At 71.0% G+C, this 57,671-nt stretch carries 44 protein-coding genes and 1 pseudogene; 17 read left to right on the forward strand and 28 right to left on the reverse strand.

Annotation, left to right across the window (positions count from 1 at the left end; all coding sequences use genetic code 11):
- Positions 1 to 66: 66 nt before the first annotated feature.
- Complete coding sequence (locus tag MTE01_RS14910) at positions 67 to 3,777, reverse strand: proline dehydrogenase family protein (protein WP_141378226.1); 3,711 nt, start codon at positions 3,775 to 3,777, stop codon at positions 67 to 69.
- Between the two features lie 232 nt (positions 3,778 to 4,009).
- Here MTE01_RS14910 and MTE01_RS14915 point away from each other — a divergent pair, with 232 nt between their 5' ends.
- Entirely contained in the window at positions 4,010 to 5,137 is a 1,128-nt protein-coding gene (locus tag MTE01_RS14915) for a S1 family peptidase (RefSeq protein WP_246078325.1), read from the forward strand.
- A gap of 174 nt (positions 5,138 to 5,311) precedes the next feature.
- Here the strand turns inward: MTE01_RS14915 and MTE01_RS14920 are convergent, their stop codons facing one another.
- Positions 5,312 to 10,807, reverse strand: coding sequence for an alpha-L-arabinofuranosidase family protein (locus tag MTE01_RS14920; RefSeq protein WP_141378227.1), 5,496 nt, complete (start codon positions 10,805 to 10,807; stop codon positions 5,312 to 5,314).
- A 294-nt stretch (positions 10,808 to 11,101) separates the two neighbouring features.
- On the opposite strand from MTE01_RS14920, the gene MTE01_RS14925 reads away from it, so the two are divergent.
- Together MTE01_RS14925 and MTE01_RS14930 are read left to right on the forward strand one after the other, a co-directional pair.
- Positions 11,102 to 12,193 carry a S1 family peptidase gene (locus MTE01_RS14925; protein WP_246078326.1) on the forward strand — a complete coding sequence of 364 codons (1,092 nt, stop codon included), beginning with the start codon at positions 11,102 to 11,104 and terminating at the stop codon, positions 12,191 to 12,193.
- Positions 12,194 to 12,261: 68 nt separating this feature from the next.
- Positions 12,262 to 13,239 carry an acetylxylan esterase gene (locus MTE01_RS14930; protein ID WP_174799710.1) on the forward strand — a complete coding sequence of 326 codons (978 nt, stop codon included), beginning with the start codon at positions 12,262 to 12,264 and terminating at the stop codon, positions 13,237 to 13,239.
- 80 nt (positions 13,240 to 13,319) lie between these two features.
- Here MTE01_RS14930 and MTE01_RS14935 read toward each other — a convergent pair whose 3' ends face one another.
- Complete coding sequence (locus MTE01_RS14935) at positions 13,320 to 13,880, reverse strand: acyl-CoA thioesterase (RefSeq protein ID WP_103208260.1); 561 nt, start codon at positions 13,878 to 13,880, stop codon at positions 13,320 to 13,322.
- A gap of 142 nt (positions 13,881 to 14,022) precedes the next feature.
- Here MTE01_RS14935 and MTE01_RS14940 point away from each other — a divergent pair, with 142 nt between their 5' ends.
- Both MTE01_RS14940 and cofE read left to right on the forward strand, forming a co-directional pair.
- Complete coding sequence (locus tag MTE01_RS14940; RefSeq protein ID WP_103208257.1) at positions 14,023 to 14,529, forward strand: GNAT family N-acetyltransferase; 507 nt, start codon at positions 14,023 to 14,025, stop codon at positions 14,527 to 14,529.
- Position 14,530: 1 nt separating this feature from the next.
- Positions 14,531 to 15,313 carry a coenzyme F420-0:L-glutamate ligase gene (cofE, locus tag MTE01_RS14945; protein WP_141378229.1) on the forward strand — a complete coding sequence of 261 codons (783 nt, stop codon included), beginning with the start codon at positions 14,531 to 14,533 and terminating at the stop codon, positions 15,311 to 15,313.
- Positions 15,314 to 15,412: 99 nt separating this feature from the next.
- Here cofE and MTE01_RS14950 read toward each other — a convergent pair whose 3' ends face one another.
- From MTE01_RS14950 to MTE01_RS14970, 5 genes are read right to left on the reverse strand one after another with little or no spacing between them, the layout of a single operon-like run.
- A complete protein-coding gene (locus MTE01_RS14950; protein WP_141378230.1) occupies positions 15,413 to 16,021 on the reverse strand; it encodes an energy-coupling factor transporter transmembrane component T family protein in 609 nt (202 codons plus the stop codon).
- A complete protein-coding gene (locus MTE01_RS14955; protein ID WP_141378231.1) occupies positions 16,015 to 16,713 on the reverse strand; it encodes an energy-coupling factor ABC transporter ATP-binding protein in 699 nt (232 codons plus the stop codon). The genes MTE01_RS14950 and MTE01_RS14955 overlap by 7 nt, the downstream gene beginning before the upstream one ends.
- Positions 16,710 to 17,816, reverse strand: coding sequence for a thiolase family protein (locus tag MTE01_RS14960; RefSeq protein ID WP_116239444.1), 1,107 nt, complete (start codon positions 17,814 to 17,816; stop codon positions 16,710 to 16,712). The genes MTE01_RS14955 and MTE01_RS14960 overlap by 4 nt, the downstream gene beginning before the upstream one ends.
- Positions 17,804 to 18,880, reverse strand: coding sequence for an AMP-binding enzyme (locus tag MTE01_RS14965; protein ID WP_141378232.1), 1,077 nt, complete (start codon positions 18,878 to 18,880; stop codon positions 17,804 to 17,806). Before MTE01_RS14965 ends, MTE01_RS14960 begins: the two co-directional genes overlap by 13 nt.
- Positions 18,877 to 19,479: a biotin transporter BioY gene (locus MTE01_RS14970; RefSeq protein WP_141378233.1), complete on the reverse strand. Its 603-nt coding sequence runs from the start codon at positions 19,477 to 19,479 to the stop codon at positions 18,877 to 18,879. Before MTE01_RS14970 ends, MTE01_RS14965 begins: the two co-directional genes overlap by 4 nt.
- Positions 19,480 to 19,533: 54 nt before the next feature.
- Between MTE01_RS14970 and MTE01_RS14975 the strand changes: the two genes are divergently transcribed.
- Positions 19,534 to 20,085 carry a TetR/AcrR family transcriptional regulator C-terminal domain-containing protein gene (locus MTE01_RS14975; protein ID WP_103208243.1) on the forward strand — a complete coding sequence of 184 codons (552 nt, stop codon included), beginning with the start codon at positions 19,534 to 19,536 and terminating at the stop codon, positions 20,083 to 20,085.
- Positions 20,086 to 20,252: 167 nt separating this feature from the next.
- Here MTE01_RS14975 and MTE01_RS14980 read toward each other — a convergent pair whose 3' ends face one another.
- The 3 genes from MTE01_RS14980 to MTE01_RS14990 all read right to left on the reverse strand — a co-directional run bounded on the left by MTE01_RS14980 (position 20,253) and on the right by MTE01_RS14990 (position 23,899).
- Positions 20,253 to 21,536, reverse strand: coding sequence for a cytochrome b/b6 domain-containing protein (locus MTE01_RS14980; protein ID WP_246078327.1), 1,284 nt, complete (start codon positions 21,534 to 21,536; stop codon positions 20,253 to 20,255).
- A 621-nt stretch (positions 21,537 to 22,157) separates the two neighbouring features.
- Complete coding sequence (locus MTE01_RS14985; RefSeq protein WP_141378235.1) at positions 22,158 to 23,123, reverse strand: electron transfer flavoprotein subunit alpha/FixB family protein; 966 nt, start codon at positions 23,121 to 23,123, stop codon at positions 22,158 to 22,160.
- The gene (locus MTE01_RS14990) at positions 23,123 to 23,899 is read right to left on the reverse strand and encodes an electron transfer flavoprotein subunit beta/FixA family protein (RefSeq protein ID WP_141378236.1); all 777 of its coding nucleotides are present in this window, start codon (positions 23,897 to 23,899) and stop codon (positions 23,123 to 23,125) included. The genes MTE01_RS14985 and MTE01_RS14990 overlap by 1 nt, the downstream gene beginning before the upstream one ends.
- 144 nt (positions 23,900 to 24,043) lie before the next feature.
- On the opposite strand from MTE01_RS14990, the gene MTE01_RS14995 reads away from it, so the two are divergent.
- Positions 24,044 to 24,571 (forward strand): MarR family winged helix-turn-helix transcriptional regulator, encoded by a 528-nt coding sequence (locus MTE01_RS14995; RefSeq protein ID WP_141378237.1) that lies wholly within the window; start codon positions 24,044 to 24,046, stop codon positions 24,569 to 24,571.
- Positions 24,572 to 24,575: 4 nt separating this feature from the next.
- On the opposite strand, the gene MTE01_RS15000 is transcribed toward MTE01_RS14995, so the two are convergent.
- From MTE01_RS15000 to MTE01_RS15010, 3 genes are all read right to left on the reverse strand, one after another.
- The gene (locus MTE01_RS15000; protein ID WP_103208233.1) at positions 24,576 to 25,364 is read right to left on the reverse strand and encodes an enoyl-CoA hydratase-related protein; all 789 of its coding nucleotides are present in this window, start codon (positions 25,362 to 25,364) and stop codon (positions 24,576 to 24,578) included.
- Positions 25,365 to 25,579: 215 nt separating this feature from the next.
- On the reverse strand, positions 25,580 to 26,758 hold the full coding sequence (locus MTE01_RS15005) for an acyl-CoA dehydrogenase family protein (protein ID WP_141378238.1): 1,179 nt from the start codon (positions 26,756 to 26,758) through the stop codon (positions 25,580 to 25,582).
- Between the two features lie 80 nt (positions 26,759 to 26,838).
- The gene (locus tag MTE01_RS15010; RefSeq protein ID WP_141378239.1) at positions 26,839 to 27,576 is read right to left on the reverse strand and encodes a VIT1/CCC1 transporter family protein; all 738 of its coding nucleotides are present in this window, start codon (positions 27,574 to 27,576) and stop codon (positions 26,839 to 26,841) included.
- A gap of 160 nt (positions 27,577 to 27,736) precedes the next feature.
- Here MTE01_RS15010 and MTE01_RS15015 point away from each other — a divergent pair, with 160 nt between their 5' ends.
- Positions 27,737 to 31,477 (forward strand): choice-of-anchor I family protein, encoded by a 3,741-nt coding sequence (locus MTE01_RS15015; RefSeq protein ID WP_141378240.1) that lies wholly within the window; start codon positions 27,737 to 27,739, stop codon positions 31,475 to 31,477.
- Positions 31,478 to 31,614: 137 nt separating this feature from the next.
- On the opposite strand, the gene MTE01_RS15020 is transcribed toward MTE01_RS15015, so the two are convergent.
- Positions 31,615 to 32,331: a Type 1 glutamine amidotransferase-like domain-containing protein gene (locus MTE01_RS15020; protein ID WP_141378241.1), complete on the reverse strand. Its 717-nt coding sequence runs from the start codon at positions 32,329 to 32,331 to the stop codon at positions 31,615 to 31,617.
- Positions 32,332 to 32,380: 49 nt separating this feature from the next.
- Here MTE01_RS15020 and MTE01_RS15025 point away from each other — a divergent pair, with 49 nt between their 5' ends.
- Positions 32,381 to 32,818 (forward strand): GNAT family N-acetyltransferase, encoded by a 438-nt coding sequence (locus tag MTE01_RS15025; RefSeq protein WP_141378242.1) that lies wholly within the window; start codon positions 32,381 to 32,383, stop codon positions 32,816 to 32,818.
- Positions 32,819 to 33,005: 187 nt separating this feature from the next.
- Here the strand turns inward: MTE01_RS15025 and MTE01_RS15030 are convergent, their stop codons facing one another.
- From MTE01_RS15030 to MTE01_RS15050, 5 genes are all read right to left on the reverse strand, one after another.
- Complete coding sequence (locus MTE01_RS15030; protein WP_218026374.1) at positions 33,006 to 34,184, reverse strand: thiolase family protein; 1,179 nt, start codon at positions 34,182 to 34,184, stop codon at positions 33,006 to 33,008.
- Complete coding sequence (locus tag MTE01_RS15035; protein ID WP_116239453.1) at positions 34,184 to 35,368, reverse strand: bifunctional 2-methylcitrate synthase/citrate synthase; 1,185 nt, start codon at positions 35,366 to 35,368, stop codon at positions 34,184 to 34,186. The genes MTE01_RS15030 and MTE01_RS15035 overlap by 1 nt, the downstream gene beginning before the upstream one ends.
- A 201-nt stretch (positions 35,369 to 35,569) precedes the next feature.
- Positions 35,570 to 36,469 (reverse strand): methylisocitrate lyase, encoded by a 900-nt coding sequence (gene prpB / locus MTE01_RS15040; protein WP_141378243.1) that lies wholly within the window; start codon positions 36,467 to 36,469, stop codon positions 35,570 to 35,572.
- A gap of 130 nt (positions 36,470 to 36,599) precedes the next feature.
- Positions 36,600 to 38,126 carry an MmgE/PrpD family protein gene (locus MTE01_RS15045; RefSeq protein ID WP_141378244.1) on the reverse strand — a complete coding sequence of 509 codons (1,527 nt, stop codon included), beginning with the start codon at positions 38,124 to 38,126 and terminating at the stop codon, positions 36,600 to 36,602.
- Positions 38,123 to 38,752, reverse strand: coding sequence for a GntR family transcriptional regulator (locus MTE01_RS15050; RefSeq protein WP_116239455.1), 630 nt, complete (start codon positions 38,750 to 38,752; stop codon positions 38,123 to 38,125). The genes MTE01_RS15045 and MTE01_RS15050 overlap by 4 nt, the downstream gene beginning before the upstream one ends.
- A 158-nt stretch (positions 38,753 to 38,910) precedes the next feature.
- Between MTE01_RS15050 and MTE01_RS15055 the strand changes: the two are divergent.
- Positions 38,911 to 39,144 (forward strand): annotated as a pseudogene (locus MTE01_RS15055) (YbjQ family protein); the annotation flags it as partial.
- 83 nt (positions 39,145 to 39,227) lie between these two features.
- On the opposite strand, the gene MTE01_RS15060 reads toward MTE01_RS15055, so the two are convergent.
- Positions 39,228 to 39,797, reverse strand: coding sequence for a TetR/AcrR family transcriptional regulator (locus tag MTE01_RS15060; protein ID WP_246078328.1), 570 nt, complete (start codon positions 39,795 to 39,797; stop codon positions 39,228 to 39,230).
- 113 nt (positions 39,798 to 39,910) lie between these two features.
- Between MTE01_RS15060 and MTE01_RS15065 the strand changes: the two genes are divergently transcribed.
- Positions 39,911 to 40,885 (forward strand): zinc-binding dehydrogenase, encoded by a 975-nt coding sequence (locus tag MTE01_RS15065; RefSeq protein ID WP_141378246.1) that lies wholly within the window; start codon positions 39,911 to 39,913, stop codon positions 40,883 to 40,885.
- 467 nt (positions 40,886 to 41,352) lie between these two features.
- On the opposite strand, the gene MTE01_RS15070 is transcribed toward MTE01_RS15065, so the two are convergent.
- The 5 genes from MTE01_RS15070 to MTE01_RS15090 all read right to left on the reverse strand — a co-directional run bounded on the left by MTE01_RS15070 (position 41,353) and on the right by MTE01_RS15090 (position 46,560).
- Positions 41,353 to 41,832: an NUDIX hydrolase gene (locus tag MTE01_RS15070; protein WP_141378247.1), complete on the reverse strand. Its 480-nt coding sequence runs from the start codon at positions 41,830 to 41,832 to the stop codon at positions 41,353 to 41,355.
- Positions 41,832 to 43,457: a DUF4407 domain-containing protein gene (locus MTE01_RS15075; RefSeq protein WP_103208194.1), complete on the reverse strand. Its 1,626-nt coding sequence runs from the start codon at positions 43,455 to 43,457 to the stop codon at positions 41,832 to 41,834. Before MTE01_RS15075 ends, MTE01_RS15070 begins: the two co-directional genes overlap by 1 nt.
- Positions 43,458 to 43,720: 263 nt before the next feature.
- Complete coding sequence (locus tag MTE01_RS15080; protein ID WP_116239460.1) at positions 43,721 to 44,734, reverse strand: aldo/keto reductase family protein; 1,014 nt, start codon at positions 44,732 to 44,734, stop codon at positions 43,721 to 43,723.
- A gap of 150 nt (positions 44,735 to 44,884) precedes the next feature.
- Positions 44,885 to 45,688 (reverse strand): ABC transporter permease, encoded by an 804-nt coding sequence (locus MTE01_RS15085; protein ID WP_246078329.1) that lies wholly within the window; start codon positions 45,686 to 45,688, stop codon positions 44,885 to 44,887.
- Entirely contained in the window at positions 45,685 to 46,560 is an 876-nt protein-coding gene (locus MTE01_RS15090; protein ID WP_116239461.1) for an ABC transporter ATP-binding protein, read from the reverse strand. The genes MTE01_RS15085 and MTE01_RS15090 overlap by 4 nt, the downstream gene beginning before the upstream one ends.
- 246 nt (positions 46,561 to 46,806) lie before the next feature.
- Between MTE01_RS15090 and MTE01_RS15095 the strand changes: the two genes are divergently transcribed.
- From MTE01_RS15095 to MTE01_RS15110, 4 genes are read left to right on the forward strand one after another with little or no spacing between them, the layout of a single operon-like run.
- Positions 46,807 to 48,279, forward strand: a complete 1,473-nt coding sequence (locus tag MTE01_RS15095) for a glycosyltransferase family 2 protein (protein WP_246078330.1) — start codon at positions 46,807 to 46,809, stop codon at positions 48,277 to 48,279.
- A complete protein-coding gene (locus MTE01_RS15100) occupies positions 48,276 to 50,261 on the forward strand; it encodes a phospholipid carrier-dependent glycosyltransferase (RefSeq protein WP_141378248.1) in 1,986 nt (661 codons plus the stop codon). Before MTE01_RS15095 ends, MTE01_RS15100 begins: the two co-directional genes overlap by 4 nt.
- A gap of 29 nt (positions 50,262 to 50,290) precedes the next feature.
- The gene (locus MTE01_RS15105) at positions 50,291 to 51,178 is read left to right on the forward strand and encodes a DUF4397 domain-containing protein (protein ID WP_141378249.1); all 888 of its coding nucleotides are present in this window, start codon (positions 50,291 to 50,293) and stop codon (positions 51,176 to 51,178) included.
- On the forward strand, positions 51,175 to 52,815 hold the full coding sequence (locus MTE01_RS15110; protein ID WP_141378250.1) for a class F sortase: 1,641 nt from the start codon (positions 51,175 to 51,177) through the stop codon (positions 52,813 to 52,815). The genes MTE01_RS15105 and MTE01_RS15110 overlap by 4 nt, the downstream gene beginning before the upstream one ends.
- 94 nt (positions 52,816 to 52,909) lie before the next feature.
- On the opposite strand, the gene MTE01_RS15115 is transcribed toward MTE01_RS15110, so the two are convergent.
- On the reverse strand, positions 52,910 to 53,257 hold the full coding sequence (locus tag MTE01_RS15115; protein ID WP_246078331.1) for a response regulator transcription factor: 348 nt from the start codon (positions 53,255 to 53,257) through the stop codon (positions 52,910 to 52,912).
- Positions 53,258 to 53,349: 92 nt separating this feature from the next.
- On the opposite strand from MTE01_RS15115, the gene MTE01_RS15120 reads away from it, so the two are divergent.
- A complete protein-coding gene (locus MTE01_RS15120; protein WP_103208175.1) occupies positions 53,350 to 55,071 on the forward strand; it encodes a sensor histidine kinase in 1,722 nt (573 codons plus the stop codon).
- 168 nt (positions 55,072 to 55,239) lie between these two features.
- Here the strand turns inward: MTE01_RS15120 and rlmN are convergent, their stop codons facing one another.
- The gene (rlmN, locus tag MTE01_RS15125) at positions 55,240 to 56,523 is read right to left on the reverse strand and encodes a dual-specificity RNA methyltransferase RlmN (RefSeq protein WP_141378251.1); all 1,284 of its coding nucleotides are present in this window, start codon (positions 56,521 to 56,523) and stop codon (positions 55,240 to 55,242) included.
- A 171-nt stretch (positions 56,524 to 56,694) separates the two neighbouring features.
- On the opposite strand from rlmN, the gene MTE01_RS15130 reads away from it, so the two are divergent.
- On the forward strand, positions 56,695 to 57,603 hold the full coding sequence (locus tag MTE01_RS15130; RefSeq protein WP_103208169.1) for a PRD domain-containing protein: 909 nt from the start codon (positions 56,695 to 56,697) through the stop codon (positions 57,601 to 57,603).
- Positions 57,604 to 57,671: the final 68 nt, after the last annotated feature.

Raw genomic sequence — 57,671 nt, forward strand, 5'->3', positions numbered from 1 at the left:
CCCCACGGGCGAGCGCGCGCCGGGCGTGCAACCGAGCGGGCGCGCCGGACGGGCGCGCGCGGCCGGTCAGATGACCGCGGCGCTCCAGGTGTCGACGGCACCGAAGCGGAACGCGCCGATCGACACCGCCTGCTCACGCAGGAACGGCAGGAGCTCCAGCCGCCCGGCCGTGGTCACCTCGTTCGCATACACGGTCAGGGAGACGTCGCCCCCGACCGTCTCGGCGACGGCCGTGCGCAGCGTCGCCACCGTCTCAGCGGGGCCCACGAGGCGCAGGCGCCCGGGGCGCGGGGCGGCGACGAGGTTCTCGGCGTCGCCGTCGGCGGCATCCGGGATGCCACCCGCCAGACGCTGCAGCCACTCGGCGTCGCTCTCGACCGAGACCGCGACCCCGCTGTCGCCCAGCAGGTGTCGGACGGCGGCGGGAAGACCCACCGGGGTACTGAGACTGAAGGCCGAGCCCGAGCGCACCGCGGCCACCAGAACGCGCAGCACCGCCTCCCACGCGGCGTCCGCGGTGGCGCGGACGGCCACATCGACCGGTCGGTAGCGGCGGAGGTTGCGCTCGACGCCGAGTCGCGACACGTCGCGTACGCGCCCGAACTCGCGGTCCCACGCGACAGCGTCTGCGAGGGCACCGCGGCGGAGCCAGTCGAAGGCCTCGTACGACAGGGTCGGTTGAGCTGCTTCGATCAGCGCTGTGATGCGCGAATCGAGGCCGCGCAGGTGCAGGGTCGACGACGATGCCCCGCCCGACGACGGTCGCCACGATCCGAGCGTGACGAGACGGTTCGGCCCGCCCGACATCGCTCCGTCGCCCACCGACGCCTCGCCCCAGCCGCCGAGCGGCTCGCGCTGCACGACCGCTCCGGTCGAGGGACGGTTGACCCGCAGCACGGCGGCCTCGACGGTATCGAGCCAGAGCTCGAGATCGGCCTCGTCGCGGGTGTGGAGACCGGCGACGAAGCCCGACCCGATCGCGTTCTGCAGTTCGATCGCGCGGGTCACGGTGGGGGCGTGCAGGATGCCGAGCACCGGCGCCGCCACCGCGGCCCGGGTGAGGTGCGACCCGGCGGTGACGCCCGTGCGCACGCCCGGCGACCAGAACCGGCCGGCCGTCTCGGGCCCGAGATCGAGCTCGCGCGGCTCCACGAGCCAGCGTTCGCCATCGCCGAGGACGGTCAGGGCGCGACGCACCTCGCCCACGGGTTCTTCGACGAGGGGGCCGATGTCGGAGAGCGGGTCGTCGGCGGGACCGACGCGCAACGACGACACCGCATCCTTGAGTTGCTCGGTGAAGCGCGACGAGCGCCCGAGCGCCCCGACGAGAATCACGAGCGACACGGCTGTGGCGGCCTGCCCCGCTCGGGCGAAGGCCCCGGCCACGATGTCGGCGACGGCGGCGTCCACGTCGGCGGAAGGGGCGACGATCGCGACGTTGCGCCCGGCGGTGAACGCCTGCAGGGGCAGGGCCGCTCGCCACGCAACGAAGCGCTCGGCCGTCGCGCGGGCTCCCGCGAGCAGCACGCGGTCGACGCCCGGGTGGGCGATGAGCGCGCGCCCCGACGCGTCCTCGTTGAGGTCGACGTAGACGAGCACGTCACGCGGCACTCCCGCGGCCCACAGCGCCTCGGCGATGACGGCACCCGAGCGTCGCGCGCGCGGCGAGGGCGTGAGCACCACCCCCGACCCGGCGGCCAGAGCGGCGAGAGTCTCGGCGGCGCAGAGTCCCACCGGGGCGTTCCACCGCGGAGCCACGACGCTCAGCCGGTCGGGCACGAACACGGCACCGGGCACGCGATCGAGCTCCTTCGCGGTGGCGGCGTAGTACGCGGCGGCGTCGACGGCCTGGCTGACCTCGGCGTCGGCCTCGGCGAGCAGGGCTCCTCCCTCGGACGCGAGCACCTCGACGAGCTCGGCGCGGCGCTGCTCGAGGCTGCGCGCGACCGACTGCAGCACGGCGGCACGGTCGGCAGCGGCGAGCGCCCCCCACGGCTCGGCCGCGGCACGCACGCGATCGATCACCGCATCGAGTCCCGCTTGGTCGTCGACGCGCCCCGCGGCGGCCGTGGCATCCCCCGCGGTCGAGCCGGCGACGCGGCCGAGGACGGACAGCGCCCAGGCGCGGTCGGCGGGGACGGTCGGATCGGTGTCGGAGACGTTACGGAACCCGGGAGCGCCGCCCGCGAGCTCTGCGCTCTCACGGGCCGAGAACACGGCGGTGTCGACGAAAGCCTGTCCGCCGAACAGCATCTGCTGCACGTCGGGACCCAGGGCGGAGGTGTCCCCGGATGCCGCGGCCTCGCGCGCGATGCCCAGCACCGCCTGCGTGAGCCCCGGCTCGGCGGCATCGTCGTCGGCGCGCTCGCGCAGGATCGCCGGGAGCGCCTCGACATCGCGCTGCGGAATGCGCCCGCCGAGAGCCGGGAGCTCGGCGGCGGCCAGCGCGCGCCGGACGCGGGCAGCGATCGACGCGGTCTCGGGGGTGTGCTCGTCCGCGTCCTCGCCCCGTTCGTCCTCGGAGGCGGTGGGCGATTCGGGCACCGCAAGCGGCAGGGCGGGCGCACCGGCGACCACCGTCGCGTAGCTCGCGGCGAGGCGCGCGACGACGGCGTCGAGGTCATCGTGGTGCGCGGTCGGCGCCGTCCAGAGGTGCCCCTCTCCCGGGGTCCACGGCGAGGTGTGCGGCAGCGCGAGGGCGAGCGCGGCCTCCGCGTCGGCCGCGAGGGCCAGGGCGAGGGCGGCGCGCTCGGGGTCGGCGGTCGCCAGCTCGACGGCGAAGCCTTCGAGCCCCCTCGAACTCAGCGCCTCGCGAAGGCTGCGAACGAGGGCGGCGTCAACGTCGTCCCGCGCCGTGACCGCCGGGGCGGGCCACCCGTGGCGCGCCGCCGACACGGTATCCGGGGTCTCGATGAGGGCGTCGCTCAGACGCAGCGTCAGGCGGGCGCCGCCCGCGGAGGTGCGCACGCGCGCCCACGCCGACAGCTCACGGACGGCCTCGGGCGTCTCCCCGACGGCCGCGGGCAACTGGATGCCGGCTCGGAGTGCGACGAGACGCGGTTCCTCGAGCACGCGCGTGAGCACCGCAACGGTGAGGTCGAGGTCGTCGCGTCCCTCCGCGATCAGCGTCACGTGGGTGCGCGCGGCGAGCGCGTCGAGGAAGACCGGCAGCAACCGCTCGGCGGCGTGCTCGACCTCGGCATCGAACGCCCACGGCGACGGCGTGACGACGACATCGGAGATCGCGAGCGAGATCCGCGACACGTCGTCGCGGGACAGCAGCGACCGGATGCCGTCGAGCCGGCGCCGTGCGCCGGCGTCGCCGACGATCGCGGGCCCGACCAGACGCACCTCGACCGCGGAGCCCAGGGCCTCGAGGGCCGGGCTGAGCCGCTCGGGGCGCACGTCGAGCACGAGGGCGGCGAGGAGGTCGCGCATCGCGCGGCGAGCGAGGGGCACCGCGGGACTCGGGAGCACGGGCGCGACGGCGCCGCCGAGCTGCAGCGCTCCGCGCACGAACCACGGGAGGGAGGCGGGGAGGTCGTCGGCGAGCCGATGCAGCGCCGAAGCGGCGGAGGTGAGCGACTCCGGGCGCGAGACACCGTCGATCGCGGCGGCCAGGAACGCGGCGACGGCAGGGTCCGCGGGCAGGTCGCCGAGACGAGGCACGGTCCCCGGGACCGTCCGCCGCGAGAACGTCGCGGCGATGCGAGCGGCACGAGAGGGGAGGCCGGGAGAGAGCGCGGGAACGGGGGCGCCGGAGTCGTTCGTGCTCATGCTCGTCAGCCTAATTACCGCGTGCACGGCGCCCCGGCGGCCCGCCGCGCAACCCGCGGATCAGCGGCCGGGTCCCCGGTCGCGAGAGGACCGATGCCCTGTCCCCCGAATGGCCGACATTTATGCACTCTGATCAGAAATTCACAGGAAATCCTTCGCATTTCGTCCGGTTCGTGTTTCTATGGCGGTGGGTACCCCGCCATTTATCCCCCTGGATGGAAGGTCACTCCACGTGAACCGCATATCGAAAACCGTCGTGGGTGCAGCAGCCCTCGGCCTGTTCCTGACCACCGCCGCCACCGCTCCCGCGCTGGCCCAGACCCCCACGTCATCGCCCGACGCGGCCGTCGACGGAGTCGACGCGCAGCTGCTCGAAGCGATGGCCGCCGATCTCGGCACCGACGTGTCGGGCGCGCAGGACGTCCTGCGTTTCCAGGCCGACGCGGCCGGGACCGCCGACGACGTCGCCGCCGCCGCCGGTGACGCCTTCGCCGGAACCTGGCTCGACGAATCGACGCGCACCGTCTACGCCGCGGCCACCACGGACGCCGCTCGCGAAGCGGCCGCCGACGCCGGGGCCGTCCCCGTCGCCGCGGAGCACTCGCTCGACGACCTCGAGGCAATCGCCGCGAAGCTCGAGGCGAGCCCCGCACTGCCCGACGTCATCCCCTCATGGTGGATCGACGTCGAGCAGAACGACCTCGTCGTCGACGTGGTCGCCGGCGGCGATCAGGCCGCGGCCGACTTCGTCGCGACCCTCGGCGCCCCTGCCGACGCCGTCCGCCTGGAAACCGGTGCCGAAGCGCCCGAGACCTTCGCGACGATCCAGGGCGGCATCGCCTACAACATCAACAACCAGAGCCGCTGCTCGGTGGGCTTCGCGGTGCAGGGCGGTTTCGTCACCGCCGGCCACTGCGGCGACGCGGGCGACAGCACCACCTACGGCACATTCCAGGGCTCCTCGTTCCCCGGCAACGACTACGCCTGGGTCAGCACGCCCAACCACACCCCGGTCGGCTCGGTGTCGAACTACTCCGGCGGCTCCGTCGCCGTGAAGGGCTCGACGGCCGCCGCCGTCGGCGCGACCGTCTGCCGCTCGGGCTCGACCACCGGTTGGCACTGCGGCCAGATCCAGGGCTACAACTCCACGGTGCGCTACGCCGAGGGGTCGGTCTCGGGCCTGATCCGCACGAACGTCTGCGCCGAGCCGGGTGACTCCGGCGGCTCGCTCCTCGCGGGCAACCAGGCACAGGGCGTCACCTCCGGCGGTTCGGGCGACTGCACGAACGGCGGTACGACGTACTTCCAGCCCGTGAACGAGATCCTGCAGAACTACGGCCTGCGCCTGCTGACCAGCTGATCCCCTCCGGGTACCCCCGACGCCCGGTCGCCTCACGGCGGCCGGGCGTCGTTCTTTTCCTCACCCGATCAGGACGCCGCGGTCGCCCCACGGCGGCCGGGCGTCGTGCTCTCGCGTCTGCCGACGGGGATGCCGCGATCACGCGAACGCGGCGGCGGCATCCCCGGTCTCGGCTCAGCCGATCGCGCCGCGGCGGCGCCTCAGAACCGCACCGATCAGCACCGCGAGCAGGCCGAGGGCGAGGGCACCACCCCCGACCGCGCCGCCGGTCACCGCGAGCGGCGAGGGCACCGAACCGGTCGAACCGCCCGGAGCCGGCGGAAGCACCGGAGAGGCGCCGTCAGCACCGGCCCGCACCTCGATGGCCACTGCGGCTTCGACGCCGCCGATACGCGCGATCACCCGATGGGCGCCCGCCGGGGTGTCGGCCGGGATCGTGACGTTCACGAGGAACGACCCGTTCGCGTCGGTGCGGACGGCCCCCAGCTGCACGGGAGTGGAACGCAGCTCGAGCTCACCGTCGGCGTTCGCCGGCCAGCCCGATCCCGACACCGTGATCACTCCGCCCGCGACGAAGTCGCCCGAGACCGACAGCGTCGGGTCTCCCGCGTTCGCGCCGATCGAGGTCGAGCCCGTCCCACTGACGTTGCCGGCCACGTCGACCGCGCGATACGACACGATCGTGGCCCCGTCACCGACGGCCACGGCCGCCTGCGCGCCGGCCGTCGTCGTCCAGGTCGCCGCGTCGCCGAGGCGGTACTCCACGCGCGCCACCCCCGAACCGCTGTCGCTCGCCGCGAGCGTGACGCTCCGGGCCGCGGCATCCACCGTCGCCGTCGTCGTCGGGGCGGTGCGGTCGAACTTCACCGCGGCCGTCACGGGGGTCGAGACGTTCTTCGACGCGTCGGTCGCCCGGAACGCGAGGTTCCAGGTCCCCTCCGCCGGGGTCACCGCACCGGTATATGCCGCCCAGGTCGTCCCCCCGTCGGTGCTGACCTCGAGGCGCGGTGCGGCGTCGACGTCGTCGGTGGCCGTGGCGGTGACGGACGGCTGCGAGACGAACCAGCCTTCGGCCCCGTCCGGCACGGCCGGCGTGGTCTGCACCGCCACCGTGGGCGCCGTCGTGTCGGCCTCGCGGGTGTGCATCCGCACGAACGTCACCGAGTACGGCTCGAAGGAGTGGGTGAAGCTGCTCGAGACCGCCATCTGCGAGGTCTTCGGTGCCACCGGCGTCTCGGTCGCGGTGTTCAGCGCCGAGGGGGCCGCCGCCAGGGTGGTCACGTCGGCCGTGGGCAGGACGCCGATCCCGCCGAGGTCGATCGTGGTCTCGGCGGCCTTGGCCTGGGCGTTGACGACCTTGAGCAGCACGTCACCGGTGGCGTCGTCCCGCGTCATGACCTGGGCGAAGGGTTCGACCTCGGTGTTGGTGAACTGTCCCTGCTGCACCCCGTCGGCGAACAGCGTCACCTGCGCGCCGCGCACCTGGATGCGCAGGTCGTAGGTGCGGTTCGTCTCGACGCGCGACAGGCCCGTGTCGGTGACGATCGACGTGGCGCCGCCCACGGCCTTCTCCACGACGCTGCGGGTGTTGCCCCAGCCGCCCAGGTTCCACCACATGTAGTCGGCGGATTCCTTCACCCCGAACCCGACGAGGAAGCCCTCAGCGCCGGCGAGCTTGGTGGCCTTGAGCGACACGTCGTAGTCGGTGGCGTCCATCGCGGGACCGGCGACGAGCGTGTTGTTCGCCGTCGTCGACGACTGCACGTAGCTGCCATCGGCCGCCGACCAGGAGCCCGCGCCCGCGAGCTTCGTCCACCCCTCGTCGTTCTTGTCGGCGAAGTCGTCGGAGAAGAGCGTCTTCCCGTCGGGCGTCGTGACCTTCACGTCGTCGTAGCGAGCGGAGGTGCTCCAGGTCGACAGGCCCACGGCACCGGAGACAGCGGTGGATGACAGATCCCCGCCCGCCGTGGTCGGGATGACCCGGTCGCCGACGTTGCTCATGAAGAGCTTCTGCACCTCGTAGTTCGCCGAACCCCACACCTGGTCGCGGTCGAACCAGATGAGGTCGGGGCGCCACTGCACGTTGCTCGTGTCGGCCAGCAGCGGCGCGTACGACGCCATCTTGACCACGTCGGCGTTGCGTTCGAGGCCCGACATGTACGCCGCCTCCGACAGGGCGTTGAAGAAGCGGTTGTCGCGCGAGGCGTACTCACCGATCCACACCTTCGGACCGTTCCGGTCGTAGGAGTCGTAGCGGGTGTTGTGCGAGAGGAACCACGACGGGTCGCGGTAGTAGTGCTCGTCGACCATGTCGACCTTCTCAGCCCTGTTCTGCTCCCAGTGCTTCTCGAAGCTCGCGCCCTCGGCGTCGGGGCCCGAGTTGCTGATCAGGATCATGTCGGGGTACTTCGCCGTGATGGCATCCCGGAACTGCACGAAGTTCGCCATGAACGCCTCGGGGTAGTTCTCCTCGTTGCCGATCTCGATGCGGTCGAGACCGAAGGGCGCGGAGTGGCCCATGTCGGCGCGGAGCTTGCCCCACGTCGTGTCGACGCCGCCGTTGGCGAACTCGATGAGGTCGAGGGTGTCCTGGATATGGCGCTGCAGCAGAGCCGGGTCGGTCGGCTGCAGGGCCTGACCGCAGCCGTTCATCAGAGCGGGGACGTCGGGCACGGGCTTGGCGCCGATGTCTTCCGCGAACTGGAAGTACTCGTAGTACCCGAGGCCCAGCGACTGGTTGTAGCCCCAGAAGTTGGCGTTGGTCGCGCGGGTCTCGACCGGGCCGACGCTGTCTTTCCACTGGTACGAGCGGGCGCGCTCGTAATTCGAGTCGGCCGAGTAGTCCTCGTGGCTGTTGACGTTGACGATGCAGCCGCCCGGGAAGCGCACGAACTTCGGGTGCAGGTCGGCGATCTTCTGCGCGATGTCCTTGCGCAGGCCGTTGGCGCGACCCTTGAAGGTGTCGCGCGGGAAGACCGAGACCTCGTCGAGGCGGAGCGTTCCGACTCCTGCCGCCTGCACGAGCACGCGCGCGGCGTCGGTCGTGGCCGTCGCCGTGACGGAGCCGCGGTACTTCACCCAGCCGTCTCCGCCCACGGTCGCCGTGAAGGGATTCGACAGCACGGTGCCGTCGGCGGAGCGCAGCACGAGCGAGACGGGGCTTCCGCTGGTCGCGGTGGTGCGCGCCCAGAACGACACGTCGTAGACGCCGTCCTTCGTCAGGGCCACCCCGGTGTCGAAGCCGGCGTTCTCGACGCCGTACGTTCCCACACCGCTGTTCAGGTCGAGCTGCAGGTAGGTGCGGTTGCGCTCGTTCATGCGCTTGTCGTCGTCGACCGGCTTCGCCGATCCCGCACCGCCGCCGAGCGCCACGGGCGTCCACGCGGTCATCCCGGTGAAGCCGCGATTGTCGACGGGCAGGAACTCGAACGAGCGGTTGCGCACGAGCTCGGCGTACAGGCCGCCGTCGGCCGCGTTGTTGATGTCCTCGAAGAAGACGCCGTACATCGCGTCGTCGATCTCGGCGCCGTCCTTGCCCGGGTCGGCCGTGATCGAGTAGTCCGCGGTCTCGTCCGTCGGGTACGCCGCGAGCAGCCTCTGCTGCTCGGCCGCGCTGATCGGCAGGACGGTCCCGTGACGCGGACGCGCCGGGAGGGTGGCATCCAGAACCGAGGTCCAGGTGCCCGACGCGATGTCGCGGGTCTCGAACATCATGTAGCCCTGGCCGCCGTGGTAGCTCGGCTGGTCGATGAGCATGTACCAGTGACCGGCTTCGGCGTTGTCGGCGAACACCGTCGGGCCCTCGCCGTTGGTGAAGGTCCCGCCCCAGGGGTTGGGCTGACCGACGCCGATCTGCTCCTTCACGAGCTGCCAGCCGGGGCTCGAGGTCGTGGTCGGAAGGGATCCGGTGACGGTCGCGGTGAGCGTGGTCGAGCGCTCCTGGCGCACGGTCATCGACGCCTCGTCCTTGATGAAGCGGTAGTACGTGTCGCCATCGCGCACGACGGTGGCGTCGATCGTGCCCTTACCCGCGCCGCGCTGGACGTCGACCCACGGCTGCGGCTCACTGAAGGTGACGAAGTCGCGCGTGGTGACCATCATCATGCGGTTGTAGGTGTCCGATGCCTTGCGACCCGCGGTGGACGCGCTCGGGTACAGGTTCGATGCCCAGTAGACGACGTACTCACCGCGGTCGGCGTCCCACGTGGCCTCGGGAGCCCAGGTGTTGCCGGCCAGCTCGCTCGACACGGTGATCTGCCGGAGCGGGCTCCAGGTCGCGAGGTCGTCGGACTGCCAGACGTTGAGCTTTCGGCTGCCGACCTCTTGCGCGCGGCCGAAGTCGCCGTTGTAGAGGTCGAACATGTTCAGATCGGTCGACAGCATGTAGAAGCGGTCGCCGTCGGGCGAGCGCATGACGAAGGGGTCGCGGATCCCCTTCTCGCCCTGGTCGGAGGTGAGCACGGGCTGGCCGTCGTTCAGGGTCAGCCAGTTCTTCGGGTCGTCACCACGGCTCGTGGCGAAAGAGATCTCCTCGTCCGTCGTCGTGCTCTCCCCGGTGAAGAACGGGAAGAAGTAGCCCTCGAGCTTCTGTTGCGCAGGCTTCGGCTGCACGACGAGATCGAAGGTGCGCGTGGTCTCACTCGACCCCTTCGCGATCGTCGCGGTGAGCGTCACCGTCACGGCCGCCGACCCGGTGGCCGGCCGTGTGACCTCGCCGGTCGGGGTGACGACCTGCGCGTTCGACGACGACCACGCCACCGACGTGCCATTCGCCCCGGTCGCGGGAAGGGTCACGTTGCCGCGCACGTCGTCGGCATCCGGGATCGAGAGGGCCTTCGCGGCGGCGTCGACGTCGTGCTCGTTCGTCGGGGTGCCCTGTGCGACGAGCGCCTTCACCTCGGCGTCGGTCAGCGCGCTGTCGAAGATCGCGACGTCGCGCACGCCGCCCTTCCACACCCGATCGGGGTAGGACGAACGACCGATGTAGCCCACGAGGCCGGAGCCGAAGTCGGCGATCGATCGCGAGGTGGCGACGGTGCCGATCTTCGTCTCGCCGAGGTAGGCGGTGATCGAGGTGGGCGTGATGACCGTCGTATAAAGGGCCCACTCCGCGGTGGCGGTCGGGCCCGGGATGCCGCGGGTGCCGTCGGTCGGAGCGATTCCGCGTTCGAGGGTCCAGGGCTGGGCGATCCGCGGCCCGTCCGTCAGCACCGACTTGACCTGCCCGGCCGGGTTGGCGGGGTTGAGCAACCAGTACTGCTGGGGGAGGTTCTCCGTGGTGCCGAAGAACATCGCCGCCTGGTTGCCGGAGCCGGTGCGGTCCTGCAGCCAGGCGGAGACGGTGACGGTGCTGCGGCCGTCGAAGAGCCCCGGCGGCAGTTCGACATAGGCCGCCGACGATCCGTTCGCACCACCGGGGAGCGAAAGCGCATCGCCGTCGACGATCGCGCCGGTCCCGCGAATGACCGCGTCGCGACCGTGACCCGAGGCGTCGGGGACCGTGGTGCCCGAGACGGCGGCGAAGTCGTACGACGCCAGGGGTGTCGGCACGGGCGCCGCCGAGGCGGCAGCACCGGGAACGAGGCCGGCCAGAACGACGGCGGCGGCCGCGGCGATCGCTCCCACGCGGCGCACCGGCCCCTTGGGCAGATGGGGTCGTGACAGCACCATGGTCGTCCTCCTTGACGATGGGTGGCCGACTGAGGCCGGCGGCGACTGCGCTCCATGTGAGCGCTCACTATGCGTAGTCTCTGAGACCGCGAGGGAGAAAGTCAACGCTCAGATGCCCTTTTCCGTGCGTGTCCCCGATGCGATGTGAGGCTTCACAGAGGTAACGACCAGCTGGGAGAAATCTGGGCGATTGTCGTTTCCCGGCCAGGAAGGTGTTTTACTGCGGACGGGTACCCCAACCATTTATCCCCCTGGATGGAAGGTCACTCCGTGAACCGCATATCGAAAATGGCCGTGAGCGCATCCGCTCTCGGGTTGATCGTCGTTTCGGCGGCGGCTGCGCCCGCGCTGGCCCAACCGGCATCCGCCGCACCCTCACCCTCCTCCGAGACACAGCTGCTCGACGCCATGGCCGAAGCCCTCGGCACCGATGTCGCCGGCGCGCAGGACGTCTTGCGCTTCCAGGCCGACGCCACCGCCCTCACCACCACCGTCGCATCGGTCGTCGGCGACGCCTACGCCGGCGCGTGGATCGACGAGAGCAGTCGCACCGTATATGCCGCCGCCACCAGCGACGCCGCCCGCGCGCTCGTGGCGAGCGCCGGTGCGACCCCCATCCCCGCCGACCACTCCCTGAGCGAGTTGGAGGGTCTCACCGCGCGCATCAGCGGCGCCGACCGCCCCGCGGGAGTCGCCTCGTGGCACGTCGACGTCGCCGCCAACGACGTCGTCGTCGAAGCCCTCCCCGGCTCCGAGACGAACGTGACGGCCTTCGTGACCGCCCTCGGCGCCCCCGCCGACGCGGTGCGCGTCGAGACGGCCGGCGGTGTTCCACAGACGTTCGACGACCTTCGCGGCGGCATCGCGTATTTCATCGAGAACCAGTACCGGTGCTCGATCGGTTTCGGCGTCGTGGGCGGCTTCGTCACCGCCGGCCACTGCGGCAGCCAGGGCGAGAGCACGAACTACGGCACCTTCGCGGGTTCGTCGTTCCCCGGCAACGACTACGCCTGGGTCTCGACGCCGAACCACACCCCGCTGGGCGAGGTCGTCGACTGGTCGGGCGGCAACGTGGCGGTCGCGGGCTCCACACCCGCGCCCGTCGGAGCGACGGTCTGCCGGTCCGGGTCGACCACCGGGTGGCATTGCGGTGAGATCCTCGCGTACGACACGTCGGTGCAGTACGGCAGCAACACCGTCAACGGTCTCATCGAGACCACCGTGTGCGCCGAGCCCGGCGACTCGGGCGGTTCGCTCCTCGCCGGCGATCAGGCGCAGGGCGTGACCTCCGGCGGATGGGGCGACTGCAGCAGCGGCGGGCAGACCTGGTTCCAGCCGGTGAACGAGATCCTCGACGCCTACGGCCTCACTCTGCTCACCAGCTGAGCCTCTCGTGACGCCCCGGCCGCCCTCGCGCGGTCGGGGCGTCGCCGTGCCCGCTACTGTCGATTCTCATGGCCGTGACCTTCACCGATATGCCCGTCGACCTGCTGCGCGCGTACCGCCCCTCCCTGGTCGAGCCCGCCGGTTTCGACGACTTCTGGAGCGAGACCCTGGCGACGGCGCGGGATGCCGCCCGCCCGGCATCCCTCACCCCGGTCGAGGCCCCGGTCACCGCGCTCAGCGTTCACGATCTGACGTTCACCGGCTTCGCGGGCGATGAGATCCGCGGGTGGGTCGTGCGTCCACACGGCGACGACGTCCTCCCCGCCGTCATCGAGTACATCGGCTACGGCGGTGGTCGCGGGCTCCCCGGCGAGAAGCTGTCGTGGGCGGCGGCCGGGTACGTCCACGTCATCATGGACACGCGCGGCCAGGGATCCACGTGGAGCACCGGCGACACCCCCGACCCGCACGGCTCGGCGGCCGCGTTCCCCGGTGTCATGACGCGCGGCATCCTCGACCCGCGCGACTACTACTACCGCCGCCTCTATACCGACGCCGCACGTCTGGTCGATGTGGTGCGCGAGCTCCCCGGCGTCGATCCCTCGCGCGTGGCCGTCACCGGGGGCAGCCAGGGCGGGGCACTGTCGATCGCGGCGGCTGCCCTCAGCGGCGGTGCGGTGGCGGCGGTCATGCCCGACGTGCCATTCCTGTGCGACATCCCGAACGCAATCGTTCGCACGCCGTCAGCACCCTTCACAGAGATCACGCGCTACCTGGCGGTGCACCGCGACGACGCCGAGCGCGCGCTGCACACTCTCTCGCACATCGACGGCGCGATCCTCGCGCGCCGCATCAGCGCGCCCGCCTACTTCTCCGTCGGCTTCATGGACGATGTCGTGCTGCCATCGGGAGTATTCGCGGCGTTCCACGCACTGACCTCCGACGACGCGGCGATCGAGGAGTACACCTACAACGGCCACGAGGGCGGCGGCCACCGCCACTGGATGAAACAGGTGGCCTGGCTCGACGCGCGCTTCGGCCGGTAAGGACGGCACCGCGCACCGGTCGGCCCCGCCTCAGCGGCGCGTCCACGGCGCGTCCCACCGCGCCGGCGAGGGGTGACCCCTCACTCCCAGACGCTGGGCGCCGGCCGCTTCGTCGACGGCAACGCCGACCCCGCGGCCCAGTCGTGCACCCACTGCTCGATGTCGGGCAGCCCCTCGGGGCGGCCGACCGCGGCGAAGAGCTCGTCGTGCGGGACGGTGCCACCGGTGCGGCGCAGGATACGGGCGCGGATCATGGCGCGGGCGTAGATCTCACCGTTCACCAGCGCGCGGTGTTCCAGGTAGACGGCGCGGTCGTCGTGTCCGATCAGTCGCGTCTCGAGCTCGAACCGCTGCCCGAGTTCGAGAGAACGACGGAACGTGATGGTCTCGGCGGCGACCACCGCGTACCAGCCCTGCGCGGTCATCGCGGCCAGCAGCCCGGTGCGCGTCAGCAGATCCCAGCGCCCGAGGTCGAACAGCGACAGATAGCGGCCGTTGTTCAGGTGGCGCAGCAGATCGATGTCGGTGGGGAGCACGCGGATCGACATGCGGGCCACGGTGTTCGGATCGATGGGGCCTTCGCGACGAAGACGACGGCGAGCACGAGCCAGCACCAGCAGGGTGCGCCAGAGGACGTTCACGAGGGGCGAGCGTAGCGATGCGACGACGGATCGGCGATCCCGTTGTGGGTTCACCACAAGATGGCCGCGTCGATGTATAGCGCATTCGACGGGCCCCTCGGCTCGATTTCACCCGCGACGACCCCCCGCGTAGAGTCGCGCCATGACTGCGGAAGCCCGAACCGACATCGTCGTCCGTCCGGTAAGAGATGTGGATGCCGAGGCCCTCGGCCGCGTGCACGCCACCTGCTGGCACGAGACCTACGACCACCTGATCAGCAAGGCCGCCCTCGAGGCGGTCTCTCCGCGACGCATGGCCGAACTCTGGACCCACTGGGCCGCCCAGGGCGAGGACTACCGCATGCACGCGGCCCTCGTCGACGGCGAGATCGTCGGCTTCGTCGGCTCGGGCCCCGCCCGTGACGACGACGCTCCCCGCGAGCGCGAGCTGTACTTCATCTACCTGCTCGACGCGTACCACGGCACCGGCATCGGCCAGCAGCTGTTCGACGCCGCGATCGACGGCGGCGAGGGCGTGTACCTCTGGGTCGCCGACGACAATCCGCGCGCGCACCGCTTCTACACGCGCAACGGCTTCGCGCTCGACGGTGCCTCCCAGGTGCAGCCCTTCCTCGGCGAAGAGCTCACCGAGGTGCGCTTCGTCCGCTGACGTGCTGCAGATCTGGGCCCTCGACGGCATCCGCGAGATCACCCCGGGCGACGACCTCGTCCGGGTGATCCTGGATGCCACGACCGAGCCCCTGCGTGACGGTGCCGACGGGTCGCTCCGCGACGGTGACATCGTGGTCGTCACGAGCAAGATCGTGTCGAAGGCCGAGGGCCGGATCATCCATGCCTCGGACCGCGAGGACGCCATCACGCGCGAGACCGTGCGTCTCGTGGCATCCCGCACCTCTCCCACCGGGCACGTGACGCGCATCGTCGAGAACCCTCTCGGGATCGTCTCGGCGGCCGCCGGGGTCGACGCCAGCAACACCCCCGAGGGCACGGTGCTGCTGCTGCCGGTCGATCCCGACGCGTCCGCGCGCGCCCTGGCGACCGGGCTGCGCGCCGCGACGGGGGCCCACGTGGGCGTGATCGTCACCGACACCCTCGGCCGCGCCTGGCGCGAGGGCCAGACCGACCACGCGATCGGGGCCGGCGGCATCCACGTGTTCGAAGATCTCCGTGGGACGACGGATGCCGAGGGCCGCCCCCTCGTGGTGACCCTGCCGTGCGTGGCCGACGAGATCGCCGCGGCCACCGACCTCGTCAAGGGCAAGGCCGCACGACGGCCCGTGGCGATCGTGCGCGGGCGCGGAGACCTGGTGGGCGACCTCGACCTGCCCGGCGCCCGCTCGATCGTGCGCGATCCCGTCCGCGACATGTTCCGCCAAGGCGCCGACGAGGCCTATGCCGAGGGCTTCGCGGCCGGTCGGGCCGCCGCAGGGTAGAGGCTGTTCCGCCGCGGCCGCCCCGGTGAGCCTCCGTGCGCGAGGTCGCTCGTCCGGCGCAAGAGCGGATCATGCGACGTCGGTCGCCGCGGACCGGCCTCAACGGATGCCGCGCGCCGCGAGAGCGTCGCCGAGGTCATCGGCGTGACGCAGGGCGACCACCAGAAAGGGCAGGGCGCCGCGCGCGAACGACGGGCGCAGTCCCCGCGCGCGCTGCGCCTCGCGCACCTCGGCGGCGAGGCGCGCGAGAACCGGGATCGTCGTCAGCGTCACGGTCAGCAGGAGTGCTACCCGTACCGGATCGATGCCGATCCGGCCGAGCGGCGTCATCCCGCGTTCCATCGCGTCGAGCATCGACGACACCCGCGTCGTCAGCGGCAGCAGCCCCACCACGAGCAGTGCCGACACCACCCGTGCCGTGTTGACCGCGGCGGGCTCGGGCCCGAGGAAGATCAGTTGGCCCACGCCGGTGAGCACGACGACTCCGCGCAACGCCCACCCCTGCCTCGCCAGTTCGCGGACGCCGGACACGACCCCCATCCCGGCACCGAGGTACAGCACCGCCGGCGCGACGACGGCGATCAGCGCCCCCGTCCACGAGAACGGCAAGGCCGCGAGCAGGAGCGCGACGACCGTCAGGAGCGTGATCTTCGGGCCCGCCGGCATCCGATGCATCCATCCGCCGCCCGGGCGGTACAGGCTCAGCACGACAGCGCCGTGTCATAGGCGTCTACGACGTCTGAGGCGACCCCGGATGCCACGACCCGCCCGTCCGCGAACAGCACCGCGGCCTCGCACCGGCGCGCGAGAGCCAGGTCGTGGGTGACGAGGACGAGCGTGTGCCCGGTGTCGGCGAGCAGATGACCGGCGACCGTTCGAGCGTTACGGGCGTCGAGAAAGGCTGTCGGCTCGTCGGCCACGACCACCCGGGGCCGGCGCACGAAGGCCCCGCACAATGCCAGCAGCTGCTTCTGCCCACCGGACAGATCGTGCGCGGCCCGGTCGCCGAGGCCGCCGAGGCCGAAACGGACCAGTGCCTCGCTGACGCGCAGATCGCGCTCCGCCCGCGCCAGGCGCTCGGGCCGGAGCGAGAGCGCGACGTCTTCCGACACCGTGGGCATGACGATCTGCGCGTCAGGATTGCTCAGCACCAGGGCGACGCGACGGCGATGCCCCGCGGCGTCCGTGTCGGGGTCCCGCCCGCAGACCTCGAGCGCGCCCTCGGTGCGGCGGACGAGCCCGGCCACGACTCGAGCGAATGTCGACTTGCCCGAGCCGTTGTCGCCCACCACGGCGATCGTGCGGGCGTCGAGGTCGAGAGTCACGTCGCGCAGCACCACGCTGTCGTCGAGGCGCACGCCGAGACCCGCGCAGCGCAGGGTCGCACCCGGGCCCGTCACCGCACGACCTCGAACACCGCGGCGATGCCCAGGCCGCCGCCCACCGACGCCGCGGCCACACCGTAGGCGCCCGCGGGCGCTCCGGCACGCACGAGACGGCTGAACAATCGCACGACGGCGACCGCGCCACTCGCGCCCCACGGGTGTCCCAGCGCGAGGGCGCCGCCATCGGCGCAGACCCGTGGATCGTCGTCGGCGAGCCCGAGGCGCGACAACACCGCGATGCTCTGCGCGGCGAACGCCTCGACGATCTCGAAGGCGGCGACCTCGACCAGCTCGACGCCCGCATCGGTCAGGGCAGCCTCGACGGCGAATGCCGCGCCGACACCCGGGAGGGCGGGGTCGCAGCCGACGACGGCGGACCCGCGCAGCGCCAGCCCCGTCGCTGCTCCCGCTGGCGCGATCGCCACCGCCGCGGCGCCGTCCCCGATCCGCGTCGAGGTGCCCGCGGTGACCGTGCCTCCGGGGAACAGCGGCGCCAGCCGCGCCAGCACCGTCGCACCGGTACCCGCAGCTTCGTCCTCGCGCACGCCGTCGACCGCGACGATCTCCGCGACGAGACGACCCGCCGACCGCGCGGCCGCGGCCCGTGCGTGACTGCGCTCGGCGCACGCGTCCTGCCGCGCCCGCGTGAGCCCGTCGTGGCGGGCGAGATCCTCGGCGGCACGGAGCATATCGGGGTCGGCGAACCCCGCGGGGGCGAACGGCGCCCGGGCGTATGCGGTGCCGTCGATGCTGCGAACGGGCGCGGTCGAGGCGCTCTCGACGCCTCCCGCCACGCGGTGACGGCCGTCCGTGCGCACCGCGAGAGCGGCGTCCAGGATCGCGGAGAGCCCGCTGCCGCACTGCCGGTCGACGGCGCCGCCCGGCACGGTCGGCCCCAGACCCGCCGCGAGAGCCGACAGCCGGCCGGGGTTCCCCCCGGGGCCCATGCAGTTGCCCATCACCACGTCGGCGATCGGGGGTGCCCCCGCGTCGGCGACGACCGCCGCGACGACGGCGCCGCCCAGACGAGCCACGTCGGCGCGCGCGAGTCCGCGTCCGCGCACGGCGAGCGCGCTGCGGCGGGCGGCGACGACGACCGGGTCCGTCACGGACACCACGGGGCGTCCTCGACCTGACGTGCGATCTCGGCACGCGCGGGCTTGCCCGACGGCGTGCGCGGAATCTCACCGACGAACCACCGTCGCGGTCGATGCGAGGGCGCGAGACGTTCCCCTGCCTCGGCGCGCAGATCGATCGCGGCACCGGCATCGATCTCGACGAGGGCCGCGACGAGAGCGCCGACGCCGGGGCGCGGCATCCCGAACACGACGGCGTCCCGCACACCGGGGATCTCGCGCAGCGACACCTCGACGTCTTCGGGGACGACCGTCGCGGACGCGCTGAGGATGGCCCCGTCGCGACGGCCGCGCAACCGGAGCCGGCCGTCGTCCCACTCCGCCCGGTCGCCGACGGTCGCCCACCTGCCCGCGCGGCGCAAGGGGCCGTCCGATCCGAGATATCCGGATGCCACGAACGCCGATCGCACCCACACCTCGCCGCCGCGCACGTCGAGCTCCGCACCTGGGAAGGCCCGGAGGCCGTCGCCGAGGTCGACCGCGACGAAGGAGAGTTCGGCGGCGCCGTAGTAGGCGATCACGCGGACGCCCGCTGCTTCGGCGCGGGCGCGCAGCGCCGGGTCCACGGCCGAGCCGCCCACCAGCGCCACTCGCATCGCGTCCGGAGCACCGCGGTCGAGGACGGCCCGCAGGTTCTCGGGGGTGCCGTGCAGGCAGGTCGCTGCGGCGTCGACACCGAGCCGCACGCGCGGCCCCCCGGCGGCCGCGTGGGCCAGCGAGAAGAGGGTGAGCGACGCGGCGGGCGGGGACGGCAGCGCGAGGATGTCGTCGGGACCGGCGTCGAGCAGATCCGCCACCGTGTCGAAGGATGCCTCCCAGGACTCGGCCGTCCGCAGCACGATGCGTGCCGCCCCGCTGCTCCCCGAGGTCAGGGTCGCCCACGCCGTCCCGGCCGGCACGGCCGTTCCGGATGCCCGCCTCGCGATGCCCGCGCGCTGCGAATCGCTCCATCGCGGATCGGCGATGAGGACGGCGTCCCCCGCCGCCCGGACGTTACGGATCCGCTCGGACAGGCCGCGAGCGGCCCCGTCCACGACGACGATCATGCCGCGGCGCCCACCCGGGTGCGGTCGGGCGCGGGTGCGATGCGCCACGCGCGACGGAAACCCCGGGGGTACGCCCGCACCAGCACGGTGACGATCACCGTCGCGAGGGTCGCCTTGACGATGTCGCCGGGGAGGAAGACGAGGCTGGTGGCCGCGGTGTCACCCAGCGGGAGACGCGTGACCGCGCTCTGCACCGGGATGCCCAGGGCGTAGATCGCGCCGATTCCCCCGGCGACCATCGCCAGGGCCGTTCGCCACGCGACCGGACGACGACCGCCCGCGTGCACGATCAGCCCCACCACGACAGCACCCAGGATCCACCCGATCGCGTAGCCGGCCGACGGCCCGAGGAAGACTCCCAGGCCGCCGCGGCCTCCGGCCAGAAGAGGGAGTCCCGCCGCGACGAGCGCCAGGAGCACCGTGACCGCGAGTGCCCCGAACCACGGGCCCAGCACGGCGCCGGCGAGCATGACGCCGAGCGTCTGGGCCGTGATGGGCACGCCGCCCACGAGCGGGAAGCTGCCCGGCAACCCGAGCACCGCGATGAGGGCCGCGAAGACGGCGATGCGGGCGAGGTCGGTGACATCGGGGGTGCGCATGGGCTTCCTTCCTGAACGCTGTTCACCTGAACGGCGTTCACTATACTCATTCGCATGGCTCCCCGTGGACACTCCGCAGACGATGTCGCTCGAACGGCCTTGCGAATCCTCGACGATCACGGCCTCCCCGACCTCACGATGCGACGGCTCGCGACAGCGCTCGAGGTGCAGCCGAGCGCTCTCTACTGGCACTTCCCCAACAAGCAGACGTTGCTCGCCGAGTTGTCCGATCGGATCGTGAGGCGCATGGCATCCGGCACCTCCGACGACCTGCGCACGCGGGCCGGCGCCCTGCGCGACGCCCTACTGGCCTATCGCGACGGCGCAGAGGTCGTCTCGAGCACGCTCGCCCTCGGCCTCGGCTCGACGCTCGCGCACGACCGGCTCGCCGACGCCGTCGCCGCCGACGGCTTCGCCCCCGACACCGCCCGGCGGGTCGCCACCACGGTGCTGCACTACGTGCTCGGATTCGTCTGGCACGAACAGCAGCGCCTGCAGTACGACAGCGCCGGTGTACGCGAGGGCACGACCGGGCTCGCGAGCGACGACTTCGACTTCGGCCTCGAGCTCATCGTCGCGGGACTGCGCGCGCGCCGGCGGGTCTGACCGACGACCGGTCCCCTCGGCGGCGAGGACGCGGGTGTGCCGCGGGCCGCGCGGCGGGCGAAGCCGCGGGAGCGACGAGGCCGCAGGCGGTCATTCGCGATGTCGTGGCCGTCGACGAACGGGCGCGTCTTCGAGAGTCTTCGGCGGGCTTCCGCTCGGGTGGCGGGTCAGCGCTGTTTGACCTCGCCGAACAGGCGCGCGATCGGCACGAGCACCGCGGGGCGCGCGGCCACCCATGCTGCGGCCATCACGACGAGGGATGCCGCGAAGATCAGCAACCCGGTCGGGTCACTGCTGAACGCCTCCGGGTCGACCGACCCGCGCGCGGCGTACATGTGGTTCAGATTGCGCAGGGCGCCGGTGGCGAGCACGAGCGCGACGTGCACGATGATGAACGCGACGAAGAAGAGCATGGTGGGGAAGTGGACCTTGCGGGCCCACTCGACCGGGTACAGGCGGTTCAGCTTCTCGGCGTTCTTCGGCCACACACCCGACAGGCGCACACCGCTGACGATCGCGAGAGGCGCCGCGACGAAGGTGATTGCGAAGTACGACAGCTGCTGCAGGCTGTTGTAGTTCACCCAGCCGTTCTCGGTGGGCCAGTCGAGAGAGGCGTACTGCAGGGCGGCCGAGAGCGCGTTGGGGAAGACGTCCCACGAGGTGGGCACGATCCGCATCCACTGCCCGGTGACGAACAGCAGCACCACGAAGACGACGCCGTTCGCGATCCACAGGATGTCGAGCGCCTGGTGGAACCACAGCGCGAGACTGATGCGGCGCTTCTTGTTGCTCCGCGGCGACCAGAACGCCGCAGGCCTCTTCTCGCGGCGCACCTGCCAGCCGGTGCGGATGATGAGCAGCAGGAAGAAGCTGTTGAGGAAGTGCGACCAGTTCAGCCAGGCCGGGAGCCCGACCGGCGCCGACGCGGGCAGCGGGTACTCACCGGGGAACGCGGCGAGGAACTCGCGCCCCGGGCCGATCGCGAGCACGAAGCGCGCGAGCAGCACGACGATGCCGACGAGGGCGAGCGCGAAGACGCCGAGCACCGCGGTCGAACCGAGCACCTGGACGGGAGAATAGTCGCCGAGCGCGACACGAGCCCCGGGCCGCGGCGGGGTCGCCGCCGCACGCTTCTGCCCCGCGACCCCCGCCGTCGCTGCGTGGCTTCGGGCCGCAGCTCCCGGCCAGACCGTGCGGGGAACGGTCAGCGCCGGGCGCGCGGGCGCCGACGCGGAGGGGATGCCGCTCTGCGCCGCCGGAATGCGATTCGCCTGGGGGCTACCGGGCGGCGCAGTCGGACCCGCCGGCGCGCGCCCGGTCGGGGCAGCCCCACCCTGATCGGATCCGCGCGACATCGCAGGGTTCCCGGCATCCCGTTCGCTCGTCGTCATGGCTTCCGCGGCCCCGGCCTCCGCACCGAAAGCGGATTCGCTCTCCAGAATCGGACGCACCGGCACCGCCGATCCGATTCCGCCGCGATTCTCCGATTCTGCGGCGTCGCGAGGGCGCGCGGCCCCGGACGGATTCGCGGATGCCGGCGGCCAGGGCTCCCCGCCCGGCTCGCGGGGCAGACCCCGGCGCACGGCATCCGCCCCCGGGGCCGAGGGGGACGGCTGCGGCTTGGTCTCCGCATCGACGGGCGCGGGCGGGGGCGCGGGCGCGGGAAGTGACGGTGCCGGGGAGCGCACACCGGAGCGGCCGGACGGAACAGTGGATGCCGGCGGCCAGGGCTCCCCGCCCGGCTCGCGCGGGAGCCCCCGGCGCACACCGGTCGCCGCGGGATCCGATGTCGCGCTCTCGTGTTCCGGTCCGATCACGCGACTTCCGGCCTCAACGGATTCGGAAGCGTGCACCGGATTCGGACGCGGAGTCGCCTCTGATCCGAATTCATCGCGCGGACCCGAATCCGCTGCGGGTGAGCCGGCGCCCCGCTTCTCGACGGCGGACGCGGCACCATCCGCGGCATCCTGAGGCGGACGCGCCGCGGACGCGCCAGGGCCCGCGGGCGGCCAGGGCTCCCCACCGGGGACGCGCGGCAGCCCGCGACGCGGAGTGCGGGGTGTGGACGCCATCTACTTCTTGTGGGCCTCTAGCGCGCTGATGAGTTGCGGGACGACGGTGAACAGGTCTCCGACGATACCGAAGTCGGCGATGTCGAAGATGGGCGCCTCGGGGTTCTTGTCGATCGCGACGATCGTGCGAGCGGTCTGCATGCCCGCGCGGTGCTGGATCGCACCCGAGATCCCCAGGGCGACGTACAGCCTCGGCGAGACCGACACTCCCGTCTGCCCGACCTGCGCGGTCGCGGGCACGTACCCCGCGTCGACGGCCGCACGCGAGGCGCCGACGGCGGCCCCGAGCGCATCGGCGAGCTGCTCGACCAGGGCGAAGTCCTCTTTCGATCCCACGCCCCGCCCACCCGCGACGACGACGTCCGCACCGCGCAGCTCGGGCCGCGTCGAGGGCGCAGACGTCTCGGAGAACGCCTCGACGCGCGCGGAGGGGATTCCGGATGCCGACTCCTCGAGGGCCCGCACGGCGAGCGGCTGCGCGTCGAGGCGACCCTCGACGGAACCGGGCCGCAGGGTCGCGACGAGGGGTCCGAAGGTGGGCGCGCCGTCGACGGTGAAAGCGCCGCCGAACGCCGAATGGTGGGCGACGACCCCGAGATCGTCGCGGGAGACGCCGACCACGTCCGTCGCAAGCGGCAGGCGCAACCGCACCGCGAGGCGGGCCACGATGTCGCGGGATTCGACCGCGTTGGACGCCAGCACGAGGTCGGGACCCTCGGCCGCCACCGCGGCGGCGAGCGCGTCGACCGCCGGACCGGTCAGCGCGGTCGGGTCGACCGCGGCGGTGAGCACGCGCACCGCACCGAGTTGTGCGGCCTCTTCGGCGGAGCGCTCGAGCGCGGCGTCGGGGGCCGCGATCACCGCGACCGGCTCCCCCACCGCCGCGGCGGCCACCAGCAGCCCGGGAGACGAGGCCGCGAGCGCACCGGAGGGCAGCACCTCGAGCACAACCAGAGTGACGCTCATCACGCCACCCCCTCGGCCACGAGGTACGCCGCGAGCTTCTCACCGGCGTCGCCCTCGTCGACGATCGTGGTCCCGGCCGCGCGCGGCGGCCTCTCGGCGACCGACAGCATGATGTACCGGGCCTGGGCCGGGTCTTCGACCTCGACGCCGAGTTCGCCGGCATCCAGCGTCTCGTACGACTTCTTCTTGGCGGCCATGATGCCCTTGAACGTCGTGAACCGCCCCTCGGGCAGGGCTTCGGTCACCGAGACCACGGCAGGGAGCGGTGCCGACACGCGCATCGTGCCGGCGTCGCTCACACGGTCGCCGGACACGGCGTCGTCGGTGACCTCGAGACTCGACAACGCGGTCAGCTGCGGCACACCGAGGAGCTCGGCGACCATGGCGGGAACGACTCCCCCGCCGCCGTCGGTGGAGAGGTTGCCCGCGACCACCAGGTCGAACCCCGTGCGCCGGATGGCCGCCGCGAGCACATCGGCCGTCAGCAGCAGATCGGCACCGCGCAGGGCGTCGTCGACGATGTGCACGGCCGAGGTCGCGCCCATCGCGAGGGCCTTGCGCACCGTCGCCGTTGCCGAGGCGGGAGCCATCGTGAGCACCACGACCTCGGTGCCGGGGTGCGCGTCGGCGTGTGAGAGAGCGGCTTCGACCGCGCGCTCGTCGATCTCGTCGAGCACCGGGGCCGACCCGGCGCGGTCGACGAGACCGGTCTCGAGGTCGAGGCGACGTTCGCCCCACGTGTCGGGGACTTCTTTGATCAGCACCACGATCTTCATCGACCTGGCTCCTTCGGTGAGGGGACGGATGCCGCGATCCCGCGGCGGCGGTCGAGCCCGCGGCGAGAGGGCTCCGACCACCTCAGCCATCGCCCCGCAGCGCGCACCGCGGGCGAACGGTACCGTGAAACGCGAGGAGGACCGATGACGCGACGACTGCCTGTCGACCCGATCGCCGAGGCGAAGCGCCAGTGGCTCGCGCACGGATGGGACGACGCCGCCGACGGCATGACGGTGGTGACCTCGGTGATCCGTGCGCACCAGTTGCTCATGGCATCCATCGATCGGGCGTTGAAGCCGTTCGACCTGTCGTTCTCGCGGTTCGAGATGCTGCGGCTGCTCGCCTTCACCCGCGAGGGGCGGATGCCGATGGCCAGCGCCATCGCGCGCCTGCAGGTGCATCCGACGAGCGTCACCAACACGGTCGACCGCCTCGCGCGCGACGGGTTCGTGATGCGCGAACCGCACCCGACCGACGGACGCGCGGCCCTGCTCGCACTCACCGACGCCGGGCGCCGACGGGTCGACGACGCGACCGCCGCGTTGAACGAGGTGTTCGCCGACCTGGGTCTCGACGACGACGACGCGACGGCGCTCGTGCGGATCATCGCGCGCTTCCGCAAGGGTGCCGGCGACTTCGCCGACCCCTCACCGGTTCCCGATCCGCTCTGAGCTCTCATCGGTGCGTGAACGACGGCGCCCGCTTCTCGCGGAACGCCGCCATCCCCTCCTTCTGGTCGGCGGTGTCGAACAGCGCCGCAAAAGCCTGACGCTCGAACCGCACTCCCTCGGCGAGTGTCGACTCGAGCGCGACGTCGAGCGCCGCCTTCGCCGCGTACAGCGCGGGGAGGGGCTTCTCGGCGATCGTCTGCGCCACCTTCTCGGCCTCGTCGAGCAACTCCGCCGCGGGCACGATGCGTGAGACGAGCCCGGCCCGCTCGGCCTCGGCGGCGTCGATCATGCGTCCGGTGAGCACCAGCTCGGCGGCCTTGTAGTACCCCAGCGCCCGCACGAGCCGCTGCGTCCCGCCCATGCCCGGAATCACACCGAGCTGCACCTCGGGCTGTCCGAACTTCGCCCGATCGGATGCCAGGATCACATCGCACATGAGAGCGAGCTCGCACCCGCCGCCCAGGGCGTACCCCGAGACCGCGGCGATCACGGGCGTACGGACGGCGGCGAAGCGCGCCCAGGCGCCGAAGTGGTCGGTGAGCATCATGTCGAGACCCGACTTCTGCTCCATCTCTTTGATGTCGGCGCCCGCGGCGAAGGCCTTCTCGCTCCCGGTCACCACGATCGCGCCGACGCCCTCGTCGGCGTCGAACGCCTCGGCCGCCGCGACGACCTCGGTCATGGTTCGCGTGTTCAGCGCGTTCAGGGCCTCCGGACGATCGAGGGTGATCCACCCGACGCGTCCACGCTGCTCGACGCGGATCGTCTCGTATCCGGCATCCGGCTCGGTCATGGTGACTCCCGTCGTCTCGAGTGATGATCGCAGCGGTCTCGCCCGCCCTGGAATGCTCGCACGCCCCACCGACATCGACCGAGGGTCTTGCCTCACCGCGTCGGCGTCTGCGTCCTACACGGCGACCCGGGCCGTTCGGGGCCCAATTCCTCTGCTCGGGGCGGGACGTACACGCCCCGTAGGGCGGATCCGCCCCGAACCGAAGAGGGGGCACCTCAGGCCGCCAAGACGCTGCGACCCACGATGAGCCGCATGATCTCGTTCGTCCCCTCGAGGATCTGGTGCACACGCAGATCGCGAACGACCTTCTCGATGCCGTAGTCCTGCAGGTAGCCGTATCCGCCGTGCAACTGCAGCGACTCGTTGGCGACGCGGAAGCCGACGTCGGTCGCGAACCTCTTCGCCATGGCGCACCGGGTCGCGGCATCCGGAGCCTTCGCATCCAGGGCGGTCGCCGCATCGCGCACGAGCAGTCGTGCGGCTTCGAGCTCGGTCGCCATGTCGGCCACCGCGAACACGACCGACTGCTTCTCGGCGAGGGCCTCGCCGAAGGTGAAACGCTCGTGCACGTAGGCGATCGCGCGATCGAGCGCCCAGCGCGCCCCGCCGATCGAGCACGTGGCGATGTTCAGGCGACCGCCGTTGAGGGCGTTCATCGCGATCGAGAAGCCGCGTCCCTCGCCGCCGAGGAGGTTCTCGGCGGGCACGCGCACCTCGTCGAGGATGACGGGACGGGTGGGCTGCGCGTTCCAGCCCATCTTCTTCTCGTTCGCTCCGAACGACAGTCCTTCGGAGTCGGCGGGCACGAGGAAGGCGCTGATGCCGCGCGCTCCCGGCTCCCCCGTGCGAGCCATGACGACGTAGACCGACGCCTCGCCGGCGCCCGAGATGAACTGCTTGACCCCCGTCAGCACGTAGGTGTCGCCGTGCCGGATCGCCGAGGTGGTGATGGCCGCGGCGTCGGACCCGGCGCCGGGCTCGGTGAGGCAGTAGGCGCCGAGATCTTCCATGGCCACCAGCGACGGCAGCCACCGCTCGCGCTGCTCGGCGGTGCCATAGGTGTCGATCATCCACGCGACCATGTTGTGGATCGTGATGTAGGCCGTGACCGTCGGGTCGCCGTAGGCGAGCTCCTCGAAGATCGCCACCGCGTCGGCGCGCGACAACCCGGCGCCGCCCACGTCGTCGTTGACGTAGACGCCGCCGAGACCCAGCTCCCCCGCGCGGCGCAGCACGTCGCGGGGGAAGTGCTTCTCGGCATCCCATTCGAGGGTGCGCGGGGCGAACTCGGCCGCGGCGAAGTCGCGCACCGCGTCGAGGATGGCATCGCGCTCATCGGAACTCAAGGTGCCGGTCGACGGGGCGTCGAGCGCGGGAGCAGGGGTGGTGTCCATGCGGCTCTCCTTCGGAAAGCGACGGCGTCGTCGCTCCCCTCAGATTACCTGGACGTCCTACTAATTGATAGAGGTACCGACTACGAGGCGGAGACCCCGAACAACGCGCCGACCGCGTAGGTCGCGGCGAGCGCGAGCGCACCGCCGACCACCGTGCGCAGCACCGCCCGCCCGCGCCGCGCTCCTCCGAGGACCGCGGCGACGTAGCCGGTGATGGCGAGCGCCATGAGGACGGCGACGAAGGTGAGAGGTACGCGGGTCTCGACCGGCGCCAGCAGGATCGTCGCGAGCGGCAGCAGCGCGCCGATGGTGAAGGCGACCGCCGAGGCGAAGGCCGCGGCCCACGGGCTCACGACATCCTCTGCGTCGATGTTGAGCTCGACCGAAAGGTGGGCCTTGAGGGCGTCGGATGCCGTGAGCTCGTTCGCCACGCGCGTCGCCGTGTCACGCGAGAGCCCCTGGGCCTCGTACATGCCCACGAGCTCGGCGAGTTCGGCCTCGGGGTCATCGGCGAGCTCACGCCTCTCTTTCTGGATGAGGGCGTGCTCGCTGTCGCGCTGGCTCGAGACCGAGACGTACTCGCCGAGCGCCATCGAGACGGCCCCACCGACGAGGGCGGCGAGGCCCGCGATCAGCACCGGACCGGTGTCGCTCGTGGCCCCCGCGACACCGACCACGACCGCGGCCGTCGAGACGATGCCGTCGTTGGCGCCGAGCACGCCGGCGCGCAACCAGTTCAGTCTCTGCGAGAGCCCCTGGCGATGGGGCTCATCGGAGTGGGACCCCGGGGGCGTCGCCGCGGGCGCGTTCTCGGTCATGCGACGAGCGTACGACCGCATCCGTCCCGACGGGCCGATGACGGTTCACGGCCGTCGCGTTCCCTCCCCGTTCACCGGGTCGTCACGAACTCCAGGCAAAATCCACAGGATCGCGCCGCCCGCGCGGGTCGCTCCCCCACCCGAATCCGAGGACACAGCCATGCCTTCGACCTTCCTCCGCCGCGCCGCCGCGTTCACCGCGACGACCGCGGCGGTGTGCGCGCTCGCCCTGTCGAGCACCACCGCGGCCTCCGCCGCAATCGTCCCTCAGCCCGTCTCGAACAGCGTCACCGGCGCCGCGATCAGCGTCACCCCGGTCGGCTCGTACGACACCGGCGTTTACGACGCCTCCGCCGCTGAGATCGTCCAGGCGTACCGCGACCGCCTGCTCGTCGTCAACGCCCAGGCGGGCACCGTGACGGTGCTCGACAACAGCGACCCCGAGAAGCCCGTCAAGCTGTTCGACATCTCGTCGAACGGTGTCGCCAACTCGGTCGCGGTCCGCGACGACGGCCTCGGCGTCATCGCCTTCGAAGCCAAGACGAAGACCGATCCCGGTCACCTGGTCTTCTTCGACGCCAACAAGACGGATGCCGCGAGTGCGAAGCTCGGCGAGGTCGCCGTCGGCGCTCTTCCCGACATGGTGACCTTCTCGAAGGACGGCTCCTACGCCGTCGTCGCCAACGAGGGCGAGCCGGCGGCGGACTTCTCGGTCGACCCCGAGGGCTCGGTGAGCGTCATCGCGCTGTCGTCTGCCCTGTCCGCCCCCGCGCAGAGCGCCGTCAAGACGGCGGGCTTCCGCGCCTTCGAGCCCGGCGGGAGCAAGACGCTCGACCCCAAGGTGCGCATCTTCGGCCCCGACGTCGCCGCCCCGGGTCAGGATGCCGCGACCCTGTCGACGAACCGCGTCTCGCGCAACCTCGAGCCGGAGTACATCACCACCGACGGCACCGTTGCCTACGTCACCCTGCAGGAGAACAACGCCGTCGCGACGGTGGATCTGACGAAGGCCGAGGTGACCGGCATCCTGCCCCTCGGGTACAAGGACTGGAGCACGGTCGGACTCGACCCGAGCGACAAAGACGGCACGACGGCTGTCAACAGCATCCGCCCCGTCGCCGGCCTCAAGGGCCTCTACATGCCCGACGGGATCGCCTCGTACTCGGCGAGCACCAACGGGAAGGCCACGACCTACCTCGTCACCGCCAACGAGGGCGACGGGCGCAAGTGGGGCTCCTTCGACGATGAGGCGCGCATCAAGGCCTTCGGCAAGAACGGCCTGGCGCCCATCTGCGCCTCGAGCCCGCTCGCGGGCCAGACGGCCGATGACGCCGCCGGTCGCCTCAAGGTCGTCACCGACCTCGGCAAGACAGCGGACGGCTGCTACAGCGAGCTCTACGCCTACGGCGGGCGCTCCTTTTCGATCTGGGACACCACGGGTGCTCTCGTCTTCGACTCGGGCGATCAGTTCGAGAAGAAGCTCAAGGACGTCGCCCCGCAGCTGTTCAACGTCTCGAACGACAACAACACCCTCGACGACCGCAGCGACGACAAGGGCCCCGAGCCCGAGAACGTCACCATCGGCGTGGTCGACGGCCGCACCTACGCCTTCATCGGTCTCGAGCGCGCGGGTGGCGTGATGGTCTACGACATCACCGACCCGACCAAGGCGACGTATGTCACGTACGTCAACAACCGCAACGCCTCCGCCGACGTCAAGACGGCCTCGGCCGGCGACCTCGGCCCCGAGGGCATCGCCTTCGTCTCGGCCCTGCGCTCGCCGACCGGTGTGCCGCTGCTGGTCACGGGAAACGAGGTCTCGGGCACCACCACCGTGTTCGAGGTCCGCCCGACGCAGCCGAAGACGCCCGACCTGCAGATCCTCACGATCAACGACTTCCACGGCCGTCTGCTGCAGGAGACCGGGGGCGTCGCCGGGGCCGCGGTGCTCGCCGGCGCCGTCGAGAAGTACCGCCAGCAGAACCCGAACACGCTGTTCGTGTCGGCGGGCGACAACATCGGCGCGAGCGCCTTCGAGTCGTTCATCGACCAGGACACCCCGACCATCAAGGCTCTGAAGGCCGCGACGCTCGATGTCAGCGCGGTGGGCAACCACGAGTTCGACCGCGGCTTCGCCGACCTCACCGGTCGGGTCATCCCCGCCTACGGCAACAACTCGGGAGCCCTCAGCGACTTCGCCCTCGGGGCGAACGTCTACAACAAGGGCACGAAGACCCCCGCCCTGAAGCCGTACACGATCAAGCAGGTCGGCAACACGAAGGTCGCGTTCGTCGGCACCGTGACGCCTCAGACCGCGGGCATGGTCGACCCGTCGAAGATCACCACGATCGAGTTCGGCGACGAGACCGAGGCCGTCAACCGCGAGGCGAAGAACGCCCGCGCGGCGGGTGCCGACATCGTCATCGTCCTCGTCCACGACGGCTCCGAGAGCACGGACTGCACCACGATCGCGACCGAGTCGACCGACTTCGGCGCCGTCGTCCGCGGCGCCTCAGCCGATGTGAACGCGATCGTCTCGGCGCACACGCACCAGAAGTACTCGTGCACCATCGGGGGACGCTCAGTCATCCAGACCGGCTCGTACGGCACGAACCTGGGCACGCTCGACATCGATCTGGATGCCACCGGCAAGCTCGCCTCGATCACGCCGGGTGTGCGTGCGCTGCTCGACCCCGCGGTGACGCAGTACGTCGCGTACCCGCAGGTCGCGACCGCGAAGATCGTGGCGGATGCCAAGGCCACCGCCGACACGAAGGGCAAGGTCGAGGTCGGCACGATCACCGCCGACATCACCCGCGCGAAGAACAGCTCGGGCGCTGAGGACCGCGGTGCGTACTCCACGCTCGGCAACACCGTCGCCGACGTATACCTCTGGGCGACGAGCGAGAACCCCTCGTTCAACGGGCAGGACGCGCAGATCGCGTTCATGAACCCCGGCGGTCTGCGGGCCGACCTGCTCTACGGCTCCGACAACGGCTCCGTGTCGTACCGCGAGGCGGCCAACGTGCAGCCCTTCGGCAACACGCTGGTGACGCTGTCGCTCACGGGTGCGCAGCTGAAGCAGCTGCTCGAGCAGCAGTGGCAGCCCTCGGGCGCCTCGCGTCCGGTGCTCGCCCTGGGCGTGTCGAGAGGCTTCACCTTCGAGTACGACCCGACCGCGGCTGCCGGCTCGCGCATCAAGGCGATCCAGCTCAACGGGAAGCCGATCGCGGCGTCCGCCTCGTACCGCGTCGTCACCAACTCGTTCCTCGCGGCCGGCGGCGACAACTTCACCGCCTTCGCGCAGGGAACGAACAAGGCCGACTCGGGTCAGATCGACCTGCAGGCCACGGTCGACTACTTCACCGCGAAGAAGAGCGTCGCACCCTCGCCGCTCGGCCGGGCGTACCTGACAGGTTCCCAGCCCGTCGACGAGGGAACCGGCACGCCGAGCCCGACGCCCACGACGAACCCCACGGGTCAGCCCACCGGCAGTCCCACGGCTTCGCCGTCGACCTCCGCGAGCATCACGGCGAGCGCGACGCGCGTCGAACAGGGTGGGTCGTTCACGGTCACCGTGTCGGGGCTCAACGCCGGCGAGCAGCTGACGGCGACGCTCAACAGCACGCCGATCGTGATCACCGGCATCCCCGCCGCCGACGCCTCCGGCACCGTGACCTTCCGGGTGAACGTGCCCGCGGCTCTCGAGCCCGGAGCGCACACGGTGGTCATCACGCGCGCCGACGGCACCGTGCTCCCGGCTCTCGCGGTCGAGGTGGTCCGCAAGGGCACTCTGGCGGCGACGGGCGCGCAAGCGCCGTGGGGCATCGCCCTCGCGGGCGGGTTCCTCGTTGTCGCGGGCGGTCTCGCCTTCGCGCTGCGCCGCCGCCGCACCGCCTGACGCATCGCCTGCCGAAACGGCCCTCACCCCTCGGGGTGGGGGCCGTTTCCCGTCCGCGAGTCACCGGCGCCTGTCGCTTCGGAGCCCCGCGAGCGACGACTCCCGGCGACGCGCGCGGCGAGGCCGGACGCGAAGAGTCAGGCGCGGAGCACCTGGACGTGGACCCCGGATGCCGCGGACTCCACGCGCCAGACCTGCCCCGCGCCGCGGACGGCCGGGGCCGCCTGCGCCGAGATCACCAGGGCGGTGTTCTCGTCGATCGCCACGCCGTCGGAGACGAGCCCGGCATCGACAGCGGCGACCAGACGGGAAAGGGTCCCCCACTGGGCGGCGTGCACGTCGACGGCGAAGTCCAGCAGCCCGAGGCCCCCGCGGACCTCGAGCTCGTCGAGCTCTTCGCCGGCGTTCTCCGACACGACCTCGACCCCGCCCAGACGGTATCCGCCGACCAGTGCCGGACCCGCGGCGATCGCGGAGCCGGCGGAGAACCCGGCGTACGGCATTCCGTCGCGGACGCGCTCGGGCACGGCATCCCGAATCTGCGCGAAAGCATCCAGGTAGGCCGGGGTGAGGCCGCCGCCGACGAACAGCGCGTCGGCGGCGAGCGCCGAGGCATCGAAGACCTCGCCCTCGACGATCGTCTCGACGCGGATCTCGGCGGGCACCGCCTGCGCTGCGTCCAACATGGCGCGGTGGAGGGCGATCCTGGTGTCGTCGCCGACCTCGAGCACGAGCAGCAGCGCGATCACGGGCGAGCGGTCACCGGCACGCTCGCGCGCCTCGAGGACGAAGGGACGCAGCAGGTCGCCGCAGCGGGCGACATCGCGCCCGCCGCCGAGAAGGAACACGCTCATACGCCCAGTATCGCGGGCACATCCGCGTCGCGATTCCTAGACTCGACGGATGGACATCCGTCTGCGACCGAGCGTGCCCGACGACATCGAGTGGCTCGTCGAACTGCGCGCCGAGGTGCTGCGCACCGATCTCGAGCGCCTCGGCCGCTACGACGAGCACCGTGTGCGCGCGCGCATGCGCGCGGGTTTCCGTCCCGATTTCACGCGCGTCATCGTCGTCGACGGGGCGGATGCCGGCTCCCTCACCGTCCGTCCGGACGGGGCCTCGCGCTGGCTCGAGCACTTCTATCTGGCATCCGCTCTGCAGGGTCGGGGAGTGGGCGGTCTGGTCCTGTCTCGGGTGCTGGCGGAGCCGTGGGACGGGCCGACGCGACTGAACGTGCTGCAGGGCAGCCCCGCCCGTCGCCTGTACGAACGTGCGGGCTTCGAGCTCGACTCCGAGGACGAGATCGACGTGTACATGGTTCAGCGGCCACCGCGGGCGTGACCGTCCAGCGGATAAGACGCTGCGTCCCAGCGAACCGCCCGCCGCGACCGGGAACCGTCCATCCGCGGCAGGGGTTTTCCGACCGCCCTGCGGATCCCACCCCCGGCACGCCGCCCGGCCACCCCGCCGACCCGGCATGTCGCAGACGAGCTCCGCAGGGCATCCCGCCGAGGGCGGATCGACCGGCTCAGTACCGCCGCAGCAGCGCCGCCAGGGCTTGGCCGCCTCCGATGCACATCGTCACGACCGCGTACTCGAGGTCGCGACGACGCAGGTCGAGGGCCGCGCGCACGGTCAGAATCGCGCCGGTCGCGCCCACGGGGTGACCGAGGGCGATCGCCCCGCCGTAGGGGTTCACCTTCTCGGGGTCGAGGCCCGCGTCGCGGATCACCGCGACGGCCTGCGCGGCGAACGCCTCGTTCAGCTCGATCACGTCGACATCGGCGGGGGTGAGCCCCGTCTGCTCCCACAACCGCTGCAGGGCGATGACGGGGGCGTACCCCATGATCTCGGGGTCGACGCCCGCGGTGGTCACGGCCTCCAGCGTCGCGAGCCCCGTCAGGCCGCGCTCGCGCACGTCGTCCTCGCGCATCAGCACGGTCGCCGCGGCGCCGTCGTTGATGCCCGAGGAGTTGCCCGCGGTGACCGACCCGTCCTTCTCGAAAGCGGGCCGCAGACCGGCGAGAGCCTCCATCGTCGTTCCGGGGCGCGGGTGCTCGTCGACCGAGACCTCGACGGGCTTCCGGCCGCCGGTGGTCACGGGCACGATCTCTTCCGCGAAGGCCGCGCGCGCGGCATCCGTCGCCGCCCGGCGCTGGCTCTCGACGGCGAAGGCGTCCTGCTCCTCGCGCGAGACGGAGTATCGGGATGCCACGACCTCGGCCGTCGTGCCCATGTGCCGGCCGCTGAAGGGGTCGGTGAGGATCGCGAGCGTGCCGTCGAGCAGGGTCCGGTCGCCGAGTCGGGAGTTGCCGCGGGCACCGTAGTCGAGGAAGGGCGTGCGCGACATGCTCTCATCGCCCCCGGCCACGGCCACGTCGATGCCGCCCCAGCGCAGTTCTTGAGCGGCCGACCAGATCGCCTGCAGGCCCGAGCCGCACAGGCGATTGACGGTGAAGGCGGGCACACGCGTGGGCAGCCCCGCGGCGAGCGCGACGCGGCGAGCGTTGTAGGCGTCGGGGCCGTTCTGGGCGATGCAGCCCATGACGACCTCGTCGACGTCCTCGGCCGACACGCCTCCGCGGCGGAGCGCCTCGGTCACCGCGACCGCGCCGAGCTCGTACGCGTCGACCCCCGACAGCGAGCCGCCGAACGAGCCGATCGGCGTGCGCGCGCCCGAGACGAGGACGATCTTCTGCGTCGACATCAGCCCGCCGCTTCCTCGGGGCGCTCCTGGGCCTCGACGTCGGCGGCATCCGGAACGTATCCCTGGACGTGGCGCTCGTCGGCACCCACGTATTCCGAGAGGGGGCGGATGAGGGCGTTCGACGCCTGCTGCTCGCGGATGTGCGCGGTCCAGCCGGTCACGCGCGCGGCGACGAAGAGGGGTGTGAAGGTGAGCGTGTCGAAGCCCATCAGGTCGTACGCCGGGCCCGAGGGGTAGTCGAGGTTGGGGTAGATGCCCTTGCGCTCGACGAACTGCGACTCGAGCGCGTCGTAGAGGGCGGCGACGTCGGGGCGGTCGTAGTGCTCCACCAGGGTGTCGAGAGCGGCTTTCATCGTGGGCACACGCGAGTCGCCGCGCTTGTAGACGCGGTGGCCGAAGCCCATGATCTTGCGCTTCTCGGCGAGGGCGGTGTCGAGCCACGGCCCGACGTTCTCGGCCGAGCCGATCTCGGTGAACACGTGCAGCACGGCCTCGTTCGCGCCGCCGTGCAACGGGCCCTTGAGGGCGCCGATCGCGCCGACGACCGCGGAGTACAGGTCGCTGAGGGTCGACGCGATCACGCGCGCGGTGAAGGTCGAGGCGTTGAAGGAGTGCTCGGCATACAGGATCATCGAGCGGGTGAACGCGTCGACGACGACCTCGTCAGCCTCCTCGCCGAACGTCATCCACAGGAAGTTGGCCGCGTAGTCCAGGTCGTCGCGGGGCTCGATGAGTTCCTCGCCCCGGCGGCGGCGCTGACCGTACGCGACCACGGCGGGCAGCTGCGCCCACAGGCGGATCGATCGCCCGAGGTTCTCTTCGGGGGTGCCCACGGCATCCATGACGTTCGAGATCCCGGCCGTCTCACGCGCGCCGATGACGCTGACGGCGGTGCGCACCTCGTCCATCGGGTGGGCGCTGGTCGGCAGCAGGTCGATCGCGGCGCGGACGTCGTCGGTCAGCGCCCGGTGCTGACGCTCGGTGCGGCGCAGGGCGGCGAGCTGTTCGGCATCCGGAAGCTCCCCGTTCCACAGCAGGGACGCCACCGCCTCGAAAGGCTGCGTGGCCGCGAGTTCCTGCACGGGGTAGCCGCGGTACAGCAGGCTGTTCGTCTCGGGGTTCACCTTGCTGACGGCGGTCTCGTCGACCGTGACCCCGGCGAGGCCCTTCTTGATGTCGGTCATCGTCTCTCCCTTGAGTCGTAAGCGATCTTCACACGGCGGCGCCGGTGGTTCTCCCGACCATGTCCCACTTTCGGCGGTCTTCCGGTCACTCCCGAACGACCGTGTCCCACTTTGTGCTGCGTGGAAGCCCTCCGGGCAGCCGGAAGTGGGACATGGTCTGCGCGAATCGGGACATGGTCACCCCACCCACGCGAACCCGCCTCAGCGCTCGACCGTGAAGTCGAACACGTCGGCGTCGAAGCGGGTATAGCCCTCGTAGTCGATGAGGTCGTACAGGTCGGCGCGATGCTGCATCGCGCCGAGCTGGTCGCGCAGGTGGCCCTCGGATGCCAGGGCGTCGAGGCCGCGGCCCGCCGCGCCCATCGCGAGTCGGAGCAGCGACACCGGCCAGATCACCAGGTTCACCCCGGCGTCTCGCAACTGCTGCGTCGAGAACAGCTCGCTCTTGCCGAACTCGGTCATGTTCGCCAGGATCGGCACCTCGAGCGCCGAACGCATGGCCTCGAACTCGCCGAGGTCGCGCATCGCCTCGGGGAAGATCGCGTCGGCGCCCGCGTCGACCAGGGCTTTCGCGCGGTCGATGGCGGCATCCAGTCCCTCCACCGCCCGCACGTCGGTGCGCGCCATGATGAGGAAGTCGGGGTCGCGCCGGGCGTCGACCGCGGCGCGGATGCGCTTGATCGCGGTATCGGCGTCGACGACGCTCTTGCCGTCGAGGTGGCCGCACCGCTTCGGGTTGACCTGGTCCTCGATGTGGGTGCCGGCGAGCCCCGCGTCCTCGAGCGTCTGGATCGTGCGGGCGACGTTCATCGGCTCGCCGAACCCGGTGTCGGCGTCGATGATCGCCGGCAGTTCCGTCATGCGCGCGATCTGCTGTCCGCGGCCGGCGACCTCGGTGAGGGTCGTGAGCCCGATGTCGGGCAGCCCCAGGTCGGCCGAGATCACCGCGCCCGAGATGTAGACGCCGTCGAAACCCTTGCGCTCGATGAGGCGGGCCGACAGCGGGTTGAAGGCTCCCGGCATCCGGACGAGGTCACCGGATGCCAGCTTCTCGCGGAGGGCGCGCCGCTTCTGGGCGGCGGTGGTCTGGGCGTAGAGCATCAGCGGGTTCCTTCCGTCCGGGAGGCAGAACTCCTGAAGAACTGCGTCGCGGCGGAGTATCGCCCGCGGAACCGCGCGGGACGCGTGCCGTGGGCCGCGGAATTCTCAGGAGTCACGCACGGCCCGGCCATCAGAACAGCCCCTTGGGCGCGGGCGCGAGCGCCAGCACGCCGGGCTTCGCGACGATCGTCAGCTGCATGACCTCGGCGGGGGTCAGCTCGGGCAGGCGCTGCACGAGTTCGAGGAAGCGCTCGATCTCGTCGGGCTGCAGCACGGGCTCGGCGAGCAGACGGAACTTGCGCACGTAGTCCTCGCGGGCGAAGGGCCGGGCGCCGAGCGGGTGGGCGTCGGCGACGGCGATCTCGTCCTCCACGGTCGAGCCGTCGGTCAGGGTGATGACGACGCGGCCGCCGAACGCCTTCTCCTGAGGGTCTTCCGAGTGGTAGCGACGCGTCCACTCGGCATCCTCGGCGGTGGTGACCTTGTGCCACAGCTCGACGGTGTCGGCACGGCCCGCCCGCTCGGGGGTGTACGAGTCGACGTGGTGCCACGCGCCGTCCTGCAGGGCCACGGCGAAGATGTACGGGATCGAGTGATCGAGCGTCTCGCGTGACGCGGTGGGGTCGTACTTCTGCGGATCGTTCGCGCCCGAGCCGATGACGTAGTGCGTGTGGTGGCTGGTGTGCAGGACGATGGATGCCACGTTCGCGGGGTCGCGCAGATCGGGGCGCTCCGTGCCGAGGCGACGGGCCAGGTCGATCCAGGCCTGCGCCTGGTACTCGGCCGAATGCTCCTTCGTGTACGAGTCCAGGATGCCGCGCTTGCTCTCGCCCTCACCCGGAAGGGGCACGTCGTACGAGGCGTCGGGGCCGTCGAGCATCCACGCGATCACGCCGTCCTCTCCCTCGTAGATCGGGGAGGGGCTGGTCTCACCGCGCATCGCCCGGTCGACGGCCTCGATCGCCATCTTCCCGGCGAAGGCGGGAGCGTGCGCCTTCCACGTCGAGATCTCGCCCTTGCGCGACTGGCGGGTGGCGGTGGTGGTGTGCAGGGCCTGGCCGATGGCCTGGTAGATCGTCTCCTGGTCGAGGTCGAGCAGGGTACCGATGCCGGCGGCCGCGGCGGGACCGAGGTGGGCGACGTGGTCGATCTTGTGCTTGTGCAGCGAGATGGCGCGCACGAGGTCGATCTGGATCTCGTAGGCCGTGGCGAGAGCGCGCACGAGGGCGGCGCCGTCGCGACCGGTGTGCTGGGCGACGGCCAGCACGGGCGGGATGTTGTCGCCGGGGTGCGAGTAGTCCGCGGCGAGGAAGGTGTCGTGGTAGTCGAGTTCGCGCACGGCCACGCCGTTCGCCCATGCCGCCCATTCGGGGCTCGTACGGCGCTCGAGCAGGCAGCCGAAGACCGTGGCGCCCGGTCCGCCGATCGAGACGGCGTGGTCGAGCGCCTGCTGGCGTGCCGCGCTCACGGGCTGACGCGTGAGCGAGGCGGCGGCGACGGCGGCGTTGTCGATCAGGCGGTTGACGATCATGTCGGTCACGTCGTCGTCGACGGCCACCGGGTCGACCGCGACGCGCGCGAGGGCCCAGGCGAGCTGACCCTCACGGGCGAGGTTCTCGTCGCTGCGGTGCACGCGCACGTGGTGGGTGATCGTCATGAGGGGTCCTCCGTCAGGGCTTCGAGGATGGTGGTGAGGGCGTTGTGCAGGTGCACGTGGGTGGCGTGCGCGGCGAGTTCGGGGTCGCCGGCGCCGATCGCTCTCGCGATCAGTTCATGCTCCCCCGTTGACGCCGAGAGGCGAAGGGGGTTGTCTCGCGCCATGCGTCGCACCCGTACGAGGTGAGTGCGGACGCTCCGGAGCGCTGAGGAGAGGTAGGCGTTGTCGACGGCGTCGTCGATCGCGGAATCGAAGCGGGAGATCAGGGCGTAGTACGCGTCGGCATCGGCCGTGTCGACGGCGGCGAACTCGGTCGCGAGGCCTCGGAACTCCCCGCGATCGCCCCGTCGAGCGGCCAACCGCGCGGCTTCGGTCTCGAGCGCCCGGCGCAGGTCGAAGAGAGAGCGGATGTCGTCGGCGTCGATGCCGGCGACCACCGTCACGCGCGCCGACGCCTGGGCGACGAGGCCGTCGGATGCCAACCGGCGCAGCGCCTCGCGAAGAGGGGTGCGACTGACTCCGAGGCGGGTGGACTGCTCTACTTCGCCGAGCACGGTTCCGGGCGTCAGCGCCCCGGTCTGTATCTCGTCGAGGAGGGTCGCGTAGGCGCGTTCACTCGCCCGCATGCTGCCCCCTCGCCGTCACTCGTCCAGTGTATACACTCCGCGTGCGCAGTGGGGATTTCGGCACCCTGAGTGCGGTGTAGGTATACACAAAGCGACGCACATCACCCCTCGCGGCACAGTCCGTCACCTGCCACACTGGTCGCATGCTCGTCACGACCATGAACGATGTCCCCGGCCGTCAGATCGTCGAAGTGTACGGCGAAGTGACCGGCCTCACCGTGCGCGCTCGCAACATCGGGGTGCAGTTCGGCGCCGGCCTGAAATCGATCTTCGGCGGCGAGCTGCAGGGTCTCACGCAACAGCTGCAGGAGAGCCGCGACGAAGCGAAGCAGCGTCTCGTCGAGGCGGCCCAGGCCGTCGGGGCCGACGCGGTGATCGCGATGCGCTTCGACACCAGCGAGGTGGCGCAGAACTTCCAAGAGGTCGTCGCCTATGGCACGGCCGTGAAGCTGGGCGGAGACCGCCCGGTGCGGATTCAGCCCCACGACTCCAGGGTCGAGGGGATGGATGCCAACGTCGCCAACGCCGCGTCACGATCGGCGCGCGCGAGGGTGAGGCCGGCCACCACGAGCGAGGCGCACACCGCGGCGAGGGCGTCCACGGCATCCGGGACCAGATCCGGACGCCGGTCGGCGACCGCCGAGCGGATCGCGGCGCGCATCTCGGCGGCGTAGTCCGAGACGAGCGCGCGCACCTCGGCGTCGTCGCTCGCGAGGGGAGAGGAACCGGCGTTGAGCAGCAGACACCCCAGGCGAGCGCGCGGGGCATCGGCCTCGATGGCCGAGCGCATGTCTTCGACGTAGGCCTCCAGGGCGCCGGGGTCTCCCCCACCCAGTGGGCGCAGGCGTGTGCGGACCACATCGTCGAGGTAGGCCGAGAGGACGGCGTCGAACAGTCCGCGCTTGCTGCCGAAGGCGTTGTACAGGCTCGAGCGGGTGAGGCCCGTGGCTTCCTCGAGCTCGGCGATCCCCGTCTCGGCGTACCCGCGCCGCCAGAACACGTCACGCGCGGCGTCGACGACGGCGGAGCGCTCGAAGCTCGGCATCCGGCCCATGTTCTTCCTCCGCCTTTCGGCTGTCCCACGTCTTCCGGGTTGCATTCGCAGGCCCGAGGTCTATATTAGACCGGTCGTTACAAAATAACCACAGGAGGCATTCCATGCGCGCAGTCATCCACCACGAGTTCGGCGAGCCGGCCGACGTCGTCGGAACCGAAGAGGTCGAGACCCCGACCCCCGGGCCCGGCGAGGTGCGCCTGCGCGTGCTGATGTCGCCGATCCACAACCACGATCTGTGGACCATCCGCGGCACCTACGGCTTCAAGCCCGAGCTGCCCGCCCGCGCCGGCACCGAGGCCGTCGGCGTCATCGAGGAGCTCGGCGAAGGTGTCGACGGCCTGACCGTCGGCCAGCGCGTCGCCACCGGCGGCACGTTCGGCGTGTGGGCCGAGCAGGTCGTCGCCAAGGCCGCGGGCCTCATCCCCGTCTCCGAGGGCCTGAGCGACGAGGTCGCCTCGCAGCTCGTCTCGATGCCTTTCAGCGCCATCAGCCTGCTGCACTCGCTCGACCTGAAGGCCGGCGACTGGATCGTGCAGAACACCGCCAACGGCGCCGTCGGCCGTATGGTCGCGCAGATCGCCAAGGCTCGCGGCGTCAACGTCGTCGGTCTCGTGCGCCGCCAGAGCGCCGTCGAAGAGCTCGCCGCCCAGGGCATCGACAACGTCGTGTCGACCGACGCCGACGACTGGCGCGACCAGGCCCTCGCCCTCGTCGGCGACGGCACGGTCGTCGCGGGTGTCGACTCCGTCGGCGGACCCGCCGCCGGCCAGGTGCTGTCGCTGCTGAGCGAGAACGGCACGCTCGTGATCTTCGGATCGATGGGCGCCGGCAAGCTCGAGCTCGGCGCCGGAGACCTCATCTTCCGCCAGGCCACCGTCAAGGGCTTCTGGGGCAGCGTCGTCAGCAAGACGATGGATGCCGAGACCCGCGGCGCCCTGTTCGGCGAACTGTCGCGCTACCTCGCCGACGGCACGCTGACCCTCCCCGTGGCCGCCACCTTCGGTCTCGATCAGATCGTCGAGGCCGTCACCGCGAGCGACGCGCCCCGCGTCGGCAAGGTGCTGCTGCGCCCGTGACCGCGTCGCGCCGCGGGGCTCGCGTTCCGCGGCGCGCGGGGCCGAGCCCCTCTTGAGTGTCCAGAACACCCGGACGATTTTTCGGAACGTCCGGGTGTTCTGGACACTCGTGCGTTCGGGGCGCGACGCGGCACGCACCCGGACGGATCAGCGGCCCGGGGACCGTCGCCCCGCGTAACTCCTGAAAAAACGGCACAGGCGGGGCACGGCGGGCCCTCTCCCGGGGCCGCCACGGAGACGAAACGCCCGTGTTCAGGAGTGACGCACCGTCCGACGGCCTTGAGCGACGCGACGCGACGGACCGTCCGTGCGCGACGAGCAGCCCGCGCCCCGGGCGGCCGGGCGTACGGAACTCCTGAGAAGCGCGGAGCGCGCCATCCGTTCACCCGGAGAAGCGGCGCGATGAGCGGGCTGCGCCGCGGTTTCTCCGGAGTACCGCACGACCTCCACCCCCGGCGGGGAGCGCCTCAATCGCCGCCCAGGCCCTCGAGGGCGACGGCGAGCGCCTCGATCGCGGGGCGCTGCCCCTTCACGAGTGCCTCGCGCGCGGCATCCAGGCCCATCCACTCGGCGCGGTCGACCTCGGGGAACGTGGCGGTCCTGCCGGAGCGTGGCGGCCACGCCATCTCGAAAGTGCCGAAGGTGAAGTCGGATGCCGTGAACCCGGCGCCATCCCCCACGAAGACGACCACCTTCTTGCCGCTCGAGTACGCGAAGGTCCCGAGTTCGGCCCAGGCGAGCTCGGGCGGCTCGACGCCGAGCTCCTCGCGGAACTCGCGGCGCGCGGCATCCAGAGCCCCCTCGGACTCGGGATCGAACTCGCCCTTCGGGATCGACCAGGCGCCGACGTCCTTCGTGGCCCAGAACGGTCCGCCCATGTGCGCGATGAACACCTGCGGCTCCGGCGTCAGCCGGTACAGCAGCAGTCCCGCGCTCCACACGACCATCAGGTGACGCTGGCCGGCACGCGGTTCGCCTCGTCGGCGATGATGTCGGCGCGCTTGCGGAACGTGCGCGCCGAGACCCGGTCCAGGGCGATCTGACCGCGCATCTTCTCGGCCTTCTCGTAGAGCGAGGGACCGCCGAAGCCGGTGAGCACCTTCACGAGCACGGGCAGCAGCTCGATCATGAAGAACAGCGCGGCGATCAGGTAGTGCGCCCAGCGCAGCGTCGGCTCGCGGTCCGACAGGCGCTCGAGAGCCGTGATCTGACTGAGCAGACCCACCGCTCCCGCGTTGCCGTCGGCGACCGACGAGGCCCGCGCGTTGTAGGCGGTGAGCGCGGATTCGTACTGGGCGCGAGCGGCGGGGAGCTGGTCTTCGGCCTGCTGCTTGTTCTGGTCGGCCGACGAGGCGGCGGCCTCGGCCCCGGCGGAGTTCGCGGCGGCGAGGGTCGACTGCGCCTGCGCGAGCTGGGTCGACAGCGAGTCGTACGCCGACTGCGCCTGGGCGAGCTGCGCCTGCGCCGCATCGGAGCTCGCGCCGTTGCCGGCGACGCCCGTACAGCCCGGGACCGTCCCGGCGCCCTGACCGGTGAGCTCGCACTGGTACACCGCGCGCGCCTGGTCGATGACGGTCTGCTGCGCGGCGAGCTGCTGCGTCAGCTGGTCCACGCTCTGCTGCGCCGCGGCGGATTCCGCCGAGGTCGACGAGGTTCCGGTCACGATGCCGGTCGCCGCCTGGTTCTCGAGCGCCGAGACCTGCGCGCTCGCGGCGTCGAGCGCCTGCTTCTCGGGGCCGCTGGTCACGGCATCCTGGTCGGTGAGGGCCTGCGTGACGTTGGTGGAGTTCACCTCGCGCACGATGTCGTTCTGGAACACCTGCAGAACCAGGGGCTCCGCCACGACGATGCCGATGAGAGCGGCCATGATCACGCGGGGCATGGCCAACCCGAGCAGACGGAAGAAGTTCTTCGTCGAACGCATCGTCGAGGTGAGGAAGCGGTCGAGGTTGAAGATGATGAGGCCCCACACGATCGCGAGAGGCACGGCGAGCCACAGGCTCACGCGCACGCCCGTGAGCAGCGCGAACATCATCGACAGCGACGAGACGAGGGCGGTTCCCGCGAGCACGAGGAACATCTGCACGAAGCGCGGCACCTCTTCGGGCACTTCGTCGAGCACGTCGTTGTCCGCGCCGCCGAGCACAGCCATGCGGCGGATGAGCGATAGCCGCGGGCGGCGCGGATCGTGACGGCGCAGGCGGGGCTGGCGCGGCTCGGATGCCACGGGCAGGGATGCCGCGGGCTCGGGCGCCTCGTCGTCGGGAAGGACCGCGGTCTCGTCGTCGACGGCGCGCGCACGCTCGGCGCGGTCGATCACGACGGTGTCGCGGGCGTCGGTGTCGCGGGCGTCGGTGTCGCTCGGGTCGGAGACGAAGGGGTCGCGGGAGTCGTCGTCGGCGGGCGGGGCGCCCCACGGCTCGGCGGTGTGATCCTGGGGTTCGGCGCGACGGTTCGCCGCGTTCTGCGCGGCGAGGATGTCGTCGAGATACTGCTCGCGTTCCTCGTCCGTCGTGAACTCGATTCGACCGTCGGAGCCGAAGCGGCCGGGTCGGTGAGCGGAAAAGGACATTCGCACAGAGTACGACGCCCGCCCTGCTCTCTCCTGAGCGGGGCCTGAGGCACAGCCGGGCGCGGCATGTGCGCGCGAGGTGACGCTGGCGGGCTGCGAGCATCGGCACACGAGATCACGTGACGTGGGCCAGCGCACGCGCCGTGACGCGTGGTCTCGCCGACGTCACGTGATCTGGGCCGCACCGGGGGGCGCGACGGCCCCCCGCACCCCAGGGCACGTTCGGACGGGCCGGGCGCGAACGCCCGACCCGTCCGAACGCACTACGCCACGCGCTGCTTCGGCGACACCTCGTACGTGTTCTCGGCGTCCGAGAACACCGCGTCGCCGAGCGCCTCGTCGATGGCGCTGAGGGTGTCGGCATCGAGGGTCACTCCCGACGCCTTCACGGTGTCCGCGAGCTGCTCGGGGCGCGAGGCGCCGACCAGGGCTGCCGCGATGTTCGGGTTCTGCAGCACCCACGCGATCGCGAGCTGGGGCATCGAGAGCCCGGCTTCGTCGGCGATGGGCGTGAGGCGCTGCACGGCCTCGAGCGTGTCGTCGGCGAGGAAGCGCTTGATGAACGTCGCGCCGCTCTTCTCGTCGGTCGCGCGCGAGCCCTCGGGCACGGGCTGACCGGGCAGGTACTTGCCGCTGAGTACGCCCTGCGCCATGGGGGACCAGACGATCTGCGAGATGCCGAGCTCCTCGCTCGCCGGCACGACCTTGCCCTCGATCACGCGCCACAGCATGGAGTACTGCGGCTGGTTCGAGATGAGCTGGATGCCGAGCTGCTTCGCGAGCGCGTGCCCGTCACGCAGCTGTTCGGCCGTCCACTCCGAGACGCCGATGTAGAGCGCCTTGCCCTGGCGCACGACGTCGGCGAACGCCTGGAAGGTCTCTTCGAGCGGCGTCTCGTAGTCGAAGCGGTGCGCCTGGTAGAGGTCGACGTAGTCGGTGCCGAGGCGCTTCAGCGACCCGTTGATGGAGTCCATGATGTGCTTGCGGCTGAGGCCGGTGTCGTTCGGCCCCTTGGGGCCGGTGGGGAAGTACACCTTCGTGAAGATCTCGAGGGACTCACGCCGCTGCCCCTCGAGGGCCTTGCCGAGCACGGTCTCCGCCGCTCCGTTGGCGTAGGCGTCGGCGGTGTCGAACGTCGTGATGCCCGCGTCGAGGGCGGCGTGCACCGTGGCGATCGCCGCGTCGTCACCGACCTGCGAGCCGTGGGTCACCCAGTTGCCGAGGGTGATCTCCGAGATCTTGAATCCACTGTTGCCGAGATAGCGATAAGCGACCATTCCTCCACGCTAGACCCGGCCACCGACACCGGGGCCGCGGCATCCCTGCCCCCTCACGCATAAACGCTTCCCGCGCACGGAAACGCGAGCACAGCGTGTTTATGGTCGCGAGAAGCGTTTATGCGTGGGGGTGCGAGGACAGCCGCGACATCACGCGTCCTTCCGGATCCACCGGAACGTCAACCGCACGAGCGCGAGCCCCAGCACCAACCAGAGTCCCGTCACCAACAGGATCAGCGGGTGGTCCCACGACCCCGACGGCTCCCCCGCGGCGAACCCCTCGGGCAGGAACACCGAACGGAACCCCTGCGCAAGCCACTTGAGGGGGAAGACGCTCGCGACGTTCTGGAGCCACTCGGGCAGGGCTGCGAAGTTGATGTACACGCCCGAGATGAACTGCAGCAGCAGCACGATCGGGATGACGACTCCCGTGGCGCTGCGACCGGTCCGCGGCAGCGCCGACAGGCCGATGCCGAGGATCGCGCAGGTCGTCACGCCCAGCAGGAAGACCCACGCGAACGTCAGCCACCGCTCCGGCTCGGTCGGCAGGGGCACGCCGAAGAACACCGCGGCGACGACGATGAGCAGCACCGACTGCAGGAGGCCGGTCACCAGCACCTGACCGAGCTTGCCGATGAAGTACGACACCGGGCTGAGCGGGGTGCCGCCGAGGCGCTTGAGCGTGCCGTCGCTGCGCTCCATCGCGATGTCGATCGACATATTCTGCAGGCCCGACAGCAGCACGCCCGCGGCGAGCATCGCGGGGAGGTAGAACTGCGCGGCATCCACTTCGTCTCCGGGCGGACCGAAGGTCTGAGAGTCGAACGCGACGGCGAAGATCAGCAGGATCATGACCGGGAAGAGGAAGGTGAAGAACACCGAATCGCCCTGGCGGAAGTACGAGCGCACCTCGAAGGCGATGCGCGCGGCGCCCAGCCGCAGCACGCGGCTCACGCGACGCCTCCCGCCGCGGTGATGCGACGCGCCTCGTCGCCGAGGAACGACAGGTACACGTCCTCGAGGCTCGGGCGCACGACCTCGAGCCGCTCCGGTTCGCCGAGGCGGGCGTACAGCGCCGCCACCACCGCCCCGGGGTCCTGCGTGCGCTCCTCGCGCACCTCGCCGCCCTCGCGCCACCGCACGACGGGCACACGCGCCGACGGTCCTCCGAGCTCGTCGATACGACCGACGGATGCCATCTGCCCGCCGACGATGATCGCTGCGCGCTCCGCCAGCTCGGCGGCTTCGTCGAGATAGTGCGTCGTCAGCAGAATGGTGGTGCCCTCGCCCTGCAGGTCGCGGATGAGGTCCCAGAACTGCCGCCGCACCTCGGGGTCGAAACCCGTGGTCGGCTCGTCGAGGAACAGCAGCTCGGGTCGGCCGATGATTCCGAGGGCGACGTCCACGCGGCGACGCTGACCGCCCGAGAGCTTGCGCACCGACACCTTCGCCTTCTCGCTCAACCCCACCGCCGCGATCACCTCGTCGACGTTCCTCGGGTGCGGGTAGAACGAGGCGAAGTGCGCGAGCAGCTCCCGCACGCTCGCGGTGGGCGCCTCGCCCGTGTTCTGCAGCACGATGCCGAGCCGCGCCTTCCAGTCGAGACCGCCGCGGTGCGGGTCGACGCCGAGCACGCGCACCTCGCCGCTCGTGCGGTCACGGTAGCCCTCGAGGATCTCGATGACGGTGCTCTTGCCGGCGCCGTTGGGGCCGAGCAGCGCGAACGTCTCGCCTCGGCGGATGTCGAAGCCGACGCCGCGCAAGGCTTCGAGGCCGCCGCGGTAGGTCTTGCGCAGGTTCTCGACCTCGACGACGTTCTCGCTCATGTCCTCAGTCTGAGGGAGGGGCGTCACGACCGGAACGACGAGCCGGTGGAGTCGGCATCCACCGATCGGAGGATGCCCGCCGCGCGAGGGCCTCGACCTCCGACCCTGGCAATCCCCTGTGCTGTCCAAACCATTCCCCCCGCCTGCTCACGAACCACCTGTGCGCGACGTTTTCGCCCCCGGTCGTCGCGTATCCCCCTTACCGCCCTCGAACCGTCCACGTGGACGCTGGAGGTTCCTTTGTCGTTGCTGCCCTCCCCCCTCTCGCAGACCGCCCCGAACCCGACGCCCGAGCCCCTGCTGACCCCGGTCGCCCCCGCGCCCGGACAGGGCTCGACCGGCGTCACCGACACCGTCATCCCCGTCCAACCCGGTACGTCGACCACCGGCGGGTTCCTTCCCGACTGGTCGATCGGCGAATGGCTCGGCTACAGCGGCGTCATCGTGCTCGCGCTCGCCCTGACCGTCGTCGCCACGACGACGCTGTGGTGGATGCTGCACGCGTGGCGCTCCGCCGACGACCTGCGGGCCACGCAGTTCAGTTCGTCCCCGCGCCCCGCACGACACCGCTTCACGCTCCTCGTCCCCGGTCGACACGAGGAAGAGGTCATGGGCCAGACCCTCGACCGCCTCGCTCAGCAGGACCACCCCGATTTCGAGATCATCGCGATCGTCGGGCACGACGACCCGGGCACCGAGCTCGTGGTCCGTCAGGCTGCCGCGCGGCATCCGCACCTCATCAAGGTCGTGGTCGACGACAGCGTGCCCAAGAACAAGCCCAAGGCGCTCAATCGCGCTCTGCAGATCGCCACGGGAGATGTGGTCGGCGTCTTCGACGCCGAAGACGAGGTGCACCCCGGACTGCTCACCGTCGTCGACTCCAAGTTCCAGGAGACCGGTGCCGACGTGGTGCAGGGCGGCGTCCAGCTCATGAACTTCGAGACCAGCTGGTGGTCGCTGCGCAACGTCCTCGAGTACTACTTCTGGTTCCGCTCGCGCCTGCACTTCCACGCCCGGTCGAAGTTCATTCCGCTGGGCGGGAACACGGTCTTCGTCACCCGCGACCGCCTCGCGTGGTCGAGGGGCTGGGACGACCAGTGCCTGGCAGAGGACTGCGAGCTCGGCGTGCGTCTGTCCAGCGACGGCGCGAAGGTCGTGGTGGCGTACAACCCCGAGTACGTCACACGGGAGGAGACCCCGCCCACGCTGACGTCGCTCTACAAGCAGCGCACGCGCTGGAACCAGGGGTTCCTGCAGGTGCTCGGCAAAGGCGAATGGAAGGCACTGCCGACTCTGCGCCAGCGCATGTACGCCCGTTACCTGCTGAACATGCCGTTCCTGCAGGCGGCGACCGGACTGCTGATCCCCATCTCGATCGCGTTCATCCTGCTAGTGAAGGTGCCGACTCCCGTCGCCCTCATCACGTTCCTCCCCTTGGTGCCCACGGTCGTCACGCTCGTCGCCGAGGCGGCCGGGCTGACGGAGTTCGGGCGCGTGTACGACAAGAAGGTGCGCGTGCGCGACTACGTCCGGCTCGTCCTCGGGCTCATCCCGTACCAGGTGTTCCTCGCCGCTGCGGCCGTGCGCTCGGTCGTGCGACAGCTCAAGGGCGACGGCAGCTGGGAGAAGACCGAGCACACGGGTGCCCACCGGGATGCCGTTGCTGTTCCGACCCCGACGCCCGCACTCGCGACCGCGACGATGGAGGCGACCCGATGACCTCCACCCTCGATCGCACGTTCCCCGCCCCCGCCTCCCGTCGCGCCGAGCGGGTGTCCGAGACCCGACAGCCCCGGTGGCGCGACCGTCTGATCGATGCCGCATGGCTTCTGCCGCCGCTGCTCATCGGCATCCTGGTCAACGCCCTCAACCTGGGCAGCTCACCCCAGCGCATCGACGACGAGGGCACCTACACCGCCCAGGCGTGGAGCCTCGGCAATCTGGGCGAGCTGACGCACTACACCTACTGGTACGACCACCCGCCCCTCGGATGGATCCAGATCGCCGCGTGGGCGGGGCTCACCGACGCGTGGGACCGCTACGACGTCGCGGTCATCGCCGCTCGCGAGGCGATGCTCGCGTCGACGGCGATCGCCGCGGTGCTGCTGTGGTGCCTCGTGCGCCGCATCGGGTTCGCCCGGCTCACGGCATCCGTCGCCGTGGCGATCTTCCTGCTGTCGCCGCTGGCCGTGCAGTTCCACCGTCAGGTATACCTCGACAACATCGCGACCGCGTGGCTGCTGGCTGCGCTGCTGCTCGCGATGAGCCGGCGCGCCCAGCTGATCGGCTACATCGGTGCGGCGGCGGCCCTGGGCGTGGCCGTCCTCACGAAAGAGACCTACCTGCTCGCGCTCCCGCTGGTGGCGTGGCTCATGTGGCGCGGCGCCGATCGCACCACCCGTCGGTACACGCTGTCGGTCGCGGCATCCGTGCTCGGCCTGATCGGCCTGACCTACGTGGCGTTCGCCCTGGTGAAAGGCGAGGTGACCCCGGCACCGGGTCGGGTGAGCCTATGGGACGGGCTGGCCTTCCAGCTGTCGTCTCGAGAGGGGAGCGGCTCGCTCTTCGACCCCGAGAGCCTCATGTCGCGCACCGTCGGCCTGTGGTGGCAACTCGACGCCGTGCTCATCGTGACCGCGCTCGCCGCCGCCGTCGCCGCGCTGTTCGTGCGGCGCCTTCGCCCGTGGGCGATCGCGCTGCTCGCCCTGACGGCGTTCATGTTCCGCGGGGGCTACCTGCCCGTGCCTTACGTCATCATGCTGCTGCCGTTCGCCGCGATCGTCGTCGCCGGCATGGGTCAGCGGGCACTCGAAGCGCTGCGCTCGAACGCCGTGCTGCAGCGGTTCACCGGTGTCGCGCTGGCTTCCGGCCTGATCGTGGCGCTCTGTGCGGCGGGACCCCTCTGGGCCGCGCAACTGCGAGGCTTCCTGCTCGCGGACCTCGATCGACCGCTCCGCGACGCGGAGGCCTGGATGACCCAGAACGCGCCCGGAGATGCGCGCATGCTCGTCGACGACGCGATGTGGGTCGACCTGGTCCGCTCCGGGTTCGATCGCGAGAACGTCGTCTGGTACTACAAGGCCGACACCGACACCGATGTGCAGGAGCTCGCCCCCGACGGATGGCGCGACTACGACTACGTCATCACGACCGACTCGATGCGCACCTTCCCGACCGAGTTCCCGACCGTCCGCCAGGCGATCGAGAACAGTGCAGTCGTGGCGTCGTTCGGCGACGGCGCGCAGAAGGTCGACGTCCGTCTGGTCGACACCGACCAGGCCGCCCTCGCTCAGGCCGCCGACGGCGACCTGTACGCCGCGCGGTCCGTCGCGGGCCAGCAGGTCCTGCGCAACACCGACGTCGGAGTCCCCGCCGAGGAGCAGGATCTGCTCACCTCCGGGGTCGTCGACGGTCGCATCCTGCTCACGCTCGGCCAGTTGTCGTCGTCGGGACGGATCGACGTGGCTGATCTCGCGCAGCTCGAGGGCGACCCCTCGGGTGTGCATCGCCAGCTCGTCGTCAGCGCGTTCGCGGGTCAGGACGCGCGGGGGGATGCCGCCGGGGCCGACGCCCTGCTGCGCTTCTACGAGTCGCTCTCCGGGCCGTTGCGTCCGGTGTCCGTCGAGCGCGGTGACGCCGGTGTGGTGATCACGTTCTCGCCCGACGAACCGGTCGACCTGCTCCCCCGTCCCTCCACCTGATCCTCTCTTCCCCCCACGAAAGGACCCTCATGTTCCCCCTGACTGCCTCTGTTCTCTCCCGTCGTCCCGCTCGGCTCGCCGCCATCGGTGCCACCGCCCTGATCGCGGCGGGGATCGGGATCGCCACCGCTCCCGCCGCGTCGGCCGCTGCCGCCGAGCCCGGCGGGTGGGCGCGGGTGGCGCACCTGTCGCCGGACACCAAGTCGGTCGACGTCCAGCTGACGGCGCTGGCCGGTGGCGCCGTCGTGTACGAGCTCGACGACGTCGCCTACGGCGCGGTGAGCCCGTACATCCCCCTGGCCGATGGCACGTACGTCGTGTCGATGGTGCCCTCCGACGCGGCCGACGGCACGCAGCCGGTCGTGCAGCAGTCCATCGACGTCGCCGAAGGCGAGCCGCTGACGGTCGCCGCCTACGGCCGCAACGCCGATCTGAAGACGACCGTGTTCGAGGACGACCTCTCCGCCCCGGCCGACGGCCAGGCGCGCGTGCGGGTCGTGCAGGCCTCCACGGTCGAGCCGACCGTGAACGTCGACACCGCCGAAGGACGCCCCATCGCCCGCGATGTGCCGGCGGGAGCGGCGACCGATTACGCCGCGGTGCCGGCGGGATCGTGGAACCTCGAGCTGACCGGCGCGGACGAGTCCGCGACCTCGGCCGTCGACCTGCCGGCGGGGTCGGTCTCGACCCTGTTCGTGTTGGACGACGCCCGCGGCGCGCTCACCGCGCAGGCGATCACCGACTCGGCGACGCTGGCCGACATGCCCGTCGGCGGCATCCACACCGGCGGCGGCGGCACCGCGGTCGCCGCGGTGAACCCGATCGGCGTCGGCGCGGCTGCGGCTGCGGCTGCGGTGCTCGGAGTGTCGGCCCTGATCGCGGTGCGCCGCCGCCGCGAGGTCGAGGCGGACGCGTGAGGGGCGCCCGCCGAACGCTCGCGGCCAGCGCGCTCGCGACCACTCTCGGCCTGACGATGGCGGCGTGCAGCGTCCCCGCCGAACCGGGTCCGGACATCGGCGACCGCACCGTCGAGACGGCGAAGGCCTTCCTCGACGAGTACGTCGACGGTGGTCGGGTCGTCCGCACCGACCAGGGTGGCGACACGGTCAGCGAGGGGCAGGCGTACGGCCTGCTCCTCGCCGTCGCCGCCGACGATCCCTCGCGGTTCGACAGCATCTGGGACTGGACGACCACCCACCTCCAGCGCGACGACTCCCTCCTGGCGTGGCAGTGGAAGGACGGGGCCGTCATCGACGAGCAGCCGGCCTCCGACGCCGACCTCGACGCCGCGCGCGCCCTCGTGCTCGCGGGCGACGCCTTCGGTCGCGATGACCTCCGCAAGCAGGGTGTGGCTCTCGGCGCGGCCGTGCTTGACGAGATGACGGTCGAGACCGCGCTCGGGCGCATCCTGCTGCCGGGCCCGTGGGCGACGGCATCCCCCCACGCCTACAACCCGTCGTATGCGTCTCCGGCTGCGTTCGACGTGCTCTCTCGCGCGTCGGGCGACCCCCGGTGGAACGAGGTGGCCGAGGGAAGCAGGGCGGTGACGAGCGCCTTGCTGGATGCCAACCCCCTGCCGACCAACTGGGCCACCGTCTCCGCCGACGGCGCCGTCGCCCTCGCGGGCTCCGCGGGGGGCGGGGGCGAGCCGGCGTACGGCTACGACGCGGCGCGCACGACCATCCGGTTCGCGGAGGCGTGCGGTACGGCTGATCGCGCCCTCGCCGCGCGCGTGGCCGGGGCGCTGCCGGGGCAGGACACGCTCGCCGCCGAGCTCGACGCCGGGTCGGGGGCGCTGACGTCGGATCAGCATCCCGTCGCGTACGCCGCGCGGGCAGCGGCGTTCGCCGCGGAGGGGCGATCCGACGACGCGCGCGAGGATCTCCGGCGCGCGGCCGACACCGCGGCATCCACCCCCACCTACTACGGCTCGGCGTGGACCGCGCTGTCGACGGCAATGCTCACCGACGACGTCCTCGGGGGGTGCCCTCCGCTCCAGGATGACGAGACCGCGGCGGTCGCGACGGGGGCCGGGGCAACGGCGGCGACGACAGCGCCCGGGGTGGGCGCTGCCGGCGGTTTCCAAGACCCGGTCTCTCCCGCGGCGGCCAGCACGGCCGTGCCCGTGCACATCTCGATCCCCGCGATCGGGGTGGACTCGGATCTCATCGGTCTCGACCGTGGGGCCGACGGGTGGATCCAGTCACCGCAGGATTACGACGCGGTCGGCTGGTACGAGAAGGGCGTCCTCCCCGGGGAAGTGGGCCCCGCGGTGATCGCGGGGCATGTCGACTCCCCCACCGGCCCGGCGGTGTTCTTCGACCTCCCGCGCCTGACGCCCGGCGACACCGTATCGGTCCGACGAGCCGACGGTTCGACCGCCGACTTCGTGGTGACCGGGCTGCAGACCGTGGAGAAGAACAGCTTCCCCACCGAGTCGGTGTACGCGCCGACGCCCACACCGCAGCTGAGAATCGTGACGTGCGCCGGCGCCTGGGATCCGGCCAGCGGGCACTACGTCGACAACCTGGTGGTCACGGCCGTCGCGGCCTGACGACCACCTCCCTCGCGCCCGGCACGGTCGTTCCTCCGCCTCTCCTCGACGATCGCCACGGGAGAAGCGCCGTCCGGCGGCGAAGAGAGGTGCGTCAGCTCGCGAGCAGGTCTCGGACCTGGGCGACGATGGCGCGGGGTCGGAAGGGCTTCTCGATGACCTCGTCGACCCCGGTGTCGTACGCGCGTCGCTGGTCTTCGGCCAGAGTACGGGCGGTGAGCATGAGAATGGTGGGCTGGACGATCTCGGTCGCGGCACGGATCTCCGCGCAGGCTTGGATGCCGTCTTTCACGGGCATCATCCAATCGAGCAGAACGATGCGAGGTTGTTCGCGACGAACGGCTTCGACACCCTCTTCGCCATTACTGGCACGGACGGCGGTGATATCGGCGCGTTCCAGCCCCATCAGCAGCAGGCCGGCAATGTCATCGTCATCATCCACGACCACTACTGAAGCTCCCATATGGGATATCTTGCAGCAACATCACCTCGGCAGGCACGAAACCCGCCTCCCCTCGAGCCAGGCGTGGAAAAATGACGCCGCGGGATTGGTGGAACCCTAGGAGAAATACGGTGCCAGAGAGAGCATTTTGGACTCCTTTGCGGCCGAACCAGATTTTCGTACGTTTGCAACTGCCCTTTCTGGTGGGCGTGACGGTCGCCTCGATCGCCACCGTGCTGGCCGTGCCGGAGCTCTCGCATTCCCCTCTCCTGTGGGCGGGTCTTTCTGCGCTGGCCATCGCGTCCGGGGTGTTCCTCCTCCCGAGCAAGCATTGGATGACGACCGCGTGGGTCGTCGTGATCCCGATGTTGGACGTGATCTGCATCGCCGGTGTCCGCACGGCCTTGCTCGCCTACCTCCCCACCGTGGGAATGCTCTGCCTGCTTCCCTTCGCCTGGATTGCGTACCGGTTCCGTTGGCCCGGGCTCACGGTGGTGCTCGTCTCGGGCGCCCTGATCGCGGCGTTACCGTTTGCTCTGGGAGTCCGTCCGGCGACAACGCTGCTGGCGATCGTCAATGTGCTGGCATTGCCGTTCATCGCGACGGGGATATCGCTGGCGATCCACCTGGGCGCGCGGAGTTTCGAGAAGAGACGTGCAATCGCCGAGGAGGCCACCGCGGCGCTGCGTGGCGCCCTGAACGAGTCGAACGAGACGCAACTGCTGCTTCGGTCGGTCCTCGACACGGTCACGGGCGCCGTGGCGTACTACAACGCCCGCGACGAGCTGATCCTGGCCAACTCCACCGCGGAGAAGATGGTGGAAATCGTCGGATTCCGGCTGGATATCCCCCCGTTCGCAGGACCTGATGTCCTCGCGGCCGATCGAAAGACACCTATTTCCCTCGATCAGCAGATCATTCCGCGTGCCCTGAGAGGTGAAGTCATCGCCAGCCATATGGAATGGCTGGGCCGGCCCGGGAACCAGATCGCGATCATGGCGTCCTCACGGCGGGTGCACCGTGAGGACGGGACCCTTCTGGGCACGGTCATCGTCGCGTACGACGTCACAGAACTCGCAAATGCGATCGAGGTTCGAGAGGAATTTCTCACGACGGTCTCACACGAATTGCGGACGCCGCTCACCTCGATCATCGGATACACCGAGGAGATCGTGGACGTCCTCGGAGAGCGCGCGCAGCACTTGGGCATCGACGCCTGGTTGGCGACGATCGAGCGCAATGCCGACACCCTCATGAAGCGTGTGAACGACCTCCTCCATGTCGCCGATGCCGAACTGGTCCTGGAGCGTCAGCAGACGGATGTCGACGTCATCGTGCGGCGCGCGGTCGAGCAGTTCACCGTGGTCGCCGAGCGGACCGGCATCGTGCTCGATACGCGTGTGGAAACAGGCCTGCTCGCCGACGTCGACCCGAGGCGTTTCGGGCAAGCCGTCGAGAACCTGGTGGGGAACGCCCTCAAGTTCACCGCCCGAGGGGGAACGGTCACGGTCCGCGCCCACCGGCAGGAGAGCGACACGATCTGCGTCTCGGTGGCCGATACGGGTATCGGAATGACCCCGGACGAGCAACGCCGTATCTTCGACAGGTTCTATCGAGCTCAGGCGGTCAGAGAGAACGCCCTCCAGGGCATCGGAGTGGGCTTGTCGATCGTGAAGACCATCGTCGACGCGCACGGGGGAAAGATCGCCGTCGTCAGCGCGCCCGGCGCCGGGACCACCGTGCGGATCGACGTGCCGACGAACCCGGCCGTCGCGACCTCGCCCGCGCACGCCGCCGCGATCACGCCGCACTGACACGCCTCGCCAGCGGCCGCGTCTGCCCCCGACCGCAGCAAGGCGAACGAGGAAGGGTCGTCTCCCGCGGTTCTTCGAGTCGGGATGCGCGCGTGGTCGGAGTTCGTCGAGATCCGCGACGACGACGAATGCCCCCGGCCGTGCGGCCAGGGGCATTCGAAATCAGACTCAACCGACCGGAGTCGCCTCCGCCGCCGCCTCGTCTTCTTCGGTCGCGACGAGCTGACCGCACGCCCCGTCGATCTCTTTGCCACGGGTGTCGCGGAGCGTCGTCGGGATGCCGGCGTCGTTGAGGCGTCGAACGAACTCGTTCTGCACGGGCACCTCGGATGCCGTCCAGATCGAGCCCGGCGTCGGGTTCAGCGGGATGGGGTTCACGTGCACCCAGCCGCGTCCGCGGGCGTTGAGCTTCTCGGCCAGCAGGTCGGCACGCCAGGCGTGGTCGTTCATGTCTTTGATCAGGGCGTATTCGATCGACACGCGGCGCCCGGTCTTGTCGAAGTAGGCGCGTGCGGCATCCAGCGCCTCGTCGACCTTCCAGCGGGAGTTCACCGGGATGAGTTCGTCGCGCAGGTGGTCGTCGGGGGCGTGCAGCGAGAGGGCGAAGGTCACCGGGATGTCCTCGTCGGCGAGCTTCTTGATCGCGGGGACGAGTCCGACGGTCGACACCGTGATGCCGCGTGCGCTCATGCCGAGACCGTGCTCTTTGTCGACCATCACCCGCACGGCCTGCATGACGCGCGCGTAGTTGGCGAGCGGCTCGCCCATGCCCATGAACACGATGTTCGACACGCGGTCGAGCGAGTGGTCGGAGCTCTTCTTGCCGCCCAGTCCGCCTGCGGCGATGAGGGCGTTGGCGCGCACGATCTGCTCGATGATCTCGGCCGCCGACATGTTGCGGGTCAGCCCCGCCTGGCCGGTGGCGCAGAACGGGCAGTTCATGCCGCAGCCGGCCTGGCTCGACACGCACAGCGTGATGCGGCCGGGGTAGCGCATGAGCACCGACTCGACGAGCGCGCCGTCGTGCAGCTTCCAGAGGAACTTGATCGTGTCGCCACGGTCGGTCTCGAGCCGGCGCACCTCGGTGAGCAGCGGCGGCAGCATTCCCGCGACGAGCTCTTCGCGGCCGGATGCCGGGAGGTCTGTCATGTCGGCGGCATCCGACGTGTAATGCGTGAAGTAGTGCTTCTCGAGCTGCTTCGCGCGGAAACCCGGGAGGCCGAGCTTCTTGAGCGTGGCGACGCGCTCGTCGTACGTGAGGTCGGCGAGGTGCACCGGCGGCTTGCCGCGCTTGGGGCTGGCGAACTGCAGCAGCGGGCGACCGGTCTCGTCCTTGGCCTGCTGCCAGCCTTCGGTCTTGGGGCGCACCTGGCGGATGCCGGTGTTCGCCGGGGCTCCCTCGGGGCGCACCTGCCGGGGCGTCGTCGTGCGCACGGGGGGCTGTTCGGTCATGGTTTCCAGGGTACCGGCCGCTCCTGCACCGCGGCTGGGCGCGTCCTCCCCGCGCGAGGGGTCGCTTTCTGTCGCCTGGGGCGGTCCGAAGCGACAGTTGTCGGCCCCTCAGGCGCGGACGCATGCAGAACAACACAGCTCCGGCAGATCCGCCACCCTAAACTGCATCCCATGCCCGGTGCCGGTGACGTCTCCCTCCCGCCCGGCGGCGTGCAGAAGCTTCTGAACAACAACGTCGTCGTGGCGATCGACGGCGACGGCCGCGAGCGCGTGCTCATGGGTCGGGGCATCGGCTTCCAGCTCAAGCACGAGGGCCGCGTCGATCCCGCGAAGGTCGAGAAGACGTTCGTCCTCGAGCAGGGCAGCGACACCGCTCACGCCCAGAAGCTCCTCACCGACGCGCCGTACGCGCTCGTCGAGGCGGTCCTGCACGCCGTCGACCAGGCCGAGCGCGACCTGGGTCGCGACCTGGGGCGCCGGCTACCGCTCGCGGTCATCGACCACATCACCTATGTGATCGAACGCCTCGATCAAGGCATCCGCATCCCCGGCACCTCCATGCCCGAGCTACGGATCCTCCACCCCGACGAATCACGCGCCGCGGAGCGCATGGCGACCTCGATCGCGGCCTCCCTCGACCGTGAGCTCCCGCCCGAAGAGGGCGTGTTCCTGACGATGCACCTGCTCAACGCCACGCGCGACGAGCCCAACGGCACCGCGGCCCTGCTGTTCCGTCGGGTGCAGCACGTCGTGCGCACCGTCGAGACCGGCCTCGGCGTCGCGCTCGACACCGAGAGCCCCGACTACGCGCGTTTCATCCTGCACGTGCGCTTCCTGCTGCAGCGGCTCGTGAACCGCGCGATGCTCTCGAGCGGCGACTCGTCTTTCTTCGAGTTCGCCAAGCACCGTTACCCCCGCGCCTTCGGCATCGCCGAGGCCGTCAAGGCCTACGTCCTCGCGGCGACCGGGTCGACCCTCACCGACGAGGAGGTGCTCTACCTCACGGTGCATGTCGAGCGCCTCGCGACGAGCCTGGGCCGCGCCGACGACAGTGGCGGCCCCGACGCCCCGGTGCTATAGTCGCCGTCGCAGGCGTCATACCCTGCCGACGATTTCCGGATTGTTACCGCGCGAGCGGGCAAGACCTG

This window comes from Microbacterium testaceum, from assembly GCF_006539145.1.
In the GTDB taxonomy this organism is placed as follows: Bacteria; Actinomycetota; Actinomycetes; order Actinomycetales; family Microbacteriaceae; genus Microbacterium; species Microbacterium testaceum.

What these genes read in the sequence shown, in the direction of transcription:
- MTE01_RS14910 (WP_141378226.1), bottom strand. Translation starts at nt 3,777, where the DNA reads ATGAGCACGAACGACTCCGGCGCCCCCGTTCCCGCGCTCTCTCCCGGC.
- MTE01_RS14920 (WP_141378227.1), bottom strand. Translation starts at nt 10,807, where the DNA reads ATGGTGCTGTCACGACCCCATCTGCCCAAGGGGCCGGTGCGCCGCGTG.
- MTE01_RS14930 (WP_174799710.1), top strand. Translation starts at nt 12,262, where the DNA reads ATGGCCGTGACCTTCACCGATATGCCCGTCGACCTGCTGCGCGCGTAC.
- MTE01_RS14940 (WP_103208257.1), top strand. Translation starts at nt 14,023, where the DNA reads ATGACTGCGGAAGCCCGAACCGACATCGTCGTCCGTCCGGTAAGAGAT.
- MTE01_RS14965 (WP_141378232.1), bottom strand. Translation starts at nt 18,880, where the DNA reads ATGATCGTCGTCGTGGACGGGGCCGCTCGCGGCCTGTCCGAGCGGATC.
- MTE01_RS14970 (WP_141378233.1), bottom strand. Translation starts at nt 19,479, where the DNA reads ATGCGCACCCCCGATGTCACCGACCTCGCCCGCATCGCCGTCTTCGCG.
- MTE01_RS14975 (WP_103208243.1), top strand. Translation starts at nt 19,534, where the DNA reads ATGGCTCCCCGTGGACACTCCGCAGACGATGTCGCTCGAACGGCCTTG.
- MTE01_RS14985 (WP_141378235.1), bottom strand. Translation starts at nt 23,123, where the DNA reads ATGAGCGTCACTCTGGTTGTGCTCGAGGTGCTGCCCTCCGGTGCGCTC.
- MTE01_RS14990 (WP_141378236.1), bottom strand. Translation starts at nt 23,899, where the DNA reads ATGAAGATCGTGGTGCTGATCAAAGAAGTCCCCGACACGTGGGGCGAA.
- MTE01_RS14995 (WP_141378237.1), top strand. Translation starts at nt 24,044, where the DNA reads ATGACGCGACGACTGCCTGTCGACCCGATCGCCGAGGCGAAGCGCCAG.
- MTE01_RS15000 (WP_103208233.1), bottom strand. Translation starts at nt 25,364, where the DNA reads ATGACCGAGCCGGATGCCGGATACGAGACGATCCGCGTCGAGCAGCGT.
- MTE01_RS15005 (WP_141378238.1), bottom strand. Translation starts at nt 26,758, where the DNA reads ATGGACACCACCCCTGCTCCCGCGCTCGACGCCCCGTCGACCGGCACC.
- MTE01_RS15010 (WP_141378239.1), bottom strand. Translation starts at nt 27,576, where the DNA reads ATGACCGAGAACGCGCCCGCGGCGACGCCCCCGGGGTCCCACTCCGAT.
- MTE01_RS15015 (WP_141378240.1), top strand. Translation starts at nt 27,737, where the DNA reads ATGCCTTCGACCTTCCTCCGCCGCGCCGCCGCGTTCACCGCGACGACC.
- MTE01_RS15020 (WP_141378241.1), bottom strand. Translation starts at nt 32,331, where the DNA reads ATGAGCGTGTTCCTTCTCGGCGGCGGGCGCGATGTCGCCCGCTGCGGC.
- MTE01_RS15025 (WP_141378242.1), top strand. Translation starts at nt 32,381, where the DNA reads ATGGACATCCGTCTGCGACCGAGCGTGCCCGACGACATCGAGTGGCTC.
- MTE01_RS15030 (WP_218026374.1), bottom strand. Translation starts at nt 34,184, where the DNA reads ATGTCGACGCAGAAGATCGTCCTCGTCTCGGGCGCGCGCACGCCGATC.
- MTE01_RS15035 (WP_116239453.1), bottom strand. Translation starts at nt 35,368, where the DNA reads ATGACCGACATCAAGAAGGGCCTCGCCGGGGTCACGGTCGACGAGACC.
- prpB (WP_141378243.1), bottom strand. Translation starts at nt 36,469, where the DNA reads ATGCTCTACGCCCAGACCACCGCCGCCCAGAAGCGGCGCGCCCTCCGC.
- MTE01_RS15045 (WP_141378244.1), bottom strand. Translation starts at nt 38,126, where the DNA reads ATGACGATCACCCACCACGTGCGCGTGCACCGCAGCGACGAGAACCTC.
- MTE01_RS15050 (WP_116239455.1), bottom strand. Translation starts at nt 38,752, where the DNA reads ATGCGGGCGAGTGAACGCGCCTACGCGACCCTCCTCGACGAGATACAG.
- MTE01_RS15060 (WP_246078328.1), bottom strand. Translation starts at nt 39,797, where the DNA reads ATGCCGAGCTTCGAGCGCTCCGCCGTCGTCGACGCCGCGCGTGACGTG.
- MTE01_RS15065 (WP_141378246.1), top strand. Translation starts at nt 39,911, where the DNA reads ATGCGCGCAGTCATCCACCACGAGTTCGGCGAGCCGGCCGACGTCGTC.
- MTE01_RS15070 (WP_141378247.1), bottom strand. Translation starts at nt 41,832, where the DNA reads ATGGTCGTGTGGAGCGCGGGACTGCTGCTGTACCGGCTGACGCCGGAG.
- MTE01_RS15075 (WP_103208194.1), bottom strand. Translation starts at nt 43,457, where the DNA reads ATGTCCTTTTCCGCTCACCGACCCGGCCGCTTCGGCTCCGACGGTCGA.
- MTE01_RS15080 (WP_116239460.1), bottom strand. Translation starts at nt 44,734, where the DNA reads ATGGTCGCTTATCGCTATCTCGGCAACAGTGGATTCAAGATCTCGGAG.
- MTE01_RS15090 (WP_116239461.1), bottom strand. Translation starts at nt 46,560, where the DNA reads ATGAGCGAGAACGTCGTCGAGGTCGAGAACCTGCGCAAGACCTACCGC.
- MTE01_RS15100 (WP_141378248.1), top strand. Translation starts at nt 48,276, where the DNA reads ATGACCTCCACCCTCGATCGCACGTTCCCCGCCCCCGCCTCCCGTCGC.
- MTE01_RS15105 (WP_141378249.1), top strand. Translation starts at nt 50,291, where the DNA reads ATGTTCCCCCTGACTGCCTCTGTTCTCTCCCGTCGTCCCGCTCGGCTC.
- MTE01_RS15120 (WP_103208175.1), top strand. Translation starts at nt 53,350, where the DNA reads ATGACGCCGCGGGATTGGTGGAACCCTAGGAGAAATACGGTGCCAGAG.
- rlmN (WP_141378251.1), bottom strand. Translation starts at nt 56,523, where the DNA reads ATGACCGAACAGCCCCCCGTGCGCACGACGACGCCCCGGCAGGTGCGC.
- MTE01_RS15130 (WP_103208169.1), top strand. Translation starts at nt 56,695, where the DNA reads ATGCCCGGTGCCGGTGACGTCTCCCTCCCGCCCGGCGGCGTGCAGAAG.